At 70.4% G+C, this 56168-nt stretch carries 53 protein-coding genes and 4 tRNA genes (1 of these 57 running past the window's edge); 38 read left to right on the forward strand and 19 right to left on the reverse strand.

The window, feature by feature from the left end; translation table 11 throughout:
• Positions 1–49: 49 nt before the first annotated feature.
• The 3 genes from ACFVU2_RS14920 to ACFVU2_RS14930 all read right to left on the reverse strand — a co-directional run bounded on the left by ACFVU2_RS14920 (position 50) and on the right by ACFVU2_RS14930 (position 393).
• A tRNA-Phe gene (locus ACFVU2_RS14920) sits at positions 50–125 on the reverse strand.
• A gap of 55 nt (positions 126–180) precedes the next feature.
• A tRNA-Asp gene (locus ACFVU2_RS14925) sits at positions 181–257 on the reverse strand.
• 63 nt (positions 258–320) lie between these two features.
• A tRNA-Glu gene (locus ACFVU2_RS14930) sits at positions 321–393 on the reverse strand.
• Positions 394–768: 375 nt separating this feature from the next.
• Here ACFVU2_RS14930 and ACFVU2_RS14935 point away from each other — a divergent pair.
• Positions 769–2031 (forward strand): peptidoglycan DD-metalloendopeptidase family protein, encoded by a 1263-nt coding sequence (locus ACFVU2_RS14935; protein ID WP_387875785.1) that lies wholly within the window; start codon positions 769–771, stop codon positions 2029–2031.
• Positions 2024–3346 carry a C40 family peptidase gene (locus ACFVU2_RS14940; protein ID WP_387875787.1) on the forward strand — a complete coding sequence of 441 codons (1323 nt, stop codon included), beginning with the start codon at positions 2024–2026 and terminating at the stop codon, positions 3344–3346. Before ACFVU2_RS14935 ends, ACFVU2_RS14940 begins: the two co-directional genes overlap by 8 nt.
• Before the next feature lie 90 nt (positions 3347–3436).
• Here ACFVU2_RS14940 and ACFVU2_RS14945 read toward each other — a convergent pair whose 3' ends face one another.
• The gene (locus tag ACFVU2_RS14945; RefSeq protein ID WP_387875789.1) at positions 3437–3928 is read right to left on the reverse strand and encodes an inorganic diphosphatase; all 492 of its coding nucleotides are present in this window, start codon (positions 3926–3928) and stop codon (positions 3437–3439) included.
• A 46-nt stretch (positions 3929–3974) separates the two neighbouring features.
• On the opposite strand from ACFVU2_RS14945, the gene tilS reads away from it, so the two are divergent.
• From tilS to lysS, 13 genes are all read left to right on the forward strand, one after another.
• A complete protein-coding gene (tilS, locus tag ACFVU2_RS14950; RefSeq protein WP_387875790.1) occupies positions 3975–5042 on the forward strand; it encodes a tRNA lysidine(34) synthetase TilS in 1068 nt (355 codons plus the stop codon).
• 16 nt (positions 5043–5058) lie between these two features.
• A complete protein-coding gene (gene hpt, locus ACFVU2_RS14955; RefSeq protein ID WP_387875792.1) occupies positions 5059–5610 on the forward strand; it encodes a hypoxanthine phosphoribosyltransferase in 552 nt (183 codons plus the stop codon).
• Positions 5611–5782: 172 nt separating this feature from the next.
• Positions 5783–7789, forward strand: coding sequence for an ATP-dependent zinc metalloprotease FtsH (gene ftsH / locus ACFVU2_RS14960; RefSeq protein ID WP_387875795.1), 2007 nt, complete (start codon positions 5783–5785; stop codon positions 7787–7789).
• 12 nt (positions 7790–7801) lie between these two features.
• The gene (folE, locus tag ACFVU2_RS14965; RefSeq protein WP_387875798.1) at positions 7802–8377 is read left to right on the forward strand and encodes a GTP cyclohydrolase I FolE; all 576 of its coding nucleotides are present in this window, start codon (positions 7802–7804) and stop codon (positions 8375–8377) included.
• Complete coding sequence (folP, locus tag ACFVU2_RS14970; RefSeq protein ID WP_387875800.1) at positions 8374–9177, forward strand: dihydropteroate synthase; 804 nt, start codon at positions 8374–8376, stop codon at positions 9175–9177. Before folE ends, folP begins: the two co-directional genes overlap by 4 nt.
• Entirely contained in the window at positions 9170–9547 is a 378-nt protein-coding gene (gene folB / locus ACFVU2_RS14975; protein ID WP_387875802.1) for a dihydroneopterin aldolase, read from the forward strand. Before folP ends, folB begins: the two co-directional genes overlap by 8 nt.
• Positions 9544–10122 carry a 2-amino-4-hydroxy-6-hydroxymethyldihydropteridine diphosphokinase gene (gene folK, locus ACFVU2_RS14980; RefSeq protein ID WP_387875804.1) on the forward strand — a complete coding sequence of 193 codons (579 nt, stop codon included), beginning with the start codon at positions 9544–9546 and terminating at the stop codon, positions 10120–10122. Before folB ends, folK begins: the two co-directional genes overlap by 4 nt.
• Entirely contained in the window at positions 10119–10601 is a 483-nt protein-coding gene (locus ACFVU2_RS14985; RefSeq protein ID WP_387875806.1) for a DUF3180 domain-containing protein, read from the forward strand. The genes folK and ACFVU2_RS14985 overlap by 4 nt, the downstream gene beginning before the upstream one ends.
• A complete protein-coding gene (locus ACFVU2_RS14990; protein ID WP_387875808.1) occupies positions 10585–11091 on the forward strand; it encodes a PH domain-containing protein in 507 nt (168 codons plus the stop codon). Before ACFVU2_RS14985 ends, ACFVU2_RS14990 begins: the two co-directional genes overlap by 17 nt.
• The gene (locus ACFVU2_RS14995) at positions 11088–12689 is read left to right on the forward strand and encodes a PH domain-containing protein (RefSeq protein ID WP_387875810.1); all 1602 of its coding nucleotides are present in this window, start codon (positions 11088–11090) and stop codon (positions 12687–12689) included. The genes ACFVU2_RS14990 and ACFVU2_RS14995 overlap by 4 nt, the downstream gene beginning before the upstream one ends.
• Positions 12686–13492, forward strand: coding sequence for a Rossmann-like and DUF2520 domain-containing protein (locus ACFVU2_RS15000; protein WP_387875812.1), 807 nt, complete (start codon positions 12686–12688; stop codon positions 13490–13492). The genes ACFVU2_RS14995 and ACFVU2_RS15000 overlap by 4 nt, the downstream gene beginning before the upstream one ends.
• Before the next feature lie 61 nt (positions 13493–13553).
• Positions 13554–14429: a pantoate--beta-alanine ligase gene (panC, locus tag ACFVU2_RS15005; protein ID WP_387875814.1), complete on the forward strand. Its 876-nt coding sequence runs from the start codon at positions 13554–13556 to the stop codon at positions 14427–14429.
• Between the two features lie 58 nt (positions 14430–14487).
• A complete protein-coding gene (gene lysS / locus ACFVU2_RS15010) occupies positions 14488–16002 on the forward strand; it encodes a lysine--tRNA ligase (protein ID WP_387875815.1) in 1515 nt (504 codons plus the stop codon).
• Positions 16003–16039: 37 nt separating this feature from the next.
• On the opposite strand, the gene ACFVU2_RS15015 is transcribed toward lysS, so the two are convergent.
• Entirely contained in the window at positions 16040–17074 is a 1035-nt protein-coding gene (locus ACFVU2_RS15015) for a cytochrome c oxidase assembly protein (RefSeq protein WP_387875818.1), read from the reverse strand.
• On the opposite strand from ACFVU2_RS15015, the gene cls reads away from it, so the two are divergent.
• Positions 17025–18488 carry a cardiolipin synthase gene (gene cls / locus ACFVU2_RS15020; RefSeq protein ID WP_387875819.1) on the forward strand — a complete coding sequence of 488 codons (1464 nt, stop codon included), beginning with the start codon at positions 17025–17027 and terminating at the stop codon, positions 18486–18488. The two genes, ACFVU2_RS15015 and cls, sit on opposite strands and share 50 nt — an antisense overlap.
• A gap of 16 nt (positions 18489–18504) precedes the next feature.
• Here the strand turns inward: cls and ACFVU2_RS15025 are convergent, their stop codons facing one another.
• Together ACFVU2_RS15025 and ACFVU2_RS15030 are read right to left on the reverse strand one after the other, a co-directional pair.
• Complete coding sequence (locus ACFVU2_RS15025) at positions 18505–18678, reverse strand: hypothetical protein (protein ID WP_387875822.1); 174 nt, start codon at positions 18676–18678, stop codon at positions 18505–18507.
• 33 nt (positions 18679–18711) lie between these two features.
• Positions 18712–19710, reverse strand: coding sequence for a pirin family protein (locus ACFVU2_RS15030; RefSeq protein WP_387875823.1), 999 nt, complete (start codon positions 19708–19710; stop codon positions 18712–18714).
• A gap of 68 nt (positions 19711–19778) precedes the next feature.
• Here ACFVU2_RS15030 and ACFVU2_RS15035 point away from each other — a divergent pair, with 68 nt between their 5' ends.
• From ACFVU2_RS15035 to ACFVU2_RS15050, 4 genes are all read left to right on the forward strand, one after another.
• On the forward strand, positions 19779–20207 hold the full coding sequence (locus tag ACFVU2_RS15035) for a hypothetical protein (RefSeq protein WP_387875824.1): 429 nt from the start codon (positions 19779–19781) through the stop codon (positions 20205–20207).
• 132 nt (positions 20208–20339) lie between these two features.
• Positions 20340–22862: an ATP-dependent Clp protease ATP-binding subunit gene (locus tag ACFVU2_RS15040; protein ID WP_387875825.1), complete on the forward strand. Its 2523-nt coding sequence runs from the start codon at positions 20340–20342 to the stop codon at positions 22860–22862.
• A gap of 70 nt (positions 22863–22932) precedes the next feature.
• Positions 22933–23448 carry an amino-acid N-acetyltransferase gene (locus ACFVU2_RS15045; RefSeq protein WP_387875828.1) on the forward strand — a complete coding sequence of 172 codons (516 nt, stop codon included), beginning with the start codon at positions 22933–22935 and terminating at the stop codon, positions 23446–23448.
• A 46-nt stretch (positions 23449–23494) separates the two neighbouring features.
• Positions 23495–24127: a hypothetical protein gene (locus tag ACFVU2_RS15050; RefSeq protein WP_387875830.1), complete on the forward strand. Its 633-nt coding sequence runs from the start codon at positions 23495–23497 to the stop codon at positions 24125–24127.
• A 147-nt stretch (positions 24128–24274) separates the two neighbouring features.
• Here ACFVU2_RS15050 and map read toward each other — a convergent pair whose 3' ends face one another.
• Positions 24275–25042, reverse strand: a complete 768-nt coding sequence (map, locus tag ACFVU2_RS15055) for a type I methionyl aminopeptidase (RefSeq protein WP_387875832.1) — start codon at positions 25040–25042, stop codon at positions 24275–24277.
• 46 nt (positions 25043–25088) lie between these two features.
• Between map and ACFVU2_RS15060 the strand changes: the two genes are divergently transcribed.
• Positions 25089–25379: a helix-turn-helix transcriptional regulator gene (locus ACFVU2_RS15060; RefSeq protein ID WP_387875835.1), complete on the forward strand. Its 291-nt coding sequence runs from the start codon at positions 25089–25091 to the stop codon at positions 25377–25379.
• Positions 25380–25400: 21 nt separating this feature from the next.
• Here ACFVU2_RS15060 and radA read toward each other — a convergent pair whose 3' ends face one another.
• Complete coding sequence (gene radA / locus ACFVU2_RS15065) at positions 25401–26762, reverse strand: DNA repair protein RadA (RefSeq protein ID WP_387875836.1); 1362 nt, start codon at positions 26760–26762, stop codon at positions 25401–25403.
• Between the two features lie 140 nt (positions 26763–26902).
• On the opposite strand from radA, the gene ACFVU2_RS15070 reads away from it, so the two are divergent.
• Entirely contained in the window at positions 26903–27826 is a 924-nt protein-coding gene (locus ACFVU2_RS15070; protein ID WP_387875838.1) for an alpha/beta fold hydrolase, read from the forward strand.
• On the opposite strand, the gene ACFVU2_RS15075 is transcribed toward ACFVU2_RS15070, so the two are convergent.
• On the reverse strand, positions 27768–28604 hold the full coding sequence (locus tag ACFVU2_RS15075) for an SGNH/GDSL hydrolase family protein (RefSeq protein WP_387875840.1): 837 nt from the start codon (positions 28602–28604) through the stop codon (positions 27768–27770). The two genes, ACFVU2_RS15070 and ACFVU2_RS15075, sit on opposite strands and share 59 nt — an antisense overlap.
• A 108-nt stretch (positions 28605–28712) precedes the next feature.
• Between ACFVU2_RS15075 and ACFVU2_RS15080 the strand changes: the two genes are divergently transcribed.
• A tRNA-Ser gene (locus ACFVU2_RS15080) sits at positions 28713–28802 on the forward strand.
• 176 nt (positions 28803–28978) lie between these two features.
• Here the strand turns inward: ACFVU2_RS15080 and ACFVU2_RS15085 are convergent.
• Positions 28979–30103, reverse strand: a complete 1125-nt coding sequence (locus ACFVU2_RS15085) for an epoxide hydrolase family protein (RefSeq protein ID WP_387875842.1) — start codon at positions 30101–30103, stop codon at positions 28979–28981.
• Positions 30104–30166: 63 nt separating this feature from the next.
• Between ACFVU2_RS15085 and ACFVU2_RS15090 the strand changes: the two genes are divergently transcribed.
• Positions 30167–31129, forward strand: a complete 963-nt coding sequence (locus tag ACFVU2_RS15090) for an aldo/keto reductase (RefSeq protein ID WP_387875845.1) — start codon at positions 30167–30169, stop codon at positions 31127–31129.
• A 41-nt stretch (positions 31130–31170) separates the two neighbouring features.
• Here ACFVU2_RS15090 and ACFVU2_RS15095 read toward each other — a convergent pair whose 3' ends face one another.
• Genes ACFVU2_RS15095 through ACFVU2_RS15105 form a run of 3 tightly spaced genes read right to left on the reverse strand, consistent with a single transcriptional unit; the run spans position 31171 to position 32410 of the window.
• The gene (locus tag ACFVU2_RS15095; RefSeq protein ID WP_387876828.1) at positions 31171–31500 is read right to left on the reverse strand and encodes a DMT family transporter; all 330 of its coding nucleotides are present in this window, start codon (positions 31498–31500) and stop codon (positions 31171–31173) included.
• Positions 31500–31871 (reverse strand): DMT family transporter, encoded by a 372-nt coding sequence (locus ACFVU2_RS15100; RefSeq protein ID WP_387875847.1) that lies wholly within the window; start codon positions 31869–31871, stop codon positions 31500–31502. The genes ACFVU2_RS15095 and ACFVU2_RS15100 overlap by 1 nt, the downstream gene beginning before the upstream one ends.
• Entirely contained in the window at positions 31868–32410 is a 543-nt protein-coding gene (locus ACFVU2_RS15105) for a TetR/AcrR family transcriptional regulator (RefSeq protein WP_387875849.1), read from the reverse strand. The genes ACFVU2_RS15100 and ACFVU2_RS15105 overlap by 4 nt, the downstream gene beginning before the upstream one ends.
• Before the next feature lie 310 nt (positions 32411–32720).
• Between ACFVU2_RS15105 and ACFVU2_RS15110 the strand changes: the two genes are divergently transcribed.
• Both ACFVU2_RS15110 and ACFVU2_RS15115 read left to right on the forward strand, forming a co-directional pair.
• Complete coding sequence (locus tag ACFVU2_RS15110) at positions 32721–33662, forward strand: helix-turn-helix transcriptional regulator (protein ID WP_387875852.1); 942 nt, start codon at positions 32721–32723, stop codon at positions 33660–33662.
• A gap of 80 nt (positions 33663–33742) precedes the next feature.
• On the forward strand, positions 33743–34522 hold the full coding sequence (locus tag ACFVU2_RS15115) for a CPBP family intramembrane glutamic endopeptidase (protein WP_387875855.1): 780 nt from the start codon (positions 33743–33745) through the stop codon (positions 34520–34522).
• Here the strand turns inward: ACFVU2_RS15115 and ACFVU2_RS15120 are convergent.
• Complete coding sequence (locus ACFVU2_RS15120) at positions 34486–35733, reverse strand: DUF1254 domain-containing protein (RefSeq protein ID WP_387875858.1); 1248 nt, start codon at positions 35731–35733, stop codon at positions 34486–34488. The genes ACFVU2_RS15115 and ACFVU2_RS15120 overlap by 37 nt on opposite strands.
• Positions 35734–35836: 103 nt before the next feature.
• Here ACFVU2_RS15120 and ACFVU2_RS15125 point away from each other — a divergent pair, with 103 nt between their 5' ends.
• On the forward strand, positions 35837–36082 hold the full coding sequence (locus tag ACFVU2_RS15125) for a hypothetical protein (protein WP_387875860.1): 246 nt from the start codon (positions 35837–35839) through the stop codon (positions 36080–36082).
• Here the strand turns inward: ACFVU2_RS15125 and ACFVU2_RS15130 are convergent.
• Positions 36051–38786 carry an Ig-like domain-containing protein gene (locus tag ACFVU2_RS15130; protein ID WP_387875863.1) on the reverse strand — a complete coding sequence of 912 codons (2736 nt, stop codon included), beginning with the start codon at positions 38784–38786 and terminating at the stop codon, positions 36051–36053. The two genes, ACFVU2_RS15125 and ACFVU2_RS15130, sit on opposite strands and share 32 nt — an antisense overlap.
• A gap of 78 nt (positions 38787–38864) precedes the next feature.
• Positions 38865–39698 carry a CPBP family intramembrane glutamic endopeptidase gene (locus tag ACFVU2_RS15135; RefSeq protein WP_387875866.1) on the reverse strand — a complete coding sequence of 278 codons (834 nt, stop codon included), beginning with the start codon at positions 39696–39698 and terminating at the stop codon, positions 38865–38867.
• Between the two features lie 115 nt (positions 39699–39813).
• Between ACFVU2_RS15135 and ACFVU2_RS15140 the strand changes: the two genes are divergently transcribed.
• The 5 genes from ACFVU2_RS15140 (at position 39814) to ACFVU2_RS15160 (ending at position 51298) form a co-directional block, all read left to right on the forward strand.
• On the forward strand, positions 39814–41685 hold the full coding sequence (locus tag ACFVU2_RS15140) for an alkyl/aryl-sulfatase (RefSeq protein WP_387875868.1): 1872 nt from the start codon (positions 39814–39816) through the stop codon (positions 41683–41685).
• 120 nt (positions 41686–41805) lie between these two features.
• Positions 41806–48807 (forward strand): DUF5979 domain-containing protein, encoded by a 7002-nt coding sequence (locus ACFVU2_RS15145; protein ID WP_387875871.1) that lies wholly within the window; start codon positions 41806–41808, stop codon positions 48805–48807.
• 34 nt (positions 48808–48841) lie between these two features.
• Positions 48842–49744, forward strand: a complete 903-nt coding sequence (locus ACFVU2_RS15150) for a PhzF family phenazine biosynthesis protein (protein ID WP_387875873.1) — start codon at positions 48842–48844, stop codon at positions 49742–49744.
• A gap of 10 nt (positions 49745–49754) precedes the next feature.
• Entirely contained in the window at positions 49755–50711 is a 957-nt protein-coding gene (locus tag ACFVU2_RS15155; protein WP_387875876.1) for a nucleoside hydrolase, read from the forward strand.
• A 95-nt stretch (positions 50712–50806) separates the two neighbouring features.
• On the forward strand, positions 50807–51298 hold the full coding sequence (locus tag ACFVU2_RS15160; RefSeq protein WP_387875878.1) for a hypothetical protein: 492 nt from the start codon (positions 50807–50809) through the stop codon (positions 51296–51298).
• 37 nt (positions 51299–51335) lie between these two features.
• Here the strand turns inward: ACFVU2_RS15160 and ACFVU2_RS15165 are convergent, their stop codons facing one another.
• Positions 51336–51797 carry an Lrp/AsnC family transcriptional regulator gene (locus ACFVU2_RS15165; protein ID WP_387875880.1) on the reverse strand — a complete coding sequence of 154 codons (462 nt, stop codon included), beginning with the start codon at positions 51795–51797 and terminating at the stop codon, positions 51336–51338.
• A 106-nt stretch (positions 51798–51903) separates the two neighbouring features.
• Between ACFVU2_RS15165 and ACFVU2_RS15170 the strand changes: the two genes are divergently transcribed.
• Positions 51904–52542, forward strand: a complete 639-nt coding sequence (locus ACFVU2_RS15170) for a LysE family translocator (RefSeq protein ID WP_387875883.1) — start codon at positions 51904–51906, stop codon at positions 52540–52542.
• A 25-nt stretch (positions 52543–52567) separates the two neighbouring features.
• On the opposite strand, the gene ACFVU2_RS15175 is transcribed toward ACFVU2_RS15170, so the two are convergent.
• The gene (locus tag ACFVU2_RS15175; protein ID WP_387875884.1) at positions 52568–53320 is read right to left on the reverse strand and encodes an SDR family oxidoreductase; all 753 of its coding nucleotides are present in this window, start codon (positions 53318–53320) and stop codon (positions 52568–52570) included.
• 74 nt (positions 53321–53394) lie between these two features.
• Between ACFVU2_RS15175 and ACFVU2_RS15180 the strand changes: the two genes are divergently transcribed.
• The 5 genes from ACFVU2_RS15180 to ACFVU2_RS15200 form a co-directional block, all read left to right on the forward strand.
• Complete coding sequence (locus ACFVU2_RS15180; protein WP_387875887.1) at positions 53395–54267, forward strand: sigma-70 family RNA polymerase sigma factor; 873 nt, start codon at positions 53395–53397, stop codon at positions 54265–54267.
• Between the two features lie 187 nt (positions 54268–54454).
• Positions 54455–54691: a hypothetical protein gene (locus tag ACFVU2_RS15185; RefSeq protein ID WP_387875888.1), complete on the forward strand. Its 237-nt coding sequence runs from the start codon at positions 54455–54457 to the stop codon at positions 54689–54691.
• Between the two features lie 102 nt (positions 54692–54793).
• Positions 54794–55564, forward strand: a complete 771-nt coding sequence (locus tag ACFVU2_RS15190; protein ID WP_387875890.1) for an SDR family oxidoreductase — start codon at positions 54794–54796, stop codon at positions 55562–55564.
• Positions 55565–55600: 36 nt separating this feature from the next.
• Entirely contained in the window at positions 55601–55981 is a 381-nt protein-coding gene (locus ACFVU2_RS15195) for an ArsR/SmtB family transcription factor (RefSeq protein ID WP_387875891.1), read from the forward strand.
• Positions 55978–56168, forward strand: the 5' portion of a protein-coding gene (locus ACFVU2_RS15200; protein ID WP_387875894.1) for a cation diffusion facilitator family transporter. Its footprint extends 841 nt past the window's final position; only the first 191 of its 1032 coding nucleotides appear in the window; it begins with the start codon at positions 55978–55980; its stop codon lies off the right edge, out of view. Before ACFVU2_RS15195 ends, ACFVU2_RS15200 begins: the two co-directional genes overlap by 4 nt.

Genomic DNA, 56168 nt, shown 5'->3' on the forward strand with positions numbered 1-56168 from the left:
CCCGAGATGACAAAACCCCTACCTCGTAGACGAGAGTAGGGGAGAAGTCTGGTGGCTCCGACCGGCATCGATCCGGTGACCTTTCGATTTTCAGTCGAACGCTCTACCAACTGAGCTACAGAGCCTCACCGCCGAGGCGGTGATAGACGAAAGCCCTTCCGAGGGAAGGGCTAGTCGCCATGGCGACCCTGACGGGACTTGAACCCGCGACCTCCGCCGTGACAGGGCGGCACGCTAACCAACTGCGCTACAGGGCCTTACTTGGTGTATTCAGTTTTCATTCTTCATTGTATTCGACGTCCACCGCTTGCGAGGACGGGTGACCCCAACGGGATTCGAACCCGTGCTGCCGCCGTGAAAGGGCGGTGTCCTAGGCCACTAAACGATGGGGCCGGGTTGTCTCGATCCACTTTCGTTTCTCGACGACCACCGACGCATAAGCATACGGAAGATGTTTGCGGATTGCCAATCGGGGTTGCATCCCGGGCGGGTCAGGCCTAGAAGTGCACGCGCGCGCGGAGGATCCGATCGGGCGACGCCCCACGGAAATGCCCGGGTCGGGCGGGTCGTCGTGGGTAGATTGCGAGCGACGGCTCCCCCCGCCGTCCGCGTGAGTCACGCGCCGCCGACCCCTGCAGCAGCCCACCGACCCTGGGCATCTCGGGCGCATGTTGGTAAAGTTGCACGAGTTGACTAGCGATACCCGTGCGACTGGTGTGACGAACGAGACGAAGACCGATACGTGAGCGAAGCGGGTTCGAGGTGGCGATGAGACGCGAGACGAGTGGATTCGGGGAGAAGGTCCCCAGGCGGCGCTCGAGGGTGCTGCGCACCGGGATCGCCGCTGCCGCCGTCGCCGCCCTGGCGGTCATCGGTTCCGTCGCCCCCGCCTACGCGGACAACTACCCCAGCTGGCAGGACGTCCAGAACGCCAAGGCCAACCAGGCGAGCGCCTCCGCCCAGGTGGACAAGATCAACGGCCTGATCTCGCAGCTGAAGGGCGAGGTCGCCGCGACGCAGGCCGAAGCCGAGAAGCGCGGCGAAGAGCTCCAGATCGCCGAGGCGAAGTTCGATAAGGCCGACATGGAGGCGAAGAACTTCGAGAGCCAGGCGGCGGCGAGCCAGAAGAAGGCCGACGACGCCAGTACGCAGGCCGGCAAGGTCGCCGCGCAGCTCTACCGCACCGGTGGGCGCAACCTCACCGCCAACCTCTTCCTGAGCGGCAACGGCGCCTCGGGCACGAACCCCGACAAGCTCCTCTCCGATCTGGGCAGCATGTCCAAGCTGGCCGAGCAGTCGAACCGGGTCTATGCCGATGCGAAGGCCGCGCAGAACACAGCGAACGCACTGTCAGACCAGGCCGACGTCGCCAAGGCGGAGCGGGCGAAGCTGCAGGTCGCGGCGCAGGCCGCGATGCAGGCGGCCATCGAGGCCGCGAAGACCGCTCAGGACAAGCTCGCCGAGCAGCAGAAGCAGATCGTCGTGATGCAGGCGCAGCTCGCCGCACTGACCGACACCGCCTCGAAGACGGTGGCCGGCTACGAGGCCGGAGTCGCAGCAGCGGCAGCGGCAGCGGCGGCCCGCGGCTCGGGCGGGCTCCCCGGAGGCTACGTCGGTCCCCAGGGGTGGGCGGTCCCGGCCGCCGGACCCATCACCGACGGCTTCGGCTCGCGGCCGTCGCCCGGCGGCGTCGGTAGCACCTACCACATGGGCATCGACATCGGTGCGTCGTGCAACGCGCCGATCTACGCCGCATACGGCGGCACCGTGATCTATGCGGGCCCCAACGGCTCGTACGGCAACTTCGTGCTGATCGACAACGGCGGCAGCATCAAGACCGGCTACGCACACATCCGCAACGGCGGCATCCTGGTCGGCATCGGCCAGTCCGTGAGCGCCGGTCAGCCGATCGCACGCGTCGGCACGACCGGAGCGTCCACGGGATGCCACCTCCACTACGAGGTGCGCATCAACGACGAGAAGATCGACGGCATCCCGTTCATGAGAGACAGGCAGGCTCCCCTTGGCTGAGAACGACAAGACTGCGACCACCGACCGGTCGTCGCGCACCAGGACCGGACTGGCGATCGGTGCCGGCGTCATGGGCGCCGTCACCGCATCGATCGGCATCGTCACCCCCGCGCAGGCGGTCGACTACCCGTCGTGGAACGACGTGCAGCAGGCCAAATCGAGCGTCGCGAACCAGCAGGCGATGGTCGCCAACCTCACCTCGCTCATCGGCTCTCTGCAGACGAGCGTCGATGCCGCCCGCATCGAATCCGCCAAGGCGGCGGAGGCCTACCTCGAGGCGAAGATCGCGCTCGACACGGCGACGGCCAAGGAGACAGACCTCCAGAAGCAGGCGACCGCCGCAGCCGACAAGGCCAAGACCTCGCAGATGCGCGCCGGTCTCCTCGCCTCCCACCTGGCGAAGTCCGGCGGCGGCGACGTCACGAGCCAGCTCATGCTCAACGGGGGAGGGGCGGGTACGGAGGCCGACAAGCTCCTGTTCCAGCTCGGCACGATGAGCAAGCTCACCGAGCAGTCCAAGGCCGTCTACGACCAGGCGACGAAAGACAAGAACGCGGCCGAGTCGCTGAAGGCGCAGGCCACCTCGGCGAAATCGGCCCGCCAGGACCTCGCCACCCAGGCGGACACCGCCCTCGCCGCGGCCGAGTCTGCGCAGAACGCCGCGCAGGCGGCTCTCGCGACCCAGCAGAGCAAGTCGACCGAGCTCGTGGCCCAGCTGGCGACGCTGAAGAACACCTCCGCCCAGGTGGAGGCGGCGTACCTGCAGGGCGAGCAGGTGAAGGCGGCTGCCGCGGCGGCGGCCGAGGCACAGCGCAAGGCGGCCGAGGCGGCGGCTGCCGCCGCCCAGCCCCCGGCGAGTTCGGGCGGCGGCGGAGGGTCCTCGTCGGGAGGCGGCTCGTCGTCGGGTGGAGGCGGGGGCACGGTTGCTCCGCCGAACGGAAACATCGTGCAGACCGCGCTCAACTTCGCCTACGCGCAGCGCGGCAAGCCGTACGTGCTCGGCGGCGCAGGACCGAACACGTGGGACTGCTCCGGCCTCACGATGAAGGCGTACGCCTACGCGGGTGTGTACATCGGCGCCCACTCGGTCAATGACCAGTACTACACCGCGCGCAACAGGGGGCAGCTCGTCTCCTACGGAGCGAAACAGGCCGGTGACCTGATCTTCTGGGGCAGCGGTCCCGGCGACTTCTACCACGTGGGCATCTACATCGGCGGCGGGCAGATGATCGCCGCTCCGACCGAGGGCGACGTCGTCAAGATCCAGTCGGTCTGGGGCTCGCCCTGGTACCAGGTGGCCCGCCCTTCGGCCTGACCGCCCGTCGGCATACGAGAAACGCTCCCGATCGTCTCGATCGGGAGCGTTTCTCGTATGCTCTGCGTGGCTGCGCTCAGGCGGCTGCGCTCAGTGGCCCTCGGCCTTGAGCTTCTCGAAGCCGGCCTCGACGATCTTCTCGGCCTCGGCGGCGTCGCCCCATCCCTCGATGTTGACGAACTTGCCCGGCTCGAGGTCCTTGTAGCGGGCGAAGAAGTGCTCGATCTCCTTGCGGGTCTGCTCCGGCACGTCGGTGATGTCCTGGATGTGCGTCCAGCGCGGGTCCTTCGCGGGAACGACGACGACCTTGGCATCGCTGCCCGCCTCGTCGCTCATGTTCAGCACGCCCACCGGGCGGACCTTGACGCCCACGCCCGGGAAGGCCGGGTACTCGAGCAGGACGAGCGCGTCGACCGGGTCGCCGTCCAGTCCGAGGGTGTTCTCGAAGTAGCCGTAGTCCGTCGGGTAGACGAAGCTCGTGAAGAGCACGCGGTCCAGGTAGACCCGGCCCGTCTCGTGATCCACCTCGTACTTGTTGCGGCTCCCCTTGGGGATCTCGATGACGACGTCGTATGCGGCCATGTGCCGTTCTCCTTAGCTCTCGGAAAGACTGCAATAACGTTACTGGATGCACGTCAACGGTTCCCCTGAGCGTCGCCCCCGGCTCACGCCTCCGATCGCGGACGCCCGTCGCGCCGTCCGTACCGCCCTCGCCGCGGCGGCGGCACTGCCGGCCCCGGATCCGCACGACGACCACGGGCCGCGGCGTCCGCACCCCCTCTCCGCGGGCGCCCTCGTGCTGGTCGGCCTGAGTGGAGGAGCGGACTCGCTGGCGCTCGCGGCAGCGGTGGCCTTCGAGGCTCCGCGTGCCGGCTACCGGGCGGGGGCTGTCATCGTCGACCACGGCCTGCAGGAGGGGAGTGCGGCGGTCTCCCAACGCGCGGCGGCGCAGGCGCGGGAGCTGGGGCTCGACCCCGTCCTGATCGAGCGCGTGACCGTCGGCGGTGGCGGAGGCCCCGAGAATGCGGCCCGCACCGCCCGGCACGAGGCATTCGATCGCGCGCGGGCGCACACGGGTGCCGAGCGCATCCTGCTCGGCCACACCCTCGACGACCAGGCCGAGACGGTGCTGCTCGGCCTCGCCCGCGGGTCGGGCCCCGGGAGCCTGCAGGGGATGCTGACGGACACGGGTGCCGTGCTGCGCCCCTTCCTCGGCCTGCGCCGGGAGGCGACGCGCGCGTTCTGCAACGATTCCGGGCTGGAGGCGTGGGACGACCCGCACAACGACGATCCCGTCTTCACCCGGGTGCGCGTGCGCCATCAGGTGCTGCCCGTGCTGGAGCGCGAGCTCGGCCCGGGCGTCGCCGAGGCGCTCGCCCGCACGGCCGAGCAGTTGCGCGAAGACGACGAGGCGCTCGACGGCCTCGCCCTCGAATGGGCGCTGGAGCTCGTCAGCCAGACCGACGACGGCGCGGTCGCCCTGGACGTCCGCGGGCTGGCCGCCGACCCTCCCGCCCTCCGGCAGCGCATCATCCGGCTCGTGGTCTCGGCCGAGTTCGGCGTCTCCCTCACGAGGGCGCACACGCTGGCCGTCGCCGAGCTCATCACGGACTGGCACGGCCAGGGTCCGCTCAGCCTGCCAGGCGTTAGAGTTGTGAGGCAGAACGGGCTGCTCACGTTTCACCCCAACAGCTAAGGACAGCACCCTCCCCATGGAACTCACGGACGTCGCGAACGACCTGACCGAGATTCTGATCACCGAGGAGCAGATCCGCTCCCGCATCGCCGAGCTCTCACGCGAGGTGGAGCGCGACTACGCAGGCAAAGATGTGCTGCTGATAGGCGTGCTGAAGGGCGCCGTCATGGTGATGGCCGACTTCTCGCGCGAGCTGAAGCTCCCGGTCACGATGGACTGGATGGCCGTCAGCTCGTACGGCAGCGGAACGCAGTCGAGCGGCGTCGTCCGCATCCTGAAAGACCTCGACACCGACCTGAGCGGCAAGACCGTGCTCATCGTCGAGGACATCATCGACTCGGGCCTCACCCTGTCGTGGCTGCTGGCGAACCTGCACAGCCGTGGCCCCGAGTCGATCGAGATCTTCACCCTGCTGCGCAAGCCCGACGCGGCGCGCGTCGAGATCGACGTCAAGTACGTCGGCTTCGACATCCCGAACCAGTTCGTGGTCGGCTACGGCCTCGACTACGACGAGCGCTACCGCACGCTGCGCGGGGTGGGCATCCTCGCCCCCTCCGTCTACAGCTGACGCGGCGGAATGTGCACGTGAGAACGCCGAGGGGGCAGACGATTCGCCCCCTCGGCGTTCTGCTGCGCGACGGTGGTGCGATCCCGGGCGTGTTGCGGCGGAGCGACGTACTGCGCGCCCAGAGCGAACACGCAGCCGACCCACAGAGGCGAAGCGGTACTGTGGTCGCACCATGAACGTCAAGAAGATCTTCCGCGGCCCGATTCTCTACGTCGTGCTTGCGATCATCGCCGTGTGGATCGGCTCGAGCCTGATCACGATGTCGGGGTTCAAGGGCGTCTCGACCCAGAAGGGTCTGGAGCTGCTCTCGGACGACAAGGTCTCGAGCGCGAAGATCGTCGACGGTGAGAACCGCGTCGACCTGACGCTCAAGGAGGCCGACGGCTCCCTGGGCACGCAGGTGCAGTTCTACTACGTCACCCCGCGCGGCGCCGACGTCGTGAAGGCGGTCGACGACGCGAACCTGCCGAAGGGCTACGACGACGAGGTGCCGCAGCCGAACTGGCTCGTCAACATCCTCGGCTTCCTGATCCCGGCGCTCCTGATCGGCGTGTTCTTCTGGATCATGATCTCGGGCATGCAGGGCGGCGGCAACAAGGTCATGCAGTTCGGCAAGTCCCGGGCGAAGATGGTCACCAAGGAGACGCCGAAGGTCACCTTCGACGACGTCGCCGGATCGGACGAGGCCATCGAGGAGCTCGAGGAGATCAAGGACTTCCTCAAGGAGCCGGCCAAGTTCCAGGCGGTCGGCGCCCGCATCCCGAAGGGTGTCCTGCTGTACGGCCCTCCCGGCACCGGCAAGACCCTGCTGGCCCGCGCCGTCGCGGGTGAGGCGGGCGTGCCCTTCTACTCCATCTCGGGTTCGGACTTCGTCGAGATGTTCGTGGGCGTCGGCGCGAGCCGCGTGCGCGACCTGTTCCAGCAGGCGAAGGAGAACTCGCCGGCCATCATCTTCATCGACGAGATCGACGCCGTCGGTCGTCACCGTGGCGCCGGCCTCGGCGGCGGACACGACGAGCGCGAGCAGACGCTCAACCAGCTGCTCGTCGAGATGGACGGCTTCGACCCGAAGACCAACGTCATCCTGATCGCGGCGACCAACCGTCCCGACATCCTCGACCCCGCGCTGCTGCGCCCGGGCCGCTTCGACCGGCAGATCGGCGTGGATGCGCCCGACATGCAGGGCCGCAAGAAGATCCTCGAGGTGCACGGCCGCGGCAAGCCGCTGGCGGCGTCGGTCGACCTCGAGGTTCTGGCCCGCAAGACGCCGGGCTTCACCGGCGCCGACCTGGCCAACGTCCTCAACGAGGCCGCGCTCCTCACCGCCCGCTCGAACGCCCAGCTCATCGACAACCGCGCGCTCGACGAGGCCGTGGACCGCGTGATCGCCGGACCGCAGAAGCGGACCCGCGTCATGAAGGACCAGGAGAAGCTCATCACCGCGTACCACGAGGGCGGCCACGCCCTCGCCGCCGCCGCGATGCGCCACACCGACCCGGTGACCAAGATCACCATCCTGCCGCGCGGTCGCGCCCTGGGCTACACCATGGTCATGCCGCTGGAGGACAAGTACTCCGTCACCCGCAACGAGCTGCTCGACCAGCTGACGTACGCGATGGGCGGCCGCGTCGCGGAGGAGATCGTCTTCCACGACCCGACCACCGGAGCCTCGAACGACATCGAGAAGGCGACCTCCATCGCCCGCAAGATGGTCACCGAGTACGGCATGAGCGCCGACATCGGCTCGGTCAAGCTCGGCCAGGCGAACGGCGAGATGTTCCTCGGCCGCGACATGGGCCACCAGCGCGACTACTCCGAGCGGATCGCCGAGCGGGTCGACGCCGAGGTGCGCGAGCTCATCGAGAAGGCGCACGACGAGGCGTGGGAGGTGCTCAACAACAACCGGGCGATCCTCGACCGTCTGGCCGCGTCGCTGCTGGAGCAGGAGACCCTGGATCACAACCAGATCGCCGAGATCTTCAGCGATGTCGAGAAGCTCCCGGAGCGTCCGCAGTGGCTCTCGAGCGACAAGCGGCCGATCTCCGACGTCCCGCCGATCGACTTCCCGAAGGCCAAGGCGCCGATCGACGCGGGAGCCGTGGACGGAGGCGTCGACTCCGAGCCGACGTCGAAGCCGAAGCGCTCGCCGGCGATCAAGCCGCGGCCGGCGACCGCCTAGTCGCGTAACCGCATGACCGGTTTCGATCGCGCACGCATCGAGGCGGCCGTCGCCGAGATCCTCGCCGCCATCGGCGAGGATCCGTCGCGTCCGGGCCTCGTCTCCACCCCCTCCCGCGTCGCCGACGCCTACGCCGAGTTCTTCTCCGGGCTCGGCGTCGACGCCGCGGCGGAGCTCGGCGAACCCGTGCCGTTGGAGTCGGACCGCGCCGAGACCGTGCTGCTGCGCGACATCGCCTTCCGCTCGGTGTGCGAGCACCACCTCCTGCCGTTCCTCGGGGTCGCCCATGTGGCCTACCTCCCGGGGGAGTCGGTGGTGGGGCTCGGCCGCATCCCCCGGGTCATCGATGCCCTGGCCGCCCGCCCGCAGATCCAGGAGCGGCTGTCCGAGCAGATCGCCGACGCGATCGAGCGCGGCGCCGGTGCGCGCGGCGTGCTCGTCGTGCTCGACGCCTCGCACGCGTGCGTCACCACCCGCGGTCCGCGTCAGACGGCCGCGACGACGGTGACGGTCGCCTCCCGCGGCGCCTTCACCGATCCGGTGGCCCGCGCCGAGCTCATGGCGCTCATCGGGCGCGGCCCGGCGTGACCCTCATCATGGGCGTCCTCAATGTGACGCCGGACTCGTTCAGCGACGGCGGCCTCTGGCTCGAGCCGGAGGCGGCCGTCGACCACGCTCTCGAGCTGATCGAGCAGGGCGCCGACATCATCGACGTGGGCGGCGAGTCCACCCGGCCGGGTGCCCTCAGGGTCGAGCCCGACGAGGAGCGCGCCCGCGTGGTGCCCGTCATCGACGCCCTCGTCTCGCGCGGGGTGACCGTCAGCGTCGACACGCTCAACGCGTCCACCGCTCGCGCAGCCGCCGACGTGGGCGCGGCGATCATCAACGACGTCTCGGGCGGCCTCGCCGATTCCGGCATGCCGGATGCCGTGCTCGCCACCGGCCTGCAGTACGTACTCATGCACTGGCGCGGACGCCTCGACTCGTCCGATTCGCTCGCGGTCTACACCCACACGGTGCAGGAGGTGCGTGCCGAGCTCTCCGCGCGCATCACCGACCTGCTCGACCGCGGGATCGACCCGGCGAAGCTGATCCTCGACCCGGGCCTCGGGTTCTCCAAGACCGGCGAGCACAACTGGCAGGTGCTCGCGGGGCTCCAGGAGATCGAGACGCTCGGGTATCCGGTCCTCATCGGCGCCTCCCGCAAACGGTTCCTCGGCGCGCTGCTGCCGGAGGGCGCGCCGGTCGCCGACCGGGACGCGCCGACCGCCGTCATCTCCGCCCTTGCGGCGCAGGCGGGAGCGTGGGCGGTGCGGGTCCACGACGTCGTTTCGACGCGACTCGCCCTGGATGTCGTGCGGGCGTGGCAAGCTGGACGCGATGACTAGCACCGAGGCGGCCGACGCGATCATCCTGACCGGGGTGCGCGTGCGCGCCCACCACGGCGTCTTCGACTTCGAGCGCGAGAACGGGCAGGACTTCGTGATCGACGTGACGGCGCACCTCGACCTCGCGCGTTCGGCGGCGATGGACGACCTCACGCAGACGGTCCACTACGGTGTGCTGGCCGAAGAGGTCGTGGCGGCGGTCCAGCGCGACCCGGTGGACCTGATCGAGACCGTCGCCGAGCGCATCGCGGGCGTGGTGCTCGCCCATCCGCCGGTCCGCTCCGTCGAGGTCACCGTCCACAAGCCGGATGCGCCGATCTCCGTGCCGTTCGCCGACGTGGCCGTCCGCATCGTGCGGGGCCGCTCATGACCCCGGGGGCGGCACGACCGCAGCGCATGCGCATCGGCTCGCCGGCCGTGCTGGCGTTCGGCAGCAACCTCGGCGATCGCGCCGCGACCATCCGCACGGCCCTCGACGCCCTCCGCGCCGAGCCGGGCGTCCGTGTGGAGGCCGTGTCGCGGCTCTACGAGACGCCCGCCCTGAAGCTCGACGGCATCGACGAGGAGGCCCCCACCTACCTCAACGCGGTGGCACGCATCGACACCGTCCTCGACCCGCTGGCCCTCCTCGCCGCCGTGAACCGCATCGAGGACGCCCTGGGCCGGCTGCGGGCCGAGCGCTGGGGCGATCGGACCATCGACATCGACATCGTCGACTACGACGGCGTCGTCTCGGACGACGAGCGCGTGACCCTCCCGCACCCGCGGGCCCACGAGCGCGCCTTCGTCCTGGTGCCGTGGCTCGACGTCGACCCGGGCGCCGTGCTCGCCGGGTACGGGCCGGTGGCCGCCCTGGCGGCGCAGGCGACGGATCCGGTGACGCCGTACGGCGCCGAGGCACTCGACCCGGCCGAAGCACTCGACCCGGAGGAGGGCGACCGATGAACCGCACCCGTCCCACCTCGCTGATCGGCCTCGGGATCGTCGGTCTCGTCGTCGGCTTCCTCGGCGAGCTCGGGGCGTCGGCCACGGGCATGGCCGTCTTCATCCCGCCGCTCACCCTGCCGATCACCCTCGTCGCGGTGGCCGCGATCATCGTCGCCTTCGCCGTGCCGATCCGGCGGGCCGTGCGCGGCCGCAGCTCGCGCCGCATCGACCCGTTCCAGGCCACCCGGATCGTCGTGCTCGCCAAGGCGTGCGGGCTCAGCGGTGCGCTGCTGACCGGCGCGGGCATCGGTCTCCTCGCCTACCTCCTGAGCCGCGATGTGCTCCCGACGGGCAGCGCGATCCTGCTGACCGTCCTGGCGACGGCGGGCGCCGTGGTGCTGCTCGTCGCCGGTCTCATCGCCGAGAGCTTCTGCAGCCTCCCGCCCGAAGACGACGACGCCGACGACTCGGAGACCGCCCATGTCGACCCCCGCTGAGCCCTCCCGAGCCCGTATCGACCTGAACGTCGGGGACTGGCGCCGTGTCTCGCCCAAGTACGTGGTGGTGGTGATCGTCGGGACGCTGATCAGCGGCGTGGTGGCAGGTGCCATCGCGACCTTCCTCTGGCTGGTCGCCGGCTGGTCGCTCGCGTGGATCGCCCTGATCGCGATCGGCGTCATCACCATCGTCGCCCTGATCATCGCACCGCGGCGCGCCCGCTCGATCGGCTACCTCGAGCGGCAGGACGACCTCCTCTTCCGCCGCGGGATCATGTACCAGCGGTTCGTCTCCGTGCCGTACGGCCGCATGCAGCTCATCGACATCAACCGGGGACCGGTGGGGCGGATGCTCGGCCTCGCTGACCTGAAGTTCGTGACGGCCGCCGCCTCGACCGGCGTCGTGGTCCCCGGGCTGCCCGAGGCCGACGCGGCCGAGCTGCGCGACCGTCTGGTCGACCTGGCCGAGAGCCGGCGGGCCGGGCTGTGACCGAACCGCTGCCCGGTGGCCCGCTCTCGACCGTCGAGCGCGCGGCCGAGCGGTTCACGGACGGCGAGTGGCACCGGCTGCATCCCGCGACCCCGTTGCTGCGCGGCGGCATCGTCTTCATCGCCGTGCTCGGCTTCGTGCTCTCCAACCTTCGCGAACGGCTCGTCGGCTTCTTCGTCGGCGCCCCGGACTACGGCGGCGACCCGCTCGACGAGATCTACAACCGTGGCTGGGAGGGCTGGGCCCTGCTCGGCGTCGCCGTGGTGCTGCTCCTCTGCCTCGGCGCCTTCTACCTGTCGTGGCGGATGCACACCTTCCGGATCACCGGCGACACGGTGGAGGTGCGCAGCGGCATCCTGTTCCGCACGCAGCGCAAGGCCCGCCTCGACCGCATCCAGGGCATCAACGTGGTGCGGCCGCTCATCGCGCGGCTCTTCGGAGCGGCGAAGCTCGACATCACGGCCGCCGGCCACGACGCCAACCTGCAGCTCGCGTACCTCGGGTCGTCGCTCGCCGACGGCCTGCGGTCGGACGTGCTCCGCCTCGCCTCCGGTGTGCGCGCCGCGGAGGCGCAGGCGGCGGCCGGGGAGAACGCGGCGGATGCGGCACGCGGCGCCACCGCGCCGGACGTCGCCTCCGCCTCCCGCACCGCCGCCGTCGGCGACCTCCTGAACCGCCGCGTGAACGAGTTCCTCGCTCCGGAGCTCGACCCCTCCGCCGCCCCGCCGGAGTCGGTGGTGAAGATCCCGCCGCTGCGGCTGCTCGGATCGCTGCTGATGAGCGGCTTCACCGTGTTCGTGGTCGTCGTTGTCGCACTGACGGCCATCGGCGCCGCGACCGGCTGGCTGTGGCTCGCGCTCATCGTGCTGCCCGGCCTCATCGGCTCCGCGAGCTTCTACATCAACCGCTTCACGAAATCGCTGCGGTACTCGATCGCGGGGACCCCGGACGGGGTGCGCGTCGGTTTCGGACTGCTCAGCACCAGCAACGAGACGCTGCCCCCCGGGCGCATCCACGCCGTCCAGGTGCTTCAGCCGATCCTGTGGCGGCCGTTCGGCTGGTGGCAGATCCGCATCAACACCGCCGGGCACTCGCACGAGAAGGGCGCGGCGGGACAGGCGAATACGACGACGCTCCCGGTGGGCGACGCGACGGACGTGGAGCGTGTGCTGGCGCTCATCCTGCCCGGTCTCGCCACCGAGGAGCACCGGGACCTCGTCCGCGCCGGGATGACCTCCCGCGGACGCGACGAGTGGACGGGCAGCCCGCGGCGGGCGATCTGGCTGCGCCCGTTCTCATGGCAGCGCACCGGCTACACCAGCGTCGACGGCGCCGTGCTGCTCCGGCACGGATTCGTCTGGCGTCAGCTCGTGATCGTGCCGCTGGCCCGCCTGCAGAGCATCAAGCTCGAGCAGGGCCCGATCGATCGCCTGCTCGGTCTGGCCGAGGTGGACTTCCACACCGTGTCGGGCCCGGTGCACCCGCGGCTGGCGGCGATGGACGCGACCGAGGGCATCCGGCTCTTCGAGCGGGCGTCGGCCGACGCGATCGCTGCGGGCCGCTCGGATCGCAGCCACCGATGGGGGGAGTCCGCATGAGCCCGATCCAGCGCTCGGGCCGCCTCGGCCTCGGAATCGTGGGTGCGGGACGCGTCGGCCCGGTCTTCGGCGCTGCGCTCGCCGGGGCGGGGCACGCGGTCGTGGGCATCTCCGCGGTCTCCGCCGCGAGCCGGGAGCGCGCGGAGGCGATGCTCCCGCAGGCCCCCGTGCTCGAAGTTCCGGTCCTGGTCGAGCGCAGCGAACTGGTGATCCTGGCGGTGCCCGACCGGGAGCTCCCGGATCTCGTCGCCGGTCTCGCCGCGACCGGCACTTGGCAGCCGGGACAGATCGTGCTGCACACCGCTCCGGGGTTCGGCGTCGACGTGCTGCGGCCGGCGGCGGCGGCCGGAGCGATCCCGCTCGCCGTGCACCCCGCCCTCGACTTCACCGGCACCAGCCTCGACCTGGCGCGTCTGGCCGAGTCGTGGTTCGCCGTCACCGCGGCCACTGCCGTGCTCCCGATCGCGCAGGCCCTGGTCGTCGAGATGGGCGGCGAGCCGGTCGTCGTCGCCGAGAAGGACCGTCCCGCCTACGCGGAGGCCATCGCGACCGCGACCTCGTTCTCCCGCTCGATCGTGGAGCAGTCCACCGGCCTCCTGCGCGACATCGGCGTCGAGAACCCGGGCTCGTTCCTCAGCTCCCTCGTGCGCTCGGCCGTCGACAACGCTCTGACGCAGGCCGGCGCCGCGCCCGTCATCGACGTCGAGGACGTGCTGCAGGCGCTCCGCGACGACCCGGCGGCGCAGCCCGGCGACGGCGACCCGGACGACGACGGGCGCGGCTGGTACCTCCGCGGCGAGTAGCCTGGACTCCGGCCATCGCTCGGCGCCACCCGCACGCGCGCCGCGGCCGGAGGGAAAGAGCATGCCGCACGTCGTCACCACCATCGCCGAACTGCGCGCGCTCGTCGCGCGCGCTCGCCGCGAGGCCGATTCATCCGGGCCGTCCGGGGATCCGGCGGGACGCGTCGTGCTCGTGCCGACCATGGGTGCCCTCCACGACGGCCATCTGCGACTCGTCGGGCGCGCCCGTGACCTCGGCGGGGTCGTCGTCGTCTCGATCTTCGTGAACCCGCTGCAGTTCGGCCCCGGCGAGGACCTCGATCGCTACCCCCGCACCCTCGACGCCGATGTCGCCGCGCTGGAGGGCCTCGCCGACATCGTGTTCGCCCCGACCGCCGCCGAGATGTACCCGCAGGGGGAGTCCTCCACCCGCGTCACGGCGGGCGAGGGGGGCTCGCTGTTCGAGGGCGCCTCCCGGCCCGGCCACTTCGACGGGATGCTGACCGTCGTCGCCAAGCTGTTCGGCATCGTCCAGCCCGACGTCGCCGTGTTCGGCCAGAAGGACGCCCAGCAGGTGCATCTCGTCGGCCGGATGATCGACGACCTGAACCTCCCGCTGACCCTCGCCGTCGTCGACACGGTGCGAGAGGACGACGGTCTCGCCCTCTCGAGCCGCAACCGCTACCTGGCGGGCCCGGACCGCGCCGCAGCAGTCGCGCTGTCGCAGGCGCTCAGCGCGGGGGCCGACGCCGCAGCCGGCGGGGTGGAGGCCGCGCTGGCCGCCGCCCGGGCGCGCATCGACACCGAGTCAGCCGTTAAGCTGGACTATCTCGTGATCGTCGACCAGCCCTCGTTCCACGAGGCGGCGCCCGGCCACCACGGCCCGGCGCTGATGCTCGTCGCGGCCCGCGTGGGCACGACGCGCCTCATCGACAACCGGCGCATCACGATCCCCTGAGCACCGCACGCACGACGAACAGACGCACGACGCAGACCGCCGAACGGAAGACACACCGATGACCGACGCCCCCACCCCCCAGGCCGACCTCACGGACGACGAGATCAGCGAGCAGAAGGCGGTCAGGCTCGGCAAGCGCGAACGCCTCATCGCGCAGGCGGAGACGGCCGCGGGCGGCGCCTACCCGGTGCAGGTTCCCGTCACGACGACCATCCCCGAGGTCCGCGCGACCTGGGGGCACCTGGCCGCCGACGAGGCCTCCGGCGAGACGGTCGGCGTGGCCGGCCGCGTCGTGCACCTGCGCAACACCGGCAAGCTCTGCTTCGCCGTGCTCCAGTCGGGCGACGGCACGCGCATCCAGGCCATGGTGTCGCTCGCGGCCGTCGGCGAGGAGTCGCTGATCGCATGGAAGGAGCTGGTCGACCTCGGCGACCACGTCTTCGTCACCGGCGAGGTCGCGTCGAGCCGCCGCGGCGAGCTGTCGATCATGGTCACGGGCTGGGAGATCGCGTCCAAGGCGCTCCTGCCCCTGCCGAACCTCCACAACGAGCTCAGCGAGGAGACGCGGGTGCGCTCGCGCTACCTCGACCTCATCGCGCGCGAGCAGGCCCGCAAGACGGTGCTCGACCGCGCGGCGACCATGGCCAGCCTGCGCTCGACGTTCGCCGACCGCGGCTTCGTCGAGGTCGAGACCCCGATGCTCCAGGTCATCCACGGCGGCGCGTCCGCCCGCCCGTTCGTGACCCACTCCAACGCGTTCGACACGGACCTGTACCTGCGTATCGCCCCGGAGCTCTACCTCAAGCGCGCGGTCGTGGGCGGCATCGACCACGTCTTCGAGATCAACCGCAACTTCCGGAACGAGGGCGCGGACTCCACCCACTCGCCCGAGTTCGCGATGCTCGAGGCGTACCAGGCGTACGGCGACTACAACTCGATCGCCGACCTCACCCAGACGCTCATCCAGAACGCCGCGCAGGCCGTCTCGGGCTCGCACGTGGTCACCTGGGCCGACGGCACCGAGTACGACCTCGGGGGCCAGTGGGAGCGCATCCGCATGTACGACAGCCTCTCCGAGGCCATCGGCGAGGAGATCACGCCCGAGACCCCGATCGCCCGCCTGCGCGAGCTCGCGGCCGATGCCGGGATCGAGATCGAGCACCCGCTCGCCGGCAAGTACGTCGAGGAGCTGTGGGAGCACCACGTGAAGGGCGACCTCGTGCGCCCGACCTTCGTGATGGACTTCCCCGTCGACACCAGCCCGCTCGTGCGCGCGCACCGCTCGCGCGAGGGCGTCGTCGAGAAGTGGGACCTCTACACCCGCGGCTTCGAGCTGGCGACCGGCTACTCCGAGCTGATCGACCCCGTCGTGCAGCGCGAGCGCTTCGTCGAGCAGGCGAAGCTCGCCGCGGCCGGCGACAACGAGGCCATGCGGCTCGACGAGGAGTTCCTGCGCGCGCTCGAGTTCGGAATGCCGCCGACGGGCGGGATGGGCATGGGCATCGACCGCCTGCTCATGGCGATCACCGGCCTCGGCATCCGCGAGACGATCCTCTTCCCGCTGGTCAAGTAGGGCAGCTGGTCAGGTAGCGCCGCTGGTCACGTAGGGCTCAGCCGCGCCGCTGCAGGTGGGCGCGGGTGAGTTCCTCCAGCTGCTCATCGGTCAGATCGTCGACCTTCTTCGCCTCGCGCCGGTCGAGCCGCATCCACCGCACGAACAGGATGACCAGGATCGGCACGTCGGCGAACTCGGCGATGAACCACAGCAGATCGCCCGAGAGGTGCTGGTCGTGCAGGGCGTTCGGGAACCAGAACGGGAGCGGCCCGGTCACGCGCGCCGCGCCGTCCAGCACGCTGTCGTTGAGCCGCAGCAGCAGGCCGGGGATGGCGTCGAGCAGCAGCTCGACGAACGCCAGCAGGAACTCGACGGTGATGAAGAACCCCGTGCGGATCACCGAATGCGCCGCGATCGGCAGCACCAGCAGCATCCCGGCGACGGGGACGAGGATCGAGATCGTCCACTCCGACCAGACCGAGTCGCGCAGTACGGCGGCGACCGGCGTCAGGAACACCAGGAACACCGCGCACGCGAAGACGGGCGCGAACATCGCGTTCCCGAGCACGCGCACCGGGCGCGAGCGCAGGACGCGCTCGGTGCGCCGGCGACCCGTCGTCGACAGAGCGACCCGCGCGAGCGCGATCGGCCGGCCCAGGCTCATCAGGGCCGGGACGACGAACAGCAGCAGCGCGATCCGGGTCGTGAACGCCCAGCGCAGCTCCGTGCTGTAGGCGCCGAGGAATCCGAACGAGATCCACGCGTACGATCCGAGCCCGAGCAGCAGGAACCAGACGGTCAGGCGGGCGGGCCAGCGATGGCCGTGGCGCCGCAGCCGGAGCACCCCGCCCACGTAGAGCACGCCCGCCGCGACGAGCAGCACGGCGGCGGCCGGGTCGAACGACCAGGTCGTGAGGTAGTCGATGACGGGAGGCGTGACGGACTCCGTTCCGGGTGGTGGAACCCCATTGTCGCTCCGCTTCGCTACGGTATCCCTGTAGGTGGTTCGCTCCGAGCGCGCCTGCGACCGAGAGGACGGGATGGACGCAGGCTTTCTGAGCACCGCCATCGTCGTGGTGGCACTGCTCATCGACTTCATCATCCGCGTCATCGCGATCATCGTCGTGCCGCGCAACCGCAAGCCGACGTCGGCGACCGCGTGGCTGCTCGCGATCTTCCTGATCCCGTACATCGGCGTGCTGTTCTTCCTGCTGATCGGCAGCTACAAGCTCCCGAAGCGGCGCCGCGAGAAGCAGATCGAGATCAACAACTTCATCATCGAGTCGACCGAGGGCATCGAGCGGGTCCGCCGCGACCACCCGTGGCCGCCGTGGCTGGAATCGGTCGTGCAGCTGAACCGCAACCTGGGCGCGATGCCGCTGGTGGGCGGCAACCGGGCGAGCCTCAACGGGGACTACCAGGGCTCCCTCGATGCGATGACGGCCGAGATCCGAGCGGCCCGCAAGTACGTGCACGTCGAGTTCTACATCCTGTCGCTCGACGACACCACGGAGCCGTTCTTCGACGCCCTCGCCGACGCCGTGCAGCGCGGGGTCACGGTGCGCGTCCTGCTCGACCACATCGCGTCCGTCCGCACCCGCGACTACAAGAAGACCATCAAGCGGCTCACCGAGATGGGGGCGCGCTGGCAGCTGATGCTCCCGGTGCAGCCGCTCAAGGGCAAGTACCAGCGCCCCGACCTGCGCAACCACCGCAAGCTGCTCATCGTCGACGGCCGCGTCGCCTTCATGGGTTCTCAGAACATCATCGACCGCAGCTACAACAAGAAGTCCAACATCCGCCGTGGGCTCAAGTGGAAAGAGCTCATCGTGCGGCTCGAGGGCCCGATCGTCGCCGGTCTGAACGCCATCTTCATCACCGACTGGTACAGCGAGACCGACGAGCTGCTCCGGCGCGAGACGGAGCCGATCACCGACGAGATCCAGCCGGAGGAGCTGGACGCGCAGGTGGTCCCGTCCGGTCCCGGATTCGCCGGCGAGAACAACCTCCGGCTCTTCCTGGCGCTGCTCTACTACGCGCAGGAGCGCATCGTCATCACGTCGCCCTACTTCGTGCCCGACGAGTCGATGCTGACCGCGATCACCACCGCGACCCAGCGCGGCATCTCGGTCGAGCTGTTCGTCTCCGAGATCGGCGACCAGGCGCTCGTCTACCACGCCCAGCGCTCGTACTACGAGGCCCTCCTGCGCGCCGGAGTGAAGATCTGGATGTACAAGGCGCCGTACATCCTGCACGCCAAGCACTTCACCATCGACGACGACGTCGCCGTGATCGGGTCGAGCAACATGGACATGCGCTCGTTCCTGCTGAACATGGAGGTGTCGCTGATGGTGCGGGGTCGCTCGTTCGTCGAGGAGATGCGCAAGGTCGAGGACGGCTATCGCCGCGACAGCCGGGAACTCACGCTCGACGAGTGGATGAAGCAGCCGCTGCGTTCGACGGTGCTCGACAACCTGGCCCGCCTGACCTCCGCGCTGCAGTAGTGCGGGGTGATGGAGGCTACGGCTTGGGGGTGAGGCCGCGGCGCGCGCGCTCTTCGGCCTCCATGCGTGCGTAGACCTTCCGCTCCGTGCGGTCGGCATGCACGATCTTGCGCATGATGAGCCAGAAGAGCAGCCCGACCAGGACGGTCGGCGCCAGCGACCACACGATTCCGCCGATGATGTCGTTCATAACGCGCTCATCGTACCGCGCCCGCCTGTGCGCTCAGCCGCGCGGCTTGAGCCGCACGGTGGGGAGCACCGGAGCGGGGAGCGCCGACCCGTCGTAGCCCTCGACCGTGCCGAAGCGGCCGTCGGGATCCGCGCCCGCGATGACCTCGTCCTGCCACTGCGCGCGTGCGGCGACGACATCGTCGTGGCTGCGCCCGATGAAGTTCCACCACATGACGATCTGCTCGCCGAGCGGCTCCCCGCCGAGGAGCACCAGACGCGCCGGTCCGCCGTCGCCGACCACGACCTCCACCGCATCGCGGCCGGGGGCGAGGTACGCCAGATGAGCGAGCGGGACGACCGTGCCCGCCACGGTCACGGAGCCGGTGTCCACGAGCACGCCGTGCTCGAACGCCGTCTCGAGGGGGATGCGCACCGTCGCACCGGCGGGAACGACCAGTTCTGCGCCGACGAGCGGCGAGAACACGGTCGCCGGCGTGCCGCTGCCGGCCAGCGCGCCGACGAATGTCCGTACGGTGGCTTCGCCCAGGACGGCGGGCACCGGGACGTGGTGCTCGAAGAACGGGGCGACCTCCCGGGAGGCCGCGGGCAGCGCCACCCACAGCTGGACGCCGTGCAGCACCCGCGCCTCGGGCGTCGACACCTCAGAATGGCTGATGCCGTGGCCTGCGGTCATCAGGTTCAGCTCGCCCGGCCGGACGACCGCGTGACTGCCCACGCTGTCCCGGTGCTCGATCTCGCCCTCGAAGAGCCAGCTCACGGTCTGCAGACCGGTGTGCGGATGCGGAGGCACGCGCATCCCGCCGGTGGCCGCCACGTCATCGGGACCGTAGTGGTCGATGAAGCACCAGCCGCCGATGAGGGACCGGCGGCGCTGAGGAAGCGTGCGCCGCACGTTCATGGCGCGCGGGCCGCCCAGCGGCACATCCCGGGGTTCCAGGACCTCGACGTCTCCGCCCGCCGCGGGAGCAGGCTCGGCGACCGCCGTGCCGACCGCCAGCAGCTCGGCGGGGTCGCGCTCCAGGTTGCTCATAGCGGCATCCTAGGCTTCGCGCGGGTACGCGGCGCCTCTTCACATGGTCGCCTTCCTAGAATGGACGCGTGCCCCGATCCGCGACCCGCCCCCTGACCTCCCTCGCCGGAGGGATGCTGGTGCTGGTCGCGCTCGCAGGCTGCGGGGTCAAGACCCAGCAGCAGCCCGTCAAGGACTACACGGGCGAGCCGACCGGCGTGGAGGCTCCCGCCAGCAGCGCGGGCGGCGCATCCTGGGCCGCGTGGCTCGACGACGGCCGCCAGTTCGGCATCGTGCTCTACGGCAGCTCGACCTGCCCGCCGACGGTCGCCTCCATCAGCGTCACCGGCGACAACCAGCTGAAGGCGACCCTCTCGCCGGCGCCCGGGGGCGTCTGCACGCGCGACTACGTCCCGCACACCACCGTCTTCACGACGCCGTCCTCGGTCACCACGACCTCGGACGTCACGATCACCCTCCCCGACACGACCCTCACCATCCCCGGCCTGCAGGGCTGAGGCACCACGCCCGGGCCGTGGGCGCGCGCAACCCCCTTCACGCCCACGGCGAACAGAGACCCGGCGGGCCGGGTGCGGTGGTTACTCTCTTTGTATCGATGCCGACCCTGCAAGGCGTCGCGAGGAGTAGACATGTTCGAGAGATTCACCGACCGCGCCCGTCGCGTCGTCGTCCTGGCCCAAGAAGAGGCCAAGATGCTCAACCACAACTACATCGGCACGGAGCACATCCTGCTCGGCCTGATCCACGAGGGCGAGGGCGTCGCCGCGAAGGCCCTCGAGTCCCTCGGCATCTCGCTGGACGCCGTCCGCGAGCAGGTCCAGGACATCATCGGCCAGGGTCAGCAGCAGCCGACCGGGCACATCCCGTTCACCCCGCGCGCCAAGAAGGTGCTCGAGCTCAGCCTCCGCGAGGCACTCCAGCTCGGCCACAACTACATCGGCACGGAGCACATCCTCCTCGGCCTGATCCGCGAGGGCGAGGGCGTCGCCGCCCAGGTGCTCGTCAAGCTCGGCGCCGACCTCAACCGCGTGCGCCAGCAGGTCATCCAGCTCCTCTCGGGATACCAGGGCAAAGAGCAGGTCCAGGTCGGAGGCAACGATCAGACCACCGCGCAGGCCGGTAGCCAGATCCTCGACCAGTTCGGCCGCAACCTCACGCAGGCCGCTCGCGACAACAAGCTCGACCCGGTGATCGGACGCGAGAAGGAGATCGAGCGCGTCATGCAGATCCTGTCGCGCCGCTCCAAGAACAACCCCGTCCTCATCGGCGAGCCCGGCGTCGGCAAGACCGCCGTCGTCGAGGGCCTCGCCCAGGCGATCGTGCGCGGCGACGTGCCCGAGACGCTGAAGGACAAGCAGCTCTACACCCTCGACCTCGGCTCGCTCATCGCAGGATCCCGCTACCGCGGCGACTTCGAGGAGCGCCTGAAGAAGGTCACGAAGGAGATCCGCACCCGCGGCGACATCATCACCTTCATCGACGAGATCCACACCCTCGTCGGAGCGGGAGCCGCAGAAGGCGCGATCGACGCGGCCAGCATCCTGAAGCCGCTGCTCGCCCGCGGCGAGCTGCAGACCATCGGCGCGACCACCCTCGACGAGTACCGCAAGCACTTCGAGAAGGACGCCGCGCTCGAGCGCCGCTTCCAGCCCATCCAGGTCAACGAGCCGTCGCTGCCCCACACGATCAACATCCTCAAGGGGCTGCGCGACCGCTACGAGGCGCACCACAAGGTGTCCATCACCGACGGCGCGATCGTGTCGGCCGCGAACCTCGCCGACCGCTACATCCAGGACCGCTTCCTCCCGGACAAGGCGATCGACCTGATCGACGAGGCCGGCGCCCGCCTTCGCCTGTCGATCCTGTCGGCCCCGCCGGAGCTGCGCGAGTTCGACGACAAGATCTCGGCCGTGCGCTCGCAGAAGGAGGCCGCGATCGAGGAGCAGGACTTCGAGAAGGCCGCCGGCCTGCGCGACGAGGAGAAGAACCTCCTCGGCGAGCGGCTGCGCCTCGAGAAGCAGTGGCGCTCGGGTGACGTGAAGACCACCGCCGAGGTCGACGAGGGCCTGATCGCCGAGGTCCTGGCGCAGGCCACGGGCATCCCGGTGTTCAAGCTCACCGAAGAGGAGTCGGCACGTCTCGTCTTCATGGAGAAGGCGCTGCACCAGCGGGTCATCGGTCAGGAGGAGGCCATCGCGGCGCTCTCCAAGACGATCCGCCGCACCCGCGCCGGCCTGAAGGACCCGAAGCGGCCCTCCGGCTCGTTCATCTTCGCCGGCCCCACCGGTGTCGGTAAGACCGAGCTCGCCAAGGCGCTCGCCGAGTTCCTGTTCGACGACGAGTCGGCCATGATCTCCCTCGACATGTCGGAGTACGGCGAGAAGCACACCGTCTCGCGACTGTTCGGCGCCCCTCCCGGGTTCGTCGGCTTCGAAGAGGGCGGCCAGCTCACCGAGAAGGTCCGCCGCAAGCCGTTCAGTGTCGTGCTGTTCGACGAGATCGAGAAGGCGCACCCGGACATCTTCAACTCGCTCCTCCAGATCCTGGAAGAGGGACGTCTGACCGATGGTCAGGGTCGCGTCGTCGACTTCAAGAACACGGTCATCATCATGACGACCAACCTCGGCACGAAGGACATCTCCGGAGGCCCCGTCGGCTTCCAGATCGAGGGCGACCCGACCACCGGCTACGAGCGGATGCGCGGCAAGGTCTACGAGGAGCTGAAGAAGAACTTCAAGCCCGAGTTCCTGAACCGCGTCGACGAGATCATCGTCTTCCCGCAGCTGAACAAGGCCGAGCTGCTGCAGATCGTCGACCTGTTCATCAAGCGCCTGTCCGACCGTCTGCTCGACCGCGACATGACGATCGAGCTGGAGGTTCCGGCCAAGGAGCGGCTGATCGAGGTCGGGTTCGACCCGACGCTCGGCGCCCGCCCGCTGCGCCGCGCCGTCCAGCACGAGATCGAGGACCGGCTGAGCGAGAAGATCCTGCACGGCGAGCTGAACGCGGGCGACCACGTCCACGTCGACTTCCGCGACGGGGAGTTCGTGTTCACCACGACCGCACGCGCCGACGCGATCGGTGCGGGCGTCAACGCGACGGCCGCGATCGGCACCGGCCCGGCCACCCCGGACCTCGCCGCCAACAACTGATCCGTCCCCCGTCAGAAACCGCCGGACACACGAGTGTCCGGCGGTTTCTGCATGTCGGTAGGGTGGGACGGTGAGTGGTGAGGCAGGCGCGGTCCGGATCCGACGGGCGCGCACGGGAGACGTGGCACGCATCCAGGAGCTCGTGGAGCCGCTCGTTCGACGACGCATCCTGCTCGGCAAAGAGACGGTGACGTTCTACGAGGCGGTGCAGGAGTTCCGCGTCGCGGAGGACGCCGACGGCACTCTCATCGGCTGCGGCGCACTGCACGTGATGTGGAGCGACCTGGGCGAGGTGCGCACCCTCGCGGTCTCGGACGGCTGGCTCGGCCGAGGGGTCGGGCGCGCACTGCTCCAGCGGCTCGAGACGGATGCGCGCGAGCTCGGGCTCAGCCGGTTGTTCTGCCTGACCTTCGAGGTCGGCTTCTTCGAGCGGAACGGGTTCGAGGACATGGGGGAGGAGTCGGTCGATCCGGCTCTGTACGCCGAGCTGGTCCGCTCCAACGACGAAGGTGTCGCCGAGTTCCTTGATCTGGCCCGCGTGAAGCCCAACACCCTGGGAAATACAAGGATGTTGAAGCGCCTCTGAGCGCGTTGCGCCCGGCTTTCCGGCGGGTCGCGGATATGCTGCGGGCATGTCGACGTTCAAGCATCCTGTCGGCCCACAGCCGAGCAAGGTCTATTGGCGACGCCGGCTCATCCTCGGACTCGGTCTGCTCGCCGTGATCCTCGTGGTCGTGCTCATCATCGTGCGTCCCGGCGCCTCCGACGGGGCGCCCGCACCCGTGTCGACGACCAGTGCTCCGAAGACGACGACGCCGCCAGCGACGAGCATCCCGACCGCCAGCACCTCCGCCAGCGGAGCCGCCTGCGACAACGCGAACGTGCGCGTCGAGGCGGTCACGGACAAGTCCACCTACGCCGCCGGCGAGCTCCCGCAGCTGTCCGTCGCGATCACCAACACCGGCTCGAACGCGTGCAAGATCGACGCGGGGACGGCCCAGCAGCTCTTCACCATCACGAGCGGTTCCGAGGTCTACTGGAAGTCCACGGACTGCCAGACCGACAAGGTCGACGCCGAGGTGCTGCTGCAGCCCGGCAAGACCATCTCGTCGCAGGCCCCGATCACGTGGGACCGCACCCGTTCGGACCCCTCCACCTGCCAGGCGAGCCGCGAGCAGGTGCCCGCGGCCGGTGCGTCGTACCATCTGACGACCACCGTCGACGGCATCGCGTCACCCGAGACCAAGCAGTTCATCCTGCAGTAGCGGGCGCTGGGCGCTGCCGCGCTCCGCGCTGGCGCCACCGCACCCCGCCGAAGTGCACGCATTTTCGCCGAGGCGGCGGATTGTGCACGCTTTTCGGGCGAGGGGGCGGATAGTTCGCCGGCTCGGGAAGGGAGGAGGCGGACGGCGCTAGGGGAGCGTGAGGATCTCCGCGCCGTCGTCGGTGATCGCGATGGTGTGCTCGGTGTGAGCGGTGCGTGCCCCGGTCGCGCTGCGGAGGGTCCAGCCGTCGGCGTCGGTGACGAGTTCGTCGGTGTCGGCCATCACCCACGGCTCGAGGGCGAGCAGGAGGCCCGGGCGCAGCCGGTAGCCGCGGCCGGCGCGGCCGTCGTTGGAGACGTGCGGGTCCTGATGCATGGTCGAGCCGATGCCGTGGCCGCCGAACTCCAGGTTCACCGGGTAGCCGGCCTCGCGGAGCACCGTGCCGATGGTTGCCGAGAGGTCCCCGATCCGCGCCCCGGGGCGGGCCATGGCGATGGCGGCGGCGAGGGCGCGTTCGGTCGTCTCGATCATCGCGAGATCGGCCGATGCGCGCGTGGGGCCGACGATGAAGCTGATCGCGGCGTCGGCCGCGATGCCGTCGAGCGTGATGGCGAGATCGAGGGTGAGGAGGTCGCCGTCGGCGAGGGCGTAGTCGTGCGGCATCCCGTGCAGCACCGCGTCGTTGACCGCGGTGCAGATGTGGTGACCGAACGGGCCGCGGCCGAAGGAGGGTGCGTAGTCCACGTAGCAGGACTCGGCTCCGGCGTCGGCGATCATCGCAGCCGTCCAGCGGTCGATCTCGAGGAGGTTGGTGCCGATGCCGACGCGGTCTTTCAGGGTCTGGAGGATGCTGCCGACGACGGCGCCGGTGGCGCGCGCCCGGGTCAGCTCGGCCGGGGTCAGGATCTCGATCATGCCGATAACTATACCGGTATGAGTATCCCGGTATTAGTATGGGCTCATGGTCAGACTGCCTCTCACGCCGGATGAGATCGCGCGCGGTCAGCGCCTCGGTGCGTTGATGCGCCGGGCGCGTGGCGAGCGGTCGATGCTGACAGTCGCGCTCGATGCCGGCGTCTCGCCGGAGACGGTGAGGAAGATCGAGTCAGGCCGGGTGGCGACGCCCGCCTTCCCGACGATCGCCGCCATCGCAGCCGTGCTGGGGCTTTCGCTGGATGCGGTGTGGGCGGAGATCAGCGAGTCCGAGGGTTCGGAATCCGCGTCCGGAGCCGCCGAGCCGCTGGCGTCCTGACCGGACGGTGACGGGTGCCGGTCAGAAGGCCGCGTCGAGCTCCCGTTCGCGCGCGGTCGATCCGGCAGTGAACGCGAGGCGCAGGGCTTCGCGGATGGAGGCGCTGCGGTCGTCCACGCGGGTGGCGAAACCGAGGCGGGAGGCTTCGGCGGCGCGCTGCTTGCCGTTCGACACCGGGCGGATCTCGCCGGCCAGGCTGATCTCGCCGAACGCCACCAGGGTGTGCGGGATGGCGCGGTCGGAGGCCGCCGATGCGACCGCGAGGGCGATCGCGAGGTCGGCGCCCGGCTCGGTGAGGCGCACCCCGCCGACAGTGGAGACGTAGACGTCCTTGTCGCCGAGCTTGATGCCGGCGCGCCGCTCGAGCACGGCGAGCAGCATGGCCACGCGCGAGCTGTCGACGCCGTTCGTGACGCGACGCGGGTTCGGGGCGGCGGTGGCGACGACGAGCGCCTGGACCTCCACCGGGAGAGGGCGGCGGCCCTCCATCGCGACAGTCACGCACGTGCCCGAGACGGGGGTGGAGGTGCGGCTGAGGAACAGCCCGCTCGGGTCGGGGACCTCGGCGATGCCGTCGCCCGTCATCTCGAAGCAGCCGACCTCGTCGGTCGGCCCGAACCGGTTCTTGAGGGCGCGGACGAAGCGGAGGGAGGTCTGCCGGTCGCCCTCGAACTGGCACACCACGTCGACCAGGTGCTCGAGCAGGCGGGGTCCCGCGATCGAGCCGTCCTTCGTCACGTGCCCGACGATCAGGATGGGCAGCTCGCGCTCCTTGGCGATGCGGATGAGGGTGCTGGCGACCTCCCGCACCTGGCTGGGACCGCCGGCGATGCCGTCGATGCTGCCGCTGGAGACCGTCTGCACCGAGTCGACGATCACCAGAGAGGGCTTGACCGCGTCGATCTGCCCGATGATCGTCGCGAGGTCGGTCTCGGAGGCGAGGTAGAGCTCGTCGTGGAGGGCGCCGGTGCGCTCGGCGCGCATGCGCACCTGGCCGACCGACTCCTCCGCGCTCACGTAGAGCACCCGTGCCCGCTGCGCCGCGGCACGCGAGGCGACCTCGAGCAGCAGAGTCGACTTGCCGACCCCGGGCTCGCCGCTCAGCAGGATGGCCGCCCCCGGCACGATCCCACCGCCCAGCACCCGGTCGAACTCGCCGATGCCGCTCGGGGTGCGGCCCGCGGCCTCCGTCTCGATATGCGCGATCGAGCGGGCCTCGCGCCCCGCCCCGATCGTCACCGGAGTGAGGGCGCGCAGCACGCCCGTGGGGGCTGCCGCCTCTTCCACCGTGCCCCAGGCCTGGCACTCGCCGCAGCGGCCGACCCATTTGGCCGCCGTCCAGCCGCACTCCGTGCAGCGATAGTTGACGTGAGCCTTCGCCACGGCACCTCCTCGATCCGTCACCCACACTACGGGCGGCCACCGTCACTGCGGGGAGGATCGCGGGGATCGGGGGAGCTCCCGGGCATCCCGCCCGCTGTGGAGGGTTCTGCGCCCGAGCCCGCCGGAGCAGAATGGGCCGCATGGCGAACCTGACGTACACCCTGCGGTCCGGCCGACGTGTCGGCGTCACCACCCTCGGCGATGCGGATGCGGAGCGCATCGTCGTCTTCTGCCACTCCGCACCCGGTTCGTCCGCCTTCGACCCCGATCCCGACGCCTCGGCCACGCGCAACGTCCACATCGTGGCGCTGGACCGGCCGGGCTACGGGTCGAGCGATCCGTGGCCGTACGGCGAGTGGCCGAGCATCACCCGCGCGGCCGACGACATCGCCGAGTACCTGCGGTCGGTGGCGCTCGCAGAGAGTGCGGCCGGAGTGGGCCGCCCGCGCACGGTCGGCATCGCCGGCTGGTCCGCCGGCGGCCGCGTCGCGCTCGCCTTCGCTGCGCGGCATCCCGAGCTGACCGAGCGCGTCGCGATCGTCGCGACGCCCGCACCCAACGAGGCCGTGCCGTGGATCCCGCCTCAGCTGCAGGCCGAGTCCGATCGGCTGGGGGCGTTGCCGCCGGCGGAGGCGGTGCAGCAGCTCAGCGCTCAGCTGCAGTCGCAGGCGGACGCCGTCCTCGCCGCGGGCGAACCCGGTGAGGTGCCCGCCGACGCGGTAGGGGCCACCGCGGTCGATGACGCCGTGCTCTCCGGTCCGGGCGTCCACGATCGCCTGGGGCGGATGCTGCAAGACGCCTTCCGGCAGGGCGCGACCGGTGCTGCCGCGGACATCCTGTCGTACACGGCGAGGCCGTGGGGCTTCGAGCCCGGAGACGTGCGGGCGAAGACGCTGATCGTCGGCGGCCAGGGCGACGCGATCGCCGGCAACGCCCATGCCGCCTGGTATCAGAAGGCCGTGCCCGACGCGCGCATGGAGATGGTCCCGGGAACCGGGCACCTCGTCATCGTGCCGGCGTGGGGGAGGGTGCTGGCGCATCTGGCGCCGGGGTCGATGCGCTGATTGACGCGGCACCCGCCGCCGGGCGCCGGGGGAACTTCGCCGCCGCCAGCTTCGTCACCGCGGGCAGGAACGCCGACGCCCACACTCGGTAGCCGTGATCGTTCGGGTGGAAGAGGTCTTCGGCGAACTGGGTGAAGGCGCCGCGGATCCCCTCCCGCTTCATCGACTCGTGCAGCGGCGCGACCTCGAGACCGGCGCTCGCCGCCTCCTCCCGCAGGATCGCGTTGGCCTGCGCCACCTTCTTCTCGTTCCAGGGAAGGTAGAAGTAGGGGAGGTCGGCGACGACCGCATCGCCGGGGAGCGCAGCGAACACGCGCCGGATCCCCTCGCGGAACGTCGCCGGATCGAATGCCGCGATGTCGTTCGCGCCGATCGAGACGGTCACGATGTCGGGTTTCAGCGTCTCGAACCGGGGGAGCTGATCGGCCACGGCGAGGGCGACCGTCGCACCGGAGACGCTGAGGTTCACCGTGCGCACGGTGCGGCCGGTGGCGGCGTGGATGTGGTCCGCGATCACCCCGACGTAACTGTTCTTGGGCTGCGACGCGCCGATCCCCTGGGCGGCGCTGTCGCCGATCGCGACGTAAAGGATCTCGCCTTCGCCCTTCGCGAAGTCGCGCCACCACTTGGAGTGCACCGGCAGCGCTTCGTTGAGCCGCACCTTGCCGGCCGCGATCGACGCGCGCTTCTGCTGGATGCGGCCCCAGGCGTACGCGGCGCCGCCCGCGACGGCGCCCGCGATGCCGACGGTGGTGACGACGCGACCCGTGGTGTTCATGCGAGCAGCGTACTCCGAGTACCGTGAGGCCCCCGTGGGCACCGGCTGTGCACTCGCTGGACGCACGCTGATTGGCGGGGCGCGGAAAGTTCGCCTAAGATTATCCGCGGTACCGTGTCCGAGCGGCCGAAGGTGCAACTCTCGAAAAGTTGTGTGGGTGAAAGCCCACCGTGGGTTCAAATCCCACCGGTACCGCCACGTGCAAGCCCCCGCGATCCCCGTTCTACGGGGGTCCGGGGGTTTTCTCGTGTTACGGCTCGCGCTCGGCGGTGACTGAGGTGACGACCAAGCCGATCACCGCCGCCCCGGGGAGACCTAGGTGCCATCTCGTCTCACGGCAACAGGATGCGCCGAACCGTCGCGCGCGGCAAGCCTCAGGCGAGACCTGCGAAGAACTCCCGGATGCGGTCCGCGGCCAGGCGAGGCTGCTCCAGCCCGAGGAAGTGCCCGCCGACCGGCGCCCGTTCGAACGCGCGCAGGTCGGCGGCGGCGCGCTCCGCGAGCGAGCGCGGGAAGCCCTCCATCACGGGCTCGCGGCTGAGGAGCACACCGACGGGCGCGGCGATCGTCGGACGGGGCGGGTTGGCGTCGTAGTCGAAGTACTGGCGGAAGGAGGTGCCGATGCTGCCGGTCGCCCAGTACAGGGTGGCGATGGTGAGCAGGACATCCCGCGGGATCACCCGGTCCAGGTCGCCGTCGACCCAGTCGTGCCACTTGTCGGCGATCCACGCGAGCAGGCCGGCGGGGGAATCGGCGAGGGCGGCTGCGATGGTGTCGGGACGCGTGGCCATGATCTCGCTGTAGCCGCCGTCGGCCGCGTCGTAGGCGTCGACCGCCTCCAGATAGGCGCGCTCCTCGTCGGTGTGCGGCTTGTCGTCGGCCGGAAACGGGGCATGGATGAGCTGGACGCCGATCACGCGATCGGCGTGGTCGACGCCGAGCCAGGTCGCCGCGCCGCCTCCGATGTCGCCGCCGAACGCCGCATACCGGTCGTAGCCGAGCACGGTCGTCATGAGCTCGTGGAGGTCGTCGGCGATCGCCTGGCGGGTGAGCGGCCCGTCCGGCAGCTCGGAGAAGACGAAGCCGGGCAGCGACGGGACGATCACGTCGAAGGCGACACTCGAATCCGAACCCGAACCGGCCGGGTTGGCGAGGAACTCCGCCAGTGGCAGGTACTCGGTGTACGCGCTCGGCCAACCGTGCAGCAGCAGGAGGGGGATGCGTGTCTCGGCCGAACCGGCGGCCGGGATCCGCACGAAGTGGATGCGGTGGCCGCCGACATCGGCCAGGTACTGGTCGTACGAGTTGAGGTGCGCCTCCTGCGCTCGCCAGTCGAACGCGAGCCAGGAGTCCACCAGGTCGCGCAGCACGGAGCCCCCGACCCCGGCGTCCCACGGCGCGGAACCGAGCGGCTCGACGAAGCGGGTCGCTGCGAGCCGGGACCGCAGGTCGTCGAGCAGGTCGTCGGAGACGTGGATGCGGAAGTCGTCGATGCTCATTGCCGACACGGTACGCGAAACGCGCGGCGTAGTCTGATGCCCTACCGCCGGAAGGACGCAGACATGCAGAAGCGAACGCTGGGCCGACAGGGCCTCGAGGTCTCCGCGCTGGGGTACGGGGCGATGGGCATCTCCCTCGCCTACGGGCCGGGGGACAAGCAGGAGGGCGTCGCGGCCATCCACGCGGCCCACGATCTGGGTGTGACCCTCTTCGACACGGCCGAACTCTACGGCTGGGGCGAGAACGAGCGGATCGTGGGTTCGGCGGTCGCGGGCTACCGCGACGAGATCGTGATCGCCACGAAGTTCGGCTTCACCCGCGAGTTCGGCTTCGACAGCCGGCCCGCGCACATCCGCGAGGTGGTCGAGAACAGCCTCCGCCTCCTCGGAACGGATCACATCGACGTGCTCTACCAGCACCGGGTGGACCCGCAGGTCCCGATCGAGGACGTCGCGGGCACGGTCAAGGAGTTCATCGATGCGGGCACGGTGAAGTACTTCGGTCTCAGCGAGGCCGGGCCCGAGACCATCCGGCGCGCCCACGCCGTGCAGCCGGTCTCCGTGCTGCAGACCGAGTACTCGCTGTTCGAGCGGGATGTCGAGGTGCTCTTCCCGACGCTGGCCGAGCTGGGCATCGGCTTCGTGCCGTACTCGCCGCTCGGGCGCGGATTCCTCACCGGCACGGCGAAGCCCGCCGGCGAGTACGACCCGACGGACATGCGCAACACCGACCCGCGCTGGCAGCCCGGGAACTTCGAGAAGAACGTGGAGGCGACCCGGCAGCTCAGCGAGTTCGCCGGGACGCTCGGCGCCACGGTCGCGCAGCTCGCGCTCGCGTGGCTGCTCGCCCAGGGCGAGCACATCGTCCCCATCCCCGGCACCCGCAGCGCGGCACGGGTCGCGGAGAACGTCGGCGCCGCCGACCTCGTGCTCTCCGCTGCCGATCTCGCCCGGATCGACGAGATCCTTCCTGCCGGAGGGTTCGGCGCACGCTACGCCCAGGGGCGGACGCCCGTCTGGCACTGACCGCGACTGGCTCTGACCGCGACGGGCACCGACCCCGCGGGTCAGTGCAGCGAGCCGAGCTCGACCAGCACGACTCCGGCTCCGATGAGGAGGATGCCGAGCACCATCACGGCGGTCAGCGGCTCGCGGAACAGGACGCGACCGAGGATCGCCGTGAGGGCGACGCCGACGGCGGCCCAGACCCCGTAGGCGATCCCGAGGGGGAGACCGAGGGCGAGGGTGGCCGAGAGCAGGGCGAACGCGACGACGTACCCGACGCCGACAGGCAGGTACCAGATGCGTCTCGGCGACGGCCCGGTCGTCGCCATCCGCAGCGAGATGGTGGCGGACACTTCGAAGACGATGGCGCCGGCGAGGGCGAGCCAGACGATCACTCGTGGCTTCCTTCGGCCGCGGTCGGGGTCGATGCCGCGCGGCGATGCGCCGCTTGCGATCCGAACTCGACGAGCAGCACGCCGCCGATGATGAGGGCGATGCCGACTCCCATCAGCGGGGTGAACGGCTCGCCGAAGAAGGCGGTGGAAAGTGCGGCCGTGAGTGCGACGCCCGTCGCTCCCCAGATGCCGTAGGCGACGCCGAGTGCCATGCCGGCGCGCAGCGATGCGCCGAGGCAGGCGAACGAGGCGACGTAGCCGATGGCCACCACGACGTACAGGGCGGGATGCGTCAGCGCGCCCTTGAGGGAGAGTGAGGCGGTCACCTCGAACAGGATCGCCCCGGCGAGGAAGAGCCAGCGGTTCATTCGATCCCTCCGAGCAGGTCGTCGACGGTGCCCTTCAACCGGGCGAGGTCGTCGCCCACCGGCGGGAAGAGCCCGGACGCGCAGGCGAACCAGGCGCCGTCGGCCAGCAACCGCACGGCCAGCAGTCGGGCTCGGACATCGGGCGCGAGGTCGTCGGGCAGCTCGATGTAGGGGCGCAGGCGCTCGCCCCATTTCGCGACGAGCTCGTCGCGCAGGCGGGGGTCGGCGAAGACGACGAGCTCGCTCGCGTCGTGCGGGCCCTCGATCGACCAGGTCGCGTAGGCGGCGGCGCGCTCCCGCGGTGTGGCGCTCGCCGGGTCGCCGATGCGGGAGACGATCGCCTGCTCGCAGCGATCGACGACGTGGTCGACGAGCGCGAGCATCAGCGCCTCCTTGGTGGGGAAGTGGTACATGAGGCCCGGCTTGGTCAGCCCGGCGGCGCGCGCGGCACTCTCCAGCGAGATCGATTCGCCCCCCTGCAGCATCCCGAGGGTGCTGTCGAGGACGTCGGTGCGCGATGTCGGTCGTGTGGTGGACATGGAGGTGACTTTACCATCCGGATGGTAAAGAACTGAAGAGCGCACACTGGCCACCACGCCGACGGCAGGCGTACCCTCTGCGCACCGGACCCCAACCCCTGTCCGGTGGCCAGCGGCGCGCGTCCCGATCGCGCGCCGCTGGGTCCAGCCGGCGGCGCAGTGCGGTGAAGAGTTTCGGCAGATAGCCGTCGTTGTGCGCAATGGTCCTCCCTTTCGCGCGAATTGGATAGGCACGGACGGGAGATTCCGATGCCCTCTCGACGTTCGCGATGAGTCGCGTGAAAATACGTCCAGACCGAAGGAGGGTCGAATGAGCGCATTCCGCACGGCTCTCGAGACGCGCGAGTCGGACTTCGCGATGACGTTCCTGAACGAGCTCTACTCGGGGGTGGACATGGACCCGCACCCGGAGGCGTTCTCGCTCGAGGTGTCGGCCGGTGGCGACGACCGCTTCGCGTCGCTCCGCGAGAGATGGACGGCGAGCGGTCGCTTCGAGATGGAACCGCAACCGGTGGTGATCGTCGTCGAGGTGATCGACGGCGCATGGAACTCGATGATCGGGCGGACCCAGCCGGACACGTCCCGCCCGTGCCTGTTCCCGCCCCTCCCGGCGACGGCTCGCTGGCAGGAGTCGTTCAGCGTCAACGGGACGCAGCTGGACATCGGCTCGATGGACGCTTATGCGGCGGACCACTTCGGCGTCCCCGGGCTGCATGTCCACTTCTCCGGCAACTCCCCCGTGACTGCGGAGAGGCAGCGTTCGTGGGAGGCCGTCAGCGGATTCGTCCGCGATGACGTCGTCGCGGACGACGAGCTCCTGCAGAACGATCTGATCCGCGACCACGCATACGGGCTCCTCGTGGCGAGCCTGCTCCGCACCTTTCCGAACAACACTCTCGACCTCGCGCTCCCGCATGACGGGGCCACGGCGTTGCCCGCAGCGCTGCGGCGAGCGGTCGCCTACATGGAGGAGCACATCGCGGAGTCGATCCTCGTCGAGGACATCGCCCTCGCCGCGCGCCTCTCGCCGCGCGGCCTCCAGAACGCGTTCGAACGCCTTCTCGGCACCACGCCGATGCGGTATCTGCGAGACCTTCGGCTGGAGGCTGCACGCACCGACCTGCGTGCAGCGCAGGCCGGCGACACGGTCGCGATCATCGCCCACCGCTGGGGGTTCGTCCACCTTCCGCGGTTCGCCCACTACTACCGTGACGCATTCGGAGAGAACCCGGGCGAGACCTTGCGAGGCTGACCCACCCCGCCGTTAGCATGTGCGCAGAGCCGATCGCGCTTCCGGCGGCGGCTGCCCCACCCTCACGTCTGGAGCAGTTCATGAAAGTGTCGCCTCGCCCGTGGATCGGGATCGCCGTCTGGCTCGGCTACGTCGTCATCGTCACCGTGGTCGGCGCGCTCTCCGGCGTCGGGTACGACCACATCGGGGACTCCGCCGAGACGCTCTTCCGGGGCGCCGCACTGTTCCTGGCGATCGGGGCCGTGTACCTGGCGATCGTCACGACGGTGCTCGGCTGGTGGCGCAGCGCGCTGTTCGAGCGGGAGCGCAGCAGGCACCGCTGGCCGATCATCGCTCCGGCGATCATGGCCCTCTCGATCCTGATCAGCCTGCCGACGGTGGACTGGGCGAGGATCGACGGCGGCTACCTCGCGGGCCTCCTCACGCTCGGCGTCCTCGTCGGATTCAACGAAGAGCTCGTCACGCGCGGCCTGCTGCTGACCGGGATGCGTGCGAGCGTGCGCGAGGTCTGGGTGTGGTTGACGACCAGCGCGCTGTTCGGGCTGATGCACGCGACCAACATCATCAGCGGCGCCCCGGTGGGGCAGACGATGCAGCAGGTGGTGCTGGCGTTCCTCGGCGGCACCGCGTTCTACATCGTGCGTCGGGTGACCGGCAGCCTGATCTGGGCGATGGTGCTGCACGGGGCGTGGGACTTCACCACCTTCGCCACCGGGCACGGCACGGTCGGCCCGAGTGTCGGCCTGTTCCTGGGTGTCGCCGGCGAGATCCTGGCGTTGGTGTTCGTGTTCTGGACGTTCGCGAGCGCGAAGCGGCCCGCGGATCACCCGGTCGTGACCTCGAACACCGGCGCGGTGTAGTCCCCGTTCTGGATGGCCTCGCTCGGGCCGTAGAGCCGCAGGATGAGGTAGGAGTCCTTCTCGGGAATCGGGAGGAAGTGCGGGTCGTCCGCGTGCCGGTCGACGTCTGCGCTCAGCAGGATCGAGTAGTACCCGTCGTCGTCCGGCGTCAGCGTGCGGTCACCCCGGCTGTGCCGGTTGATGGTGTTGTGCGCCATCAGTCGGTCGTCGTCGCCGTACACGGTGAAGGACCAGAACTCCGAGACGTCGGGTGCCCGGAATCGCGCCCGGTACTCCCGGCCGGCCGAACCGTTGATCGGTGTCCCGTCGGAGCCGGTCTCGATCTTGATGTACACGGACTCGACGGGAGGCAGCCCCCATTGACCGAGCATCGTCCCGATGTCGAAGACGTCGCGTGGCGCATGCTGCAACTCTTCGCGCGTGCCGAGAGCACCCTTGGAGCTGGTCACCGTCGGCGCCAGCTCGGCGAGATGCGTCGTCGCGAGGGCTTCGCCGCGGTCGGCGGCGGCGAGCTGCTCGTCGCTGAAGTCCCGGCGGCCCGGCTCCAGCCCTATGGCCGCGAGCCCGTCGAGCCACTCGGCATCGGCGGCGGCCATCGAACCGTCGGCGAGAAGGAAGTCGACCCTCTCCAGCCAGCTCGTGGCCCGAGGATCGGGGAACTCTCGGACGACCGGGGCGGGGGAGGGCTCACCGAGGTGCTCGGACAGGGTCCGGAGCAGCCACCGATCCTGCAGTGCACGCGCGGTCTCGAGGTCGTCGCCGCCGGTCGTCATGATGCGGCCCATGACCTTGATGAGGTTCGAGTCGGAGCGGACCACGTCGTCGACACCGTCGGGGACGCTTCCCGCCCACTCCCGCGCGGCGAACAGGAACGTGCCGCCTTTCGATCCGCGTGTGCGGGAGCCGATCATCGCCGTCGTGTAGTGCCCCATGTCCATCGTGTGCAGGATCCAGTAGCGGTCGCCGTCGACGTCGGGAACGGTGACCACCACCGGCTCGGCGGCCACGTCGAACCAGCCCTGCAGGTGGAGGGTGTCGTTGTTGATCGTCGGGTGCGCGGTGTAGGTGTCGTCGGCGAGGTCGCGGAGCTTCTGGAACACGTTGAGACGGACGCCGGGGGCGATCGTCGTCTCATGCAGGAAGCCGTAGGCCTTGTCCATCGAGTACGCGTACAGGTACGCGTCCTTCGCCACGTCGTCCGAGATCGCCATGTGCCGCTCCTCCATGCCCGAGATTTGTATCGTCGCAATTCGAGCACCCTGCGCACCCGGCCGTCTAGGCCTGTGGACGACTCGGGGGAGGGAAGCGGCCGGCGTGGGATTGTGGACGACGCTCGCACCTCTGATCGTCGGCGCTGCCGTCGTCCCCGTGCAGCTCGCGCCGAGCCGCTCGGCGGTCATCCTGGACGCCCTGTCCGGATGGCTCACGCGGCACAACCGTGTGCTCATGATCACGCTCGGGCTCGTCTTCGGGTCGTCGTTCGCCGTGAAAGCGCTCGCCGGCTTCGGCGTCTTCAGAGCCCGGAGCCTCAGGCGCGGCGGCGACGCCGCAGTCGACTAGCGACCAGCACCATCCCGGCCGCCAGAACGGTCAGGCCCAGGACCAGCGGCCCCGTCGCGTCGGAGCCGGTGTCGGCCAGACCGCTCCCGGTGCCGCCTGCCGGCCCGGAACCTCCTGATCCACCGGATCCGCCGGGGCCGACCGGCGGGACGACGACCGCGGGCTGCACGGTCACCGTCACCGTGGTGGTCGAGCAGAGGTCGGGCTGGCCGTTGGCGCAGATCGTGTAGCGGAAGGTGTCCGTGCCCGAGAACCCGGGCGCCGGCACGTAGTGCGCGACGCCACCGGTGAAGGTCACGGTCCCGTGTCCGGGCGGGGTCGCGATGGTCGGGGGATCCACGGTGCCGTCGTCGTTCCCGAGCACGTCGATGTCGACGGCGGTGCCCGGTGCCGTGACGGCCGAGTCAGGCGTCGCGACGGGATAGACCTCGACGTGGACCACCCCGGTCGCGCAGAGCTGCGGGGTGCCGTCGTCGCAGACGATCACGGTGTACTCGTCACGGCCGGCGAAGCCGGTGCGGGGCGTGTAGACCACGGTCCCGTCGGGTGCGACGGACGCGACACCGCTGCGCGGCGGGACGCCCTGGTAATCGGTGAGCACGGCGTCGGGGTTCGCGTCGTCGGTGGTCACCGTGTCGGTCGTCGCGACGTTCGTCGTGGTGACCTGCGTCAACGGGTCGATCGTCGGCGGGACGTTGGGCGGGAGGACGTCGATCGTCACGTGGGCCGTCGCGCACAGGTCAGGCGCGGTGGGGGAGCAGATGCGGTAGTCGAAGGCGTCCTGGCCGGTGTATCCGGCATCGGGTGTGTAGACCGCGTCGCCCGTGGCCGGATCGAGCGAGACCGTCCCGTGTAGCGGGCCGGTCACGACCGTGCCGTCGAGGGGCGCGCCCGCCGTGTCGTTGTCCGTCAGCGGGATGGTGACGGGCGTGTCCTCGAACGTCTGCGCAGCGTCCGCGAGAGCCCGCGGGTACACATTGATCGTCACCGTCGCGGTGTCGCACGCGGGCGTCGGGGAGGCGTTGTCGCAGACCTGGTACTCGAAGGTGTCGACGCCGCTGAAGTCGTTGTCGGAGACGTAGACGAAGCCGCCGGTGCTGGAGAAGTACATGCTCCCGTGCGCCGGGCGGGTGACAGTGCTGTAGGTCAGCTTCTGACCGGCGTCGGGGTCGGTCGCGGTCACGCGGCCCAGCGCGAGCAGTCCGGTCGAGGTGTCGAGGACCAGATCGTCGGCCACCGGCGGGTTGTTCACGGGCGGCGGGACGGCGATCACCTCGGTGTCGACGGTGGAGCCCGCGGACGAACCGTCATTGTTGGAGGGCGCCGTGTCCGGGGTCGACGAGGTCGAGCGCGCTGTGTTGACGAGCACGGTCCCGGCGGGGGCCGTGGCCGTGCCGGAGAACGTGAAGGTGGCGCTCGCCCCGGATGCCAGGGTGCCGACCTGCCAGCTCAGCACGCCGCCGTTGACGGTACCGGTGGTCGACGCCGGGTCGAGGGCGAATCCGGCCGGGAGGGTGTCGCTGAGCACCACGTCGTCGGCCGCGCCGGGTCCGTGGTTCACGACGGTCACGGTGTACGTCACGGTGCCGTTCTCGAGCACTGTCGCCGGGCCGACCTTCTGCACCTCGACGTCGGCGGACGGCGTCGTCGACGCCCCGCAGCTCGGGAACGGGTCGAGCAGGTTCACGGTGCCGCGCACGGTGTTCGTCACCGAGCCGGTCGCCGTGTCGAAGATCTGGCCCGCGGGAGCGACCGACTGGACGGTGATCGGATCGGCGGCGGAGGCACCGGTGAAGCTGCCCTGGACCGAGGTCGTGCCGCTGAAGCTGTACCGGCCGAGCCCGACGATCGCGCCGTCGTCGCGGAGGCCCGCAGCGCGCGCGACGCCGCGGTTCGACTGCGCCCAGGTCGCGCCGCCGTTGTTCGTGAAGACGCCGCTGGCGATCACGAGCCCGGCGTTGCTCGCGTTCGCGCTGTTGTTGATCAGGTCCCCGGTCGCGCTGATCGCGCACGTGTTCTGCAGAGCGCCGGAGCTGTTGATGGTGAGCCCCTGCTGGAAGCCGGCGATCCCGGAGTTCGTCAGGGGGCCGCTGATCGCGGCGCCGCCGTGCACGGACAGGATGCCGCTGTTGTCGAACGCGACACCGCTGTTCAGGTCGAACGCGCCCTGGACCGTGAAGGTCCCGGAGTTCTGGAAGGAGCCCGCGGCGGACGACAGCGATCCGTTCACGGTGAAGCGGGCACCGGAGGCGACCGTCACGATCCCGTTGCCGTTCATCGCGAGGCCGGCGAAGGTCGCGGTCCCCTCGACGTCGAGCGAGAACCCGGCGTTGACGGCGACGCTCGGCATCACAAGCGTCGCACCGCTCGCGACGACCAGCGCGCCCGCGGGGTTGTTCAGGTACGAGCCGGTGAGCGTCGCACCGGCGCCGACGCAGAGGGTCGATCCCGCCGGCAGCGCGTCGACGCCGCCGGTGAAGTCCGCGGCGACGAGCACGGTCTCACCGGCGGCCACACTGATCGAGGTGGCTCCGGCGGCGACGGTGCGGGTCGGGGCGGCGCACTGCGAGGTGAAGTCCGCGCTCGCCGGGGATGCACCGGCTCCCGCGATCAGCGCTCCGGCGACCAGGAGGGTCGACAGCGCCGATCCCGTGACCCGCGCCCAGATCGTCCTGCGAGTGCTCCCTCGCCGAGCGTGCACCATCCAGATCCCCCTCCGATGTGTTCGGGTTCCACGGTAGCGGAGGGGCCTCGACGGGAGAAGCCGGGGCGCCCGGTGACGTCAGACGGTCGTGGCCTCGCGGCGCCTCCGGCGCTCGAGGAGGTCCTGACGGATGCAGCTGATCACCAGTACGAGCGACAGGGCTCCCAGGACGAACTGGATGACGACGTTCGCGGGGGAGATGTTCGCGTCGGTCGATCCGCTGTGCGACACGTCGCTGCCGCTCACATAGAGCGAGAAGTCCGTCAGAGCGTGCAGCGCCATTGCGATCCACAGCCGGCCGGTCGCCCGCACGACGCCGTAGTAGAGGGCTCCGTCCATCGCGAGGGTGGTGACCTGCAACAGGATGAACGCGGGCTGGAGGCCTGCGATCACACTGCCGAGCACGTGCGCCGCACCGAACAGCGCGCTCGTGACGAGCAGGGTCACGAGCTCCCCGTGGTGGGCGCGCACGCTCACGCGCAGGATGCCGCGGAAGAACAGCTCCTCACCGAAGCCGACCATCGCCGTGCCGACCAGGACGACCACGATGGTGCCGACGCTGTGCGCACCCCAGGGGGCGATGGCCAGCACGATGACGGACTGCGCGAGCAGGAGCACCGGGATGCTGAGCATCCACCACCGGCGCGGCTGCGTCCGCCCGGCGGACGGCACGGACCAGGTCTGCGCCCACCACCCCGACCAGCGGAGGAACAGGAGGCCGCCGACGATGAGGACGGGCAGCACCGTGTAGTGCGTCAGCGCGAAGTCGCCGGCTTCGGACCCGCCGCCGAAGAGGTCGCCCAGGAGGTTGGCGACACCGGCGGCGAGGGCGACGTAGACGACGCACGCGACGAGGCCGATCCAGAAGACCTGCGGCACGCGCGGCCCCGCGGACACGTCAGGTGTGGTCACGGGACTGTTCTCTGACGGGTGCACCCATCCACCTTATGAGTTGGGATCAGCCACTAGACGCTCTCCGCCCCGATTGGCGATGATCGGCACAAGCACTCTCGATGAAGGAGCCGGCATGCAGCAGAAGGACCCCACCCCGTCGATCGAGGCCGCGCACCGCGGCCTCTCCGATTCCCTCCCGTTCGCCGACACCGCGGACTTCGATGCGGTCGAGCGCGGGTTCCTCGGGACGCTCGACGATCCGGCCATCCGCAACGAGGCCGGCGAGGTGGTGTGGGACGCGTCGACGTACGACTTCGTGCAGGGCGAGGCGCCGGGCACCGTGAACCCCAGCCTGTGGCGGCAGTCGAAGCTGGTCGCCAGACATGGTCTGTTCGAAGTGGTCGAGGGCCTCTACCAGGTGCGGGGGCTCGACCTGTCGGTGATGTCGTTCATCGAGTCGGACAGCGGCGTGATCGCCGTCGATCCGCTGATCTCTGCCGAGACCGCCAAGGCGGCGCTGGCGCTGTACCGGAAGCACCGCGGGGACCGCCCGCTCGTCGCCGTCGTCTTCACGCACAGCCACATCGACCACTTCGGCGGGGTGCTCGGCATCGTCGACCCGGCCGACCCCGACAGCCCGAGGGTCGACATCATCGCCCCGCATGGCTTCCTCGAGCACGCCATCGCCGAGAACGTGTATGCCGGTACCGCGATGGCGCGCCGTGCCGGGTACATGTACGGGGCCGCGCTCGACCGCGGACCCTCGGGACAGGTCGGCGCCGGACTCGGGCAGACCACCTCCACCGGCACCCCGGGCATCCTCGTCCCCACGATCGATGTCCGCGACACCGGGGAGACGCACACCATCGACGGGGTGGAGTTCGAGTTCCAGATGGCGCCGAACACCGAGGCGCCCTCCGAGATGCACTTCTACCTGCCGCGCTATCGGGCGCTCTGCATGGCGGAGAACGCGACGCACACGCTCCACAACCTCCTGACGCTGCGCGGCGCCCTCGTGCGCGACCCGCACGTGTGGTCGCGCTACCTCTCCGAGGCGATCGAGCGTTACGGCGATCGGGCGGACGTGCTGTTCACCTCCCACCACTGGCCGACCTGGGGCGGCGACCGCATCGTCCACTTCCTCGGCGTGCAGCGCGATCTCTACGGCTACCTGCACGACCAGACGCTCCGACAGCTCAACAAGGGCCTGACCGGGGCGGAGATCGCCGAGGACTTCCGGATGCCGCCGGCACTGGAGGCCGAATGGAGCACGCGCGGCTACTACGGGTCCGTCTCGCACAACGTGAAGGCGATCTACCAGCGGTACATGGGCTGGTTCGACGGCAACCCGGCCCGGCTCTGGCCGCACCCGCCCCAGGCTCAGGCGGAACGCTACGTGGCGGCGATCGGCGGCGTGGAGCGGGTGATCGAGCTGGCGCAGCAGGCTTTCGACGAGGGCGACTTCCGGTGGGCGGCGACTCTGCTCGATCACGCCGTGTTCGCCGACGCGGGCAACGCGGCGGCGAAGACGCTCTACGCGGACACCCTGGAGCAGCTCGGGTACGGCGCGGAGAACGGGACGTGGCGCAACTTCTTCCTCTCCGGCGCGACCGAGCTGCGCGAAGGCAACTTCGGCACGCCGACGACCACGGACGCGCCCGCCATCCTCGCCCAGCTCTCGCCCGAGCAGATATTCGACGCGGTCTCCATCACGGTCGACGGGCCGAAGGCGTGGGACCTCGACCTCGCGTTCGACGTCACCTTCACCGACCTGGGGCGCAGCTTCCACATCACGCTCCGCAACGGCGTCCTGATCTACGTCGAGAAGGAGCCGGACGGCACGACGCCGCTGCGGCTCAGCCTCAGCAAGCCGCGGTTCCTGCGCCTCGCGGGCGGGGACACGACCTCCGACGGGCTGGCGGTGGAGGGCGACCTCGGCATCCTCGACCAGCTGACGGCCGTGCTCGACGCCGGCGATCCCGACTTCGAGATCGTGCTGCCGTGAGCGTCGGTTGCTGAGCGGAGGTTGCTGAGTGGGAGGCGACCGGTGATAGGGGTCTAGATCGACCGTCGTGGGTGCTCGTAGGCTTCCGAGCAACGGTGACACGAACGGGGGTTCGGTGGCATGGCGATGAGGCTGGGAAGACGATCCCGGGCGGCCCGGTGGGCCGGTGGTGCGCTCGCGGCCCTCCTCGTGATCGCGATGGTGCCCCTCGCCGCGGTCTCCGCATCCGCCGAAGGGCCGAGCCAGCTCTCGCTGACGAAGACGGCATCCGCGACCGTCGTCGTGCCGGGCCAGACGTTCACCTACACACTCGAGGTGGGGTGCTCGGCCGTCGATGTCGGCACCGGCTGCACGAATGCCACTCTCACCGACTCGGTCCCGCCCGAGTTCGAGATCGTCGGGGTTTCGGTCGGGACGGGTCTCGACGCGGAGGAGCCGGTCGTCTCGGGTCAGGATGTGACCGTCGTCTTCAACTCGCCGCTCGACGACCCGCCGGGCGCGATCGGCCTGCCGGCGTCCGCGACGGGCGTCGTGACCATCACCGTCCGCCTGCGCGACGACGTCCCGTACGAGCAGAACGGCGTCCCGATCACCAACAACGGGGAGCTGACCGCGACCAACCAGATCGCGCCGGCGGACTCCTCCGCGCCGGTGACGCCGCAGATCCCGCTCGACCTCTCCACGACCGCGACCAAGGCGTACGACCCGGCCGGTGCTCCCGCCGACCCCGGCACGCCCACGACGCTCACCCTGAACGGGACCAACACGTCGAACGCGGGAGTGGACAGCATCGTGCTGACCGACCCGCCGGACCCGACCGCCACCCCGAACCCGTTCGATCACCTGGCGGCGACGTCGCTCGGCGCCGTGACCTTCCCGCCTCCCACCGATCAGGTGCAGGTGGATGTGTGGGACGGCACGCAGTGGGTGCTCGGCACACCGGGCCCGACCGCGGTGCTGCCGTCGAGTCCGCCCGCGGACGGCGTGTTCGGAGTGCGCTACACGTTCACGAGCTCGACGGGCGAGAAGATCCCCGCTGGGTCGACCGCGTCCGCGCAGGTGAACCTCGAGCAGCGCGAGAACGTCTCCGAACTGCCCGGCGCCGTGGTGGTCGACAACACCGTGCAGAGCGAGGTCGCGCTGGGCGGCGAGACGGCGACCGGGACCGGTGACGCCGACTACACCATCCAGTCCAGCGTCGTCACGGTCGGTGCGACCAAGGCGTTCTCCCCGTCGACCGTTGTGGCGGGCAAACCGACGACGGTGACCCTCGGCGGGACGAACCAGAGCGCGGTGCCGCTCACCGACCTGACCTTCACGGAGCCGTCCGCCGGCGGGACGTTCCCGGCCGGGACGTCGTTCGGCGGCTTCGGCACGATCACCGCGCCCGCGGGGGCCACCGGGGTCACCGTCCACTATTACTACGCGGACGGCACGGACGAGGAGATCACCTCCCCGAACCCCGGCACGATCCCGCCGCCGGATCCGGCGAAGACCGTCACGCGCTTCTCGGTCACCTTCACCGGATCGATGCCGCCGGGCGCCAGCGCGAGCATCCCGTTCACCCTCGACACCGACGAGTCCATCACGACGGATCAGCTCACCCTGACGAACACGCAGACGGTGGACGGCACATCGGAGCAGAACACGACGGGCACCGCGGACGCGACCGCCGACCTGACCATCTACACCACGCGCCTGGACACCACGATCGGCAAGACGATCAGCCCGAACGAGATCGCGTCGAGCCCGGGGGAGTATGTCACCGTCCAGCTCCCGGCGTCGACGGCGCCGTTCCCGCAGTCGACGGTGGATGCGGACACGATCATCGTGCAGGACCCGCCGGGCGACCCGCCCGCGCTCACCGACTGGTGGAACCACTTCGACGCCACGGCGATCACGCAGACCGCGGTGCCCGCGAACGCGAGCATGACCATCCAATACTGGGACGGCACGCAGTGGGTGGACCTGCCGGGCGCGGTCGGCATCACCGGACCGACCACGCCTCCTGCATTCTCGATGGACATCCCCGCCGGCCTCCAGGACCAGATCCAGGGTCTGCGCTTCGTCTACACCCCGATCAACGGCACGACCTTCCCTCCCGGCACGACGGTGCAGCCGAACGTGACGATGTCGCTGCGCGACCAGCTGCGCGACGGCACGGGACCTGCGACCGGGACCGACCAGACCATCGAGAACTGTGCCGCCTCGTCGGCCACGGGCGTCGGGGGCGAGACCGCGAACGCCGTCATCCCGTCGCCGTGCCCCGTCGTCGACCTCATCGCCGGCGGGCTGCCGGGTGGCGACGACTTCCTCGACAAGGCGTGGGCCGCGCCGAAGGTGCTCACGGCGCGCAGCGACGCCCAGACCACCGCGACGCTGAACTGGTCGACGGGAGGCCGCGCCAACCTGTCGTCGATGGTCATCTCCGACGCAGCGGATCCCACGACCACCCCGGTCTCGCAGTCGGTCTTCAACGCGTTCGATCTCGTCGGCATCCCGGCGATCTCCGCCGCACAGGATCCCCACTTGAAGTACGACCAGATCACCTCCGTGCAGCTCTACAACGGCACAGCGTGGGTGGACGCGGCCAACGACCCGTGCCCGTCGGCCTGCGTGGGAACGTTCCCCGGCGTGACCCTGACCGCGGCCGAGCGTGCCTCCACCGTCGGGGTGCGGATGACGTACGCCGAGAGCCCGGCGCGTGCGGCTGCCTCGGCCGGCGACCCGACCGCGCCTCCGGTCGGTTCGGGCGTCGCCCGGTCGACCGGCAACGACCGCGCGATCGTGCTGACGTTCCAGCTCCGCGACGACGTACGCGCTCCGCAGAAGAACCCCGACCCGGTGGTCGCGACGCGGATCTACAACACCGACCTGGCCGGCGAGATCGCAAACACTGCGCGTGCGACGGGCACCTCGTCGATCGACGGCTCGACAGTCACCGATACCGCCTCCGACATCGTCCGGCTGCTCGACGTGCCCCTCAATGTGACCCTCGACAAGACCTGGCAGGGCGGTCCGCTCGGCATCCCGCAAGCGGGGACGGACCCCACCCTCTATCCGTCCGGCCGGATCACGCTGACCGCGACGAACACCACCGCGTCGAACGTCGACAGCCTGGCGATCACCGATCCCTCGCCCGGAAGCGCGTCGAACCCGTTCGAGATCTTCGATCTGGTCAAGTTCGAGAGCATCTCGGTGCCCTCCGGCGCGACCAGCACGACCGTGTACCTGACGAACGCCGTCGGTGTGGAGACTCCGTATTCGATCGACGAGGCTCTCGCTCTCACGCCGGAGGACATGCAGGACGTCGTGGGCGTGCGCGTCGCCAGCACCGGACGCATCGACGCGGGGGCGACCTCCGTTGTCGTGTTCGACACCCGGCTGCGCGCGACGCACCGCACCGGCGGCGCCCCGGTCACGGCGGCCGACGACTCGCCGGTGCCGAACACGGCCGAGGCGGGGGTCGCCGACCAGGGCGGTGCGCCCGGCGGTACGCCGACCACGGATGCGTCGGCGTCGATCCAGCTCGACGACGGCACGCTGACCGTGACGGCGGAGAAGACCATCAGCCCGGCTCAGCAGACCGAGCCGGACGATTCGCCGGTCACCGTCACGCTGACCGGAACCCCGGGCGGCACCATCCGCGCCCGCACGATCACGCTCATCGACGACACCGGCACCTTCTGGAATGCCTTCGACTTCAAGGGATTCGCGACACCGCTCGTCCTCACCTCGCCCATCGACCGCGTGGTCATCGACGCCTGCGTCGGACGCACCTGGGCCGACCCGACCGCGGACTGCGAGAACGACGGCGGCCGCTGGGTGCAGGGCTCGATCCTCACCGAGGCGGAGGCCAACGCCAACCCGCTGCCGCCGGGGGTGACCCCGGACCAGGTCGAAGGCCTGTGGTTCTTCTTCGCGCAGGAGAACGGCGACCTGCTACAGCCGACGCCGACCCAGTCCGTCGAGCTGAGCATGCAGCGCCGGGCCGACCTGCACACCGGCGGTGCCGTGCCGAGCGACCTGTCGACGAACACGCCCGCGCCGGGCGAGACGGCGGCCGGCACGTTCACCAACACCCTGGAAGCCTCCGTTCAGGGCACGTTCGACGCGGGAGGCCCGCCCTTCCGTGCCACCGACTCCGCCACGGCGACCGAGCAGTACCTCCACGCGGTCAGCTCGGTGGACGTGTCGAAGACGCCGGCCGGCGTGCAGCAACCGGGCTCGGTCATCCCGTACACCCTCACGGTGACGAACACCGGCGCGATCGCGGTCACCGATCCGGTCATCACCGACCAGATCCCGACCGATGCCACAGGGCCGCTGCTCGTGTTCGACCCGTTCGCGGCGCCCGGCAGTTCTCCGTACACATACGCCCTCGCCGGGGCGGCACCGGTGCCGCCGAGCGGTCCGCCCATGCCGACCGACGGCTCGCAGGTGACGGCGACCGTGAGCCAGGCCGGCGGGCGCATCCAGTTCACGTTCCCGCCGGGGACGGTGCTGGAGGTCGGCCAGACCTACACGATCACCGTCGCCCTGATGTTCCGCACCGGTCTGCCAGCGGGGACGAACGTCACCAACACGCTGGACGTCGCGGGCGATCGGCCGTTCGACTCCTGCGGGGGAACCCTCGACCCCACGACCGGAGCGTGCTCGACGGATACGACGGTCACGGTGGAGACGGCCGGCGCGCTCCGCGGCATCAAGACGGTGCGGGCGACCGACACCGAACTCGGCGTCGACCCGACGAACCCCGCCGTGCCGAACTGCGTCGCCGACGCCGACGGTTTCTACGCGGGCCCCTGCGTCCCCATCACCAAGCCGGGCGGCACGGAGGTGTGGCGGCTCAACCTGATCAACACCGGCACCCTGCCGATGGACAGGATGGTCGCGATCGACAAGCTGCCGACCCCCGGCGACACGGGCGCGCTGACCCCGCTGCCCCGCGGCTCCGAATTCCGGCCGACATACACCGGCACCTCCACGCTCGCCTCGGCACCTGCCGGCGCGACGATGGAGGAGTACTACACGACCGACGCGCAGCCCTGCACGGACGACCTCGCGACCACGGGCACCGCGTGCCCGCCCGGGGCGTGGACGCTCTGGGACGGCTCCGCCGACCCGGCCACGGTGACCGGCCTCAAGTTCGTCGTCACGTTCGCGCCGACGATTGCGCCGGGCGGCGCGATCGGCATCGACGTGACCACCCGGACCCCGGCGGTGCCGCCCACCGGCACGGACGACCCGATCGCGTGGAACACGGTCGCCGTCGCGGGCGTCGTCAACATCAACGGCACTCCGACGGTCACCGCCCAGACCGAGGGCAACAAGGTCGGGGTCGAACTGGCCACCGGACCGCTGTCGATCGAAAAGCAGGTGACGGGTGCGGGCGCCGGCTTCGCGCCGGGGACCTTCACGGGCACGCTCCAGTGCGTCTCGGCGGGCGTGACCCTCGATCCCGTCCCGGTGACGCTGACACCCGGCACGCCGACGACCATCGACGGGCTGCCGTGGGGCGCCGAGTGCACCTTCGTCGAGGATGACGCGGGCCAGACCTCGACGACCTCGACGACCGCCACGGTCGGAACCGATGCGGACCCCGCGGCGGTGATCACGGTCACGAACGTCTACGAGCTGGCCGGTCTGATCGTGACCAAGGCCGTCGACTCCGCCGCCGTCGACCAGGACGGCACCCCGATCCCGTACGGCCCGTTCACGGTCACCGTCGAGTGCACGTACCTCGGCGATACCGTCTACGCGACCGGCTACGGCCCGACGACGCCGATGACGGCGGATCTCTCCGACGGCGGATCGCTGGAGCTCGGCGGCCTGCCCGCCGGAGCGTCCTGCGTCGTGACGGAGACCGACGCGAAGGGCGCGACGAGCACGACCGTCACCACGACCACGTCAGGCGGGACCACAGGACCGACCGACGGCACAGCGACGACCGTCGTCCTGACTCCGGACGCGGGAGGCGACCCGACGAACACCGTCGCCATCGCGAACGCGTTCGGCGTCGGCTCGCTGCAGCTGATCAAGGCGGTCGAGGGTCCGGGCGCCCCGGACTTCGGAGCCGGGCCGTTCCTCCTGCACGTCACCTGCACGCTCGACGACGCCTCGGGCAGCCGGACCACCTGGGACGGACCCGTCGTGCTCGGCGGCAACCGCCCGCTGCAGGCCACCATCGACGACATCGCCGCCGGATCCGTCTGCGCCGTGACCGAGCCGGGCACGGGAGGGGCGAACGCCTCGGTCGTCGACCCCGGCCAGGTGACCATCGGCGACGGCACGACCGTGACGGTGACGGCGACGAACACCTTCCTCGCCGGCTCCATCCACGTCGACAAAGTGCGTCAGGGCCCGGGTGCTGCGCTCTACGGTGCCGGACCGTTCACGGTGACCCTGACCTGTGTCCGTCCGGTCGACGGCCTCCCGGCGCCGGTCGTCATCCCGGGCGGCGCGACCCGCACCCTCGAGGACGCGAACGGGTATGCGGCCGACTACACGCTGCTCCCCGCCGACGCGACCTGCATCCTCCGCGAGACGGGAACGGGCGGCGCGACCGCGAGCACCGTGCTCGATGCGGACGGGCAGCCCGCCGGGCCCGTGACCGTGGTGCCGGGCGAGACGGTCACCCTGACCGCTGTGAACACGTTCGACGTCGGGTCCATCACGGTGACGAAGAAGCTGGACGGCGCGGGCGCAGCGAACGCGACCGGACCGTTCGTCGTCCACCTGGTCTGCACGGCGACCGTGGACGGCCTGCCCGCTCCCGTCGTCATCCCGGGCGGCGCCGACCGCACCCTCGCGCGCCCCGGACTGACGGCGACCTACACGGATCTGCCCACCGGCGCCCGCTGCAGTCTCACCGAGACGGATGCCGGCGGGGCGGCCTCCACCTCCATCACGCCCAACAGCGGCGACACGGCGACGGGCACGGTGACGGTCGGCGACGGCGTCGCGGTGGACATCACGGTGACCAACACCTTCGATCCGGAGGCGGCGACGCTCTCCGACACGGGGTCGGACCTCGTGCCGCTCGCACTGCTCGGCGCGCTGCTGGTCGGGCTCGGACTGATCGCACGCACGTCGATGCGCACGCGCCGTCGCCGGAGCTGAGGCGGAGACGGGCACGGGCGGGCAGGATAGGGCGATGGAAATCCCGTTCTTCTGGATCGACGTCTTCGCCGAGCGCCCGCTGGAGGGCAACCCCCTCCCGCTCGTGCCCGACGCCGACGGACTGACGGACGAGCAGCTGCGCGCCATCGCCCGCGAGTTCAACCAGTCCGAGACCACGTTCGTGTGCCTCCCGGGCGACCCGCGGGCCGAGGTGCGGCTGCGGTCCTTCACGCCCGCGGGGGTGGAGGTCGGCGGCGCCGGCCACAACGCGATGGGCGCCTGGATCTGGCTGGCCGGCAGCGGACGTCTCGAACGTGGGCGTGCGGACTTCGTGCAGCAGATCGGCGACGACCTGCTCCCCGTGCACGCGACCGTCGGAGGAGCGGACGGCGTCGTTCGCGTGACCATGGAGCAGTCCGCGCCGCGGTTCCCCAGGCGCACCGCACCGACGGAGGCGCTCGCCGCGGCCCTGGGAATCGGTGTCGACGGCCTCTCCGCCGACGGTCGGCCCGAGGTCGGATCCACCGGCGCCGAGCACCTTCTCGTGCCCGCGTCGAGCGTGCAGGCGGTCGACGCGGCAGTGCCGGACCACGCCGCTCTGAAAGCCGTGCTCGCGGGCGCGGGCGCCGAGGGGTGCTACCTGTACACGACCGCTGTCGACCGTGCTTCGGGCATGCACGCGTACGCCCGCTTCTTCAACCCGACCGTCGGCATCGCGGAGGATCCGGCTACGGGCACCGCAGCGGGTCCCCTGGCCGCGCGGCTGGTGCGCGACGGTCTCGCGTCCGGCGGCCGCACGGCCGGCGCCTCGACCATCGTGATCGAGCAGGGCCGGTCGATGGGGCGTGCCAGCCGGATCCTCGTCACCGTCGACGGGGATCGCGTCGCCCTGACCGGATCCGGTGTCGTCTCGGCGGCGGGCACCCTGTTCCTCTAGGGTGTCCTCCATGCCGGAAACCCGATTCGTCCACCTCGATTGCGACACGGGGATCGACGACGCCCTCACCATCGCCCACCTCCTCGCGCATCCCCGGGTGCAGCTCGTCGGAGTGAGCACCGTCAGCGGCAACACCTCCGCCGCTCAAGCGGCGGCCAACACGCTGGGCCTGTTCGCGCTGGCCGGCGCCGAGGCCGGGGCCGAGGGCGGCATCCCCGTCGCGATCGGCGAGCACCACCCGCTCGCGGGCGAGTTCCACGGGGGAGCGCCGCACGTGCACGGCGGCAACGGGGTCGGCGACGTCGTCCTTCCCGAGGCGGCCCAGCCGGTGAGCGACCTCACCGGGCCCGAACTGCTGATCGCCTCGGTGCGTGAGCACCCGGGCGCCGTCGACGTGCTGGCGATCGGGCCGCTGACGAACCTCGCGAGGGCCCTCGAGCTCGACCCGGAGCTGCCCGCACTGGTCAAGAGCCTCACCATCATGGGCGGCGCGGTCTGGGTGCCGGGCAACATCACTCCCGCCGCCGAGGCCAACATCCACAACGACGCGGAGGCGGCCGAGGCGGTCTTCGCCGCGGACTGGCGGATCACCCTCGTGCCGCTCGATGTCACCCTGCAGCACGGCTTCGACGTGGAGGCGCAGCGCGCCCTCGCGGGAGCAGGCACTGCGTATCACTCGGCGCTCGCGGCGATGCTCGACCGCTACCTCGACTTCTACGCCAGTGTCACCGCGGTGCGCCGAGCGGCCCTCCACGACCCGCTCGCCTCGATGATCGTCACCGGCGACAGCGTGCCGAGCGAGGTGCGCGTGACGGGCCTGGACGTCGACACGTCGCGGGAGGCGACCCGTGGACGCACCTCGCCGGACGGCGCACGACCGGCGAACATCGACGTCGTCACGGCCGTGGACGGAGACCCCGCGTCCGTCCTCCTCGCACAGCTGCTGGCGTACCGCCCGGGAGCCTGAGAGACCGAGAAGGCCGGGAGCCGCTTCTCCGAGGCGGGCAGAGGGCGGATACTCGTCTGGGAGCCGATGCAAGGTCGGCCGGGAAAGGACACACGATGCAGATCTCGCGCGACTCGATCGGCCGGATGATCTCGGAGGAGATCGGGCCGACGGCTCTGGACGGGACCCCGCCCACCTTTCTCGGCTCCATCGTGACCGGGGTCGCGCTCGCGGTCGGCGAGAGCGAGGTGACGTACCTCGGTGCGAGCAGCCAGGCGACCGCCGAGATCGTCCGGGTGCGCGTCGGCGCGTTCACCGCGGGCACGGTCACGACGATCGAGGCCGTGTTCTCGCGGCTCAGCCGCAACGCGGACGTGACGACGCGGGTCCACCGGCGCTCCGACCTCGAGCGGCTGGAGGTCTCCGGAGGCGCCCCCTCCGTCGGAGCCGACGACACGGCCGAGTGGCCCGGCCGCTTCACCGTGCGCGCGCTCTACCGCGACGGGCTGGAGCTCGTCATCCCGATGAGCGATGCGAACACCCCGCACAAGCGCAACTCGGTCTGGACGATCTTCGGCAGCCTGCGGGAGGACCTCTCGGGTCGCTGACGGCGACGGCGACGGCGGCGGGACCCCGGGCTCGACGTCACGGCCGGAGCGGCAGCGAACGCCCCGCCACCACGTTCTTCATCACGAGGGTCGTCTCGAGCCGGCCGACGCCCGGGAGGTTCGAGAGCGTCCTGTCGTACAGCTCCTGGAAAGCGGTCAGGTCGAGGCAGACCACCCGCAGCAGATAGTCGGGGTCGCCGAAGAGACGCTGTGCCTGCAGCACCTCGGGGACCTCCGCGACGGCGGACTCGAACGCTTCGATGCTCGACTTGTCGGTCACGCGCATCGTCGCGAAGAGCAGTGTCTCGAAACCGAAGCCGAGCAGCGTGAGATCGACGTCGGCGTGGTAGCCGGAGATGACTCCGTCCGCTTCGAGTGTGCGCAGCCGGCGGTGAGCGGGGGAGGTGCTCAGGCCGACCCGTTCGGCGAGCTCGGTGATGCTGAGCCGGCCATCCTGCTGCAGCTCGGCAAGAATCTTCCAGTCGATCGCGTCGATCATCTCATTGTTTCCACTCCTGGGCTGGTTTCGCACAAAACTTGGAACCACCTTCTGCCGATTCCCACCTAATCTTCCCTCGACACCGTGGTTCGGGGAAGGAGTGGACATGTCCGTATCGGCGATCGTCGCGTTCGGAGGCATCTCGCTGCTGTTCATCGTCACGCCGGGGGCGGACTGGGCGTACGCGATCTCCGGAGGTCTGAGGCACCGCGTCGTGCCCGCCGTCTGCGGGCTCCTGCTCGGTCATGTCGTGGTCATCGCGATCGTGGCGGCCGGCGTCGGCGCGGTGATCGCCCGGTTCCCGATGGCGCTGACCGTGCTCACCCTCGCCGGTGCGGTGTACCTGCTGTGGCTCGGGTGGGGCGTGCTGCGTCGCAGCTCCGCGCCCCGGGCCGCCGACGCGGTGGACGACGGCTCCGCGCGGCACTGGCTCGTGCGCGGGTTCGGTGTCAGCGCCCTCAACCCCAAGCTGCTCCTGCTGACGTTGGCGGTGCTGCCGCAATTCACCTCGGTGACGGCCGCCGCTCCCGTCGCCGCCCAGATCGCCCTCCTCGGCGCCGTCCACGTCGTCAACTGCGCGATCGTCTACTTCGCCGTGGGATTCGCGGCCGAGCGGGTGCTGTCGGCCAGACCGCTCGCGGCACGCGTCGTCTCGCGGGTCTCCGGGTTCGCGATGATCGGGATCGGCGCCGTCCTCGTCGTCGAGCGGGTGGCGCACGCCGTGTCGCCGGCGGCGTTAGCCTAGACCGGAGAGTGCATCCCGGTCGGGCTCACGCAGGCAACGCCTCCAGGTACTCGCGCCAGGTGCCCGGCCCCCGATCGGCGTCCGCGCCCGCGAGATTGGCTTGGGCGCGGTAGGCGCGTCCCACGGAGCCGGGCAGTCCGAAGCGGAGGTGGGGGTGGCGGCGTCCGGGCAGGTCGTCGATCAGCTCCTCCAGGGTGCGGACCTCGGGTCCCGCGAGATCGGGCACGCGCCCGGCGGGAGGCTGGACCGCGAGCGCGGCGAGACGCGCGGCGACATCCTCCACGGCGACCGGTTCGAGCCGGACGTCCTTCATGATCGGCACGACGGGGAGCCGTGCCATCCCGCCGGCCATCCCGCGTGCGAAGTCGTGGAACTGCGCGGCCCGCAGCACCGTCCAGGGAACGCCCGACTCTGCGAGCACGCGCTCCGATTCGGCCTTGCGCCGGAAGTAGCCGATCGGCATGCTCTCCGCGCCGATCACCGAGATGAGGACGACGTGCCCGACACCGGCGGTGCGCGCGGCCTCCGCCACATGCCGGGTGCCGACGTCGTCGTGTTTCGGGCCTCCCGCCAGATGGAGCACGACATCGACACCCGCCAGCGCCGGGGCCAGGCCGGTGCCCGCCACCGTGTCGCCGACCACGAACTCGACGCCCTCGGTCGCGGGCCGGGCGTGACGGGTCAGGATGCGGACGTGCAGGTCGCGCCCCACGAGCAGCGGGACGACGTGGCGGCCGAGGTTGCCGGTGCCGCCGGTCACGAGAATGGTGCGGGTCATGGTCTCTCCTTCGTCACATCGGGGCCGTGCGCCCCGTCTTATGGAGGGACGGGCGAACGAAGGAGAATGTGACGATGTCGATCGATGAGGAGGCGCTCGCCGAGGCTTTCGAGCTCCGGCGTCCCCGACTGCGCGCCGTGGCGACCCGCATGCTGGGTTCGTCGGCCGAGGCGGACGACGTGTTGCAGGACGCGTGGCTCAAGCTCGCCCTCGCCGATACGGACGCGATCGAGAACCTCGACGCCTGGCTGACGACCGTCGTGTCGCGCTTGAGTCTCGACGTGCTGCGCTCCGCCCGGGTCGTGAAGACCGATCGGTGGGCCGTCGAACCGTGGGAGGTCTCGGTCTCGGCCGCGGGGCCGGAGGCCGACCCCGCCGCGATCGTCGCGGGCAACGAGCGCGTGGCCGTCGCCCTGCTGACCGTGCTCGACCTCCTCTCGCCGACGGAGCGTCTCGCGTTCGTGCTGCACGACGTGTTCGGTCAGCCGTTCGACGAGATCGCGGAGATCGTCGGTCGTTCGCCGGCTGCGACCCGGCAGCTGGTCTCGCGGGCGCGACGGCGCGTGCGCGCGAACGACGTCGCACCGCGAACCGATGGCCCTCGGAGCCGGGAGGTCGTCGCGGCGTGGCTCCGTGCCGTGCAGGACGGCGACCTCGCCGGCCTGCTGAGCCTGCTCGACGAGCGCGCCGTCCTGACCGCCGATTACGGCTCCTCGACGGTGCGGCTGGACGGCGCTGCCGAGATCGCCGCCTCCGCGACCGGAGCGGCGCGCCTCGCCGCGCACTCCGTCCCCGTGCTGATCGGCCGCCGCCCGGGTGTCGCGGCGGTGCTGCACGGCCGCGTGGTCTCGCTCATGGCCTTCGAGCTCGACGCCGCGGGCCGCATCGTCGGCCTCGAGGTGCTCGCCGACCCCCTGCGTCTCGCCGCGATCGACCTCGCGGGGTGATCGGAGGGTCGTTCCCAGTGCCTCTTCCACCGGACCGTCGCTGTGCCGTACCCTGTCGGACACCGGGCCCAGACCTCGCCCGGGAGCATCGAGCGATCGCGCACCTCGCTCGCGCACGGGTCCTGGCCCGTCGACGCGTACATCGACGTGGCCGCCCATCCAACCCGTGCGTCCGAAAGGGTCGAGAATGCGCGCACACGACGTCCACGTGCTCTGGCAGTACACCGGCGAGATGCAGGTCTCGTTCGGCGTCTACGCGACGGTGAACGAAGCCTCCACCGCCTGGAAGCAGATCCGCGACGACGGCTTCTACATCGCCGCGTCGGGCGAGATCAGCGAGTTCATCACCGACGACTTCGCGCCGGGGTCCTGGAGCATCGAGTCGTACACGCCGGGGCGCGTGCCGCAGGAGACGATGCTCTAGTCACGGGTGCCGTGGGCCGTAGTCCCGCCCCCGGTAACGGCAGGGCCTCCCACGTGGCCGGGGCGCAGCGTAACCTCGACACGAGACCTGGAAGGACCAGCCATGACCACACCGCCCCCCACCGTCCTCCTCGTCGGCGCCACGGGAAGTATCGGCCGCCTGGTCGCGGCGGAGGCCGTGCGACGGGGCTTCGCAGTGCGTGCCCTCGTGCGCGACCCTGCCCGGGCGCGCACGTTGCCCGGGGGAGTGGAGGTCGTCGTGGGCGACCTGACGCTGCCGGCGACCGTGACCGACGCCGTCGCGAGTGTGGACGCGATCGTGTTCACCCACGGCTCGACCACGCGGGAGCAGGATGTCCGCGACATCGACTACGCCGGCGTCGCGAACATCCTGGACGCACTCGGCGACCGACGGGTGCGCATCGCGCTGATGACGGCGGTCGGCACCACCCGTCCGGGTGTTCCGTACGCCGCGTGGAAGCGTCGCGGCGAGGCGCTCGTGCGCGCGAGCGGCAACGACTACACGATCGTCCGGCCCGGCTGGTTCGACTACAACGACGCCGGCCAGCGGCGCATCGTCATGCTGCAGGGCGACCTCCATCAGTCGGGCACCCCCGCCGACGGCGTGATCGCCCGCGACGAGATCGCCCGCGTGCTGGTCGACAGCCTGAGCAGCCCGGACGCCGTGCGGAAGACCTTCGAGCTCTCGGCTGAGACAGGGGAGGAGCAGCGGGATCTCGATCCCGTCTTCGCGTCGCTCGCCGCGGACGCCGACGGCTCGCTGGAGGGAGCGCTGGACGCGCCGGCGCCGGCTGCCGACGAGGAGCCCGAGCGGTTCCGCGAGGACCTCACCCGGATCGAAGGATTGCGCTGATTTGCATCTGACGGCGCAGTGATCTTTAATCTGCGTATGCATGCAGATAAGCCGATATGCGGGCGTCTCCCTGATAGTCAGTACGTGGAACTCGCGGTCGAGGTGTTCGGGATGCTCGCCGACGCGACCAGGGTGCGGATCGTCCTGGCGCTGCGCGACTCCGGGGAACTGTCGGTGAACCATCTGGCCGACATCGTCGACAAATCCCCGGCGGCGGTCTCGCAGCACCTGGCCAAGCTCCGCCTGGCCAGGATCGTCGCGACGCGCCAGGACGGCCAGCGAGTCTTCTACCGTCTCGAGAACGAGCACGCGAGCCGCCTGGTGTCCGACGCGATCCTCCAGGCCGAGCACTCCCTCGGCGGGACCCCGCGCCACCACCACCGGCAGGACGGCGAGCCGGGAACGGATGCGGAGTGACGCACGAGCACGGCCACGACCACGCTCACGACCACGCTCATGACCACGCTCATGACCACGCTCACTCCCACCCCTCCGGACTGAAGGGCGTGCTCCACGGCCTGTTCGTGCCCCACTCCCACGACGCGGCCGACTCGATCGACGACGCGCTGGAGGCCAGCACCGAGGGCGTCCGCGCTCTGAAGAT

The sequence above is a fragment of the Leifsonia sp. NPDC058194 genome, from assembly GCF_042883605.1.
Taxonomy (GTDB): domain Bacteria; phylum Actinomycetota; class Actinomycetes; order Actinomycetales; family Microbacteriaceae; genus Leifsonia.

Coding starts and splice junctions, on each gene's coding strand:
- ACFVU2_RS15165 (WP_387875880.1), bottom strand. CDS start 51,797: ATGATCGACGCGATCGACTGGAAGATTCTTGCCGAGCTGCAGCAGGAT.
- ACFVU2_RS15185 (WP_387875888.1), top strand. CDS start 54,455: ATGCGCGCACACGACGTCCACGTGCTCTGGCAGTACACCGGCGAGATG.
- ACFVU2_RS15025 (WP_387875822.1), bottom strand. CDS start 18,678: ATGAACGACATCATCGGCGGAATCGTGTGGTCGCTGGCGCCGACCGTC.
- ACFVU2_RS14990 (WP_387875808.1), top strand. CDS start 10,585: ATGTCGACCCCCGCTGAGCCCTCCCGAGCCCGTATCGACCTGAACGTC.
- ACFVU2_RS15120 (WP_387875858.1), bottom strand. CDS start 35,733: ATGGCGATCTCGGACGACGTGGCGAAGGACGCGTACCTGTACGCGTAC.
- ACFVU2_RS15160 (WP_387875878.1), top strand. CDS start 50,807: ATGCAGATCTCGCGCGACTCGATCGGCCGGATGATCTCGGAGGAGATC.
- lysS (WP_387875815.1), top strand. CDS start 14,488: ATGACCGACGCCCCCACCCCCCAGGCCGACCTCACGGACGACGAGATC.
- ACFVU2_RS15190 (WP_387875890.1), top strand. CDS start 54,794: ATGACCACACCGCCCCCCACCGTCCTCCTCGTCGGCGCCACGGGAAGT.
- ACFVU2_RS15170 (WP_387875883.1), top strand. CDS start 51,904: ATGTCCGTATCGGCGATCGTCGCGTTCGGAGGCATCTCGCTGCTGTTC.
- ACFVU2_RS15070 (WP_387875838.1), top strand. CDS start 26,903: ATGGCGAACCTGACGTACACCCTGCGGTCCGGCCGACGTGTCGGCGTC.
- ACFVU2_RS15180 (WP_387875887.1), top strand. CDS start 53,395: ATGTCGATCGATGAGGAGGCGCTCGCCGAGGCTTTCGAGCTCCGGCGT.
- ftsH (WP_387875795.1), top strand. CDS start 5,783: ATGAACGTCAAGAAGATCTTCCGCGGCCCGATTCTCTACGTCGTGCTT.
- ACFVU2_RS15085 (WP_387875842.1), bottom strand. CDS start 30,103: ATGAGCATCGACGACTTCCGCATCCACGTCTCCGACGACCTGCTCGAC.
- ACFVU2_RS15140 (WP_387875868.1), top strand. CDS start 39,814: ATGCAGCAGAAGGACCCCACCCCGTCGATCGAGGCCGCGCACCGCGGC.
- ACFVU2_RS15075 (WP_387875840.1), bottom strand. CDS start 28,604: ATGAACACCACGGGTCGCGTCGTCACCACCGTCGGCATCGCGGGCGCC.
- ACFVU2_RS15105 (WP_387875849.1), bottom strand. CDS start 32,410: ATGTCCACCACACGACCGACATCGCGCACCGACGTCCTCGACAGCACC.
- folE (WP_387875798.1), top strand. CDS start 7,802: ATGACCGGTTTCGATCGCGCACGCATCGAGGCGGCCGTCGCCGAGATC.
- ACFVU2_RS15110 (WP_387875852.1), top strand. CDS start 32,721: ATGAGCGCATTCCGCACGGCTCTCGAGACGCGCGAGTCGGACTTCGCG.
- tilS (WP_387875790.1), top strand. CDS start 3,975: ATGCACGTCAACGGTTCCCCTGAGCGTCGCCCCCGGCTCACGCCTCCG.
- ACFVU2_RS15040 (WP_387875825.1), top strand. CDS start 20,340: ATGTTCGAGAGATTCACCGACCGCGCCCGTCGCGTCGTCGTCCTGGCC.
- ACFVU2_RS15155 (WP_387875876.1), top strand. CDS start 49,755: ATGCCGGAAACCCGATTCGTCCACCTCGATTGCGACACGGGGATCGAC.
- folK (WP_387875804.1), top strand. CDS start 9,544: ATGACCCCGGGGGCGGCACGACCGCAGCGCATGCGCATCGGCTCGCCG.
- ACFVU2_RS15015 (WP_387875818.1), bottom strand. CDS start 17,074: ATGAGCAGTGCCACCACGACGATGGCGGTGCTCAGAAAGCCTGCGTCC.
- ACFVU2_RS15130 (WP_387875863.1), bottom strand. CDS start 38,786: ATGGTGCACGCTCGGCGAGGGAGCACTCGCAGGACGATCTGGGCGCGG.
- ACFVU2_RS15060 (WP_387875835.1), top strand. CDS start 25,089: ATGGTCAGACTGCCTCTCACGCCGGATGAGATCGCGCGCGGTCAGCGC.
- ACFVU2_RS14935 (WP_387875785.1), top strand. CDS start 769: ATGAGACGCGAGACGAGTGGATTCGGGGAGAAGGTCCCCAGGCGGCGC.
- ACFVU2_RS14945 (WP_387875789.1), bottom strand. CDS start 3,928: ATGGCCGCATACGACGTCGTCATCGAGATCCCCAAGGGGAGCCGCAAC.
- ACFVU2_RS15150 (WP_387875873.1), top strand. CDS start 48,842: ATGGAAATCCCGTTCTTCTGGATCGACGTCTTCGCCGAGCGCCCGCTG.
- ACFVU2_RS15145 (WP_387875871.1), top strand. CDS start 41,806: ATGGCGATGAGGCTGGGAAGACGATCCCGGGCGGCCCGGTGGGCCGGT.
- map (WP_387875832.1), bottom strand. CDS start 25,042: ATGATCGAGATCCTGACCCCGGCCGAGCTGACCCGGGCGCGCGCCACC.
- ACFVU2_RS15195 (WP_387875891.1), top strand. CDS start 55,601: ATGCATGCAGATAAGCCGATATGCGGGCGTCTCCCTGATAGTCAGTAC.
- cls (WP_387875819.1), top strand. CDS start 17,025: ATGGACGCAGGCTTTCTGAGCACCGCCATCGTCGTGGTGGCACTGCTC.
- ACFVU2_RS15050 (WP_387875830.1), top strand. CDS start 23,495: ATGTCGACGTTCAAGCATCCTGTCGGCCCACAGCCGAGCAAGGTCTAT.
- ACFVU2_RS15030 (WP_387875823.1), bottom strand. CDS start 19,710: ATGAGCAACCTGGAGCGCGACCCCGCCGAGCTGCTGGCGGTCGGCACG.
- ACFVU2_RS15100 (WP_387875847.1), bottom strand. CDS start 31,871: ATGAACCGCTGGCTCTTCCTCGCCGGGGCGATCCTGTTCGAGGTGACC.
- ACFVU2_RS14985 (WP_387875806.1), top strand. CDS start 10,119: ATGAACCGCACCCGTCCCACCTCGCTGATCGGCCTCGGGATCGTCGGT.
- ACFVU2_RS15000 (WP_387875812.1), top strand. CDS start 12,686: ATGAGCCCGATCCAGCGCTCGGGCCGCCTCGGCCTCGGAATCGTGGGT.
- folB (WP_387875802.1), top strand. CDS start 9,170: ATGACTAGCACCGAGGCGGCCGACGCGATCATCCTGACCGGGGTGCGC.
- ACFVU2_RS15090 (WP_387875845.1), top strand. CDS start 30,167: ATGCAGAAGCGAACGCTGGGCCGACAGGGCCTCGAGGTCTCCGCGCTG.
- panC (WP_387875814.1), top strand. CDS start 13,554: ATGCCGCACGTCGTCACCACCATCGCCGAACTGCGCGCGCTCGTCGCG.
- ACFVU2_RS15175 (WP_387875884.1), bottom strand. CDS start 53,320: ATGACCCGCACCATTCTCGTGACCGGCGGCACCGGCAACCTCGGCCGC.
- hpt (WP_387875792.1), top strand. CDS start 5,059: ATGGAACTCACGGACGTCGCGAACGACCTGACCGAGATTCTGATCACC.
- ACFVU2_RS15115 (WP_387875855.1), top strand. CDS start 33,743: ATGAAAGTGTCGCCTCGCCCGTGGATCGGGATCGCCGTCTGGCTCGGC.